Source organism: Lentzea roselyniae, assembly GCF_039537795.1.
GTDB classification, from domain to species: Bacteria; Actinomycetota; Actinomycetes; order Mycobacteriales; family Pseudonocardiaceae; genus Lentzea; species Lentzea atacamensis.
Genome location: NZ_BAABBE010000044.1, coordinates 1 through 50,051, shown reverse-complemented (window position 1 = coordinate 50,051; position 50,051 = coordinate 1). Strand labels below are relative to the sequence as shown.

The following is a 50,051-nucleotide window of genomic DNA, read 5'->3' as shown; positions in this document are numbered from 1 at the left end:
GATCCGGACACCCGCACCTACAACGCCCTGCTCCGCGGCCTGCGCTGCCTCGGCGAACGCGGCTTCGCCCTGCTGACCGGGCGTTGGCGCGCCCTGCGGCACTTCACCACCAGCCCACGCAAGATCGGCCACATCGTCAAAGCCGCACTCGTACTCACCCATTTCGAACACGGCCGACTCACCTGAAACTCGTTGAGATCACGTCAGTGACGTACAGGCTCAGCAGATCGCTTTTGTCGCCGCTCGCGGCCGGGAGATGTGGTCGGGCAATCACGTGCTGATCGGAGGCGACTTCAACGTCGAACCCACGGACAGCAAGCTGAACCCGATGTACAGTCCAGAGCACTCCGGTGGCAGCGGAATCTTCAACGAGGCGGACACCAACGGATTTTCTCGCACCGGCGGCGGCGTTGGTTCCGGCTACAACGAGTACACCGGCGGATGCATCCACTGGCCGTGCGGCTACCGTGCCAACGACTGGAAGCCCACCGGTAAAATCGACTACATCTTTCTTTCTCGCTACGACTTCACCGGCTATTACGGCGATGCGACCTACGCCCTCCGGTCCGACCACACGCCGCTCTGGGCCTGGGCGAACTACGAGTGAGGCTGATCGGCCCCGACCGCGAGGATCTGCTTCAACCCGTTCCGGTCGAACCCTGTGATCTCGTTGAACAGCAGGAAGAAGCCGAGCGGGACCAACGCCACGAGAGCGAGCACGTTCTGCCTGCGGACATGTGTGGCGAGCCCCTTCAGGGCCCGTTGCTGGTCCGCGGGCACGGGCGCGTCTCCCGCAAGGCCGGCGACTCGGCGCCGTTCCCGTTGGACGTGCCCGATGTTGTTCTTCATGACGTACACGTAGGCCGCCGACAGGAGCGCGAGAAACGGCAGGACCGTGCTCCACCACGACGCTGCGTCGGCCAGGTGCGCCATGTACATGTTCGGCGCCCAGGCGACGCTGATGCACAGCAGGATCGCGATGAAGCAGTCCTGCAGCGTTCCCCCGAGCGGACCTGCGAGCGTGTAGCTACGCGCGGGTCTCGCGCCCGGCAACGTCCGAGCCGCGCACCACGGCAGGCTGATGCAGGCTGCGACACCAAGTGCGAGTCCCGCGAACGAAACAGGCAGTGACACGACCTCCGACGCCGACCACAGCGCCGGACCGGTCATCCAGGCGACCGTCGACCCGACCGCCAGCGCGGCACAGGCGGCCACCGCGACCAGGCGGAGGTCAACCGGGGTGTTGTGCAGGTAGCCGACGTTGCTGACCAGGCCTTCCCACACGAACAGTGCTGCCACGACCGCGATGACGGCCGACAGCACGAGCTGCTTCGTGTCTCCATAACCATCGGCAAGAGCGAGAGCCATGACAACGGTCCAGGCGAGGCAGCTCACCGGAGCCACCACTCGAGCGGCCGGCACCAGCAGCATCACGACGAGACCCGCCGCCAGCAGGAGGGCTGGTACCGCGAGCGAGGTGAGGCCGGCGTGCGATCCGGCGATCCACTTGTCCGGGGTGGAGGTTCCGACCAAAGAGGCCGCACAGCTGATCAACGCACCGGTGTACATAGCGATGATCGCCAGGTAAGCCCTCCACTTGAGCGCCCCCAGCTCGCCCTGCGGCACGTTCTTCTCCTCTGCCGCAACAACCTCGTCGAAGGTCATCCGCACCGCGAGCGCGGACACGGCCAGGAACAACAGAGCGGCGACGACGCCCGCAACAGCGGCGTAAGGGTTCACCAGCCTGGGTTCCTGCGCGAAGTACCTCGAGGCGAGGCCGAGCAGCGTGATCGGTGCCGCGGCCACAGAGGCCCAGAGCACCCTCCACAGCGGCACCTCCCGCCGCCTCCACATCGCGCCGAGCAGTCTCACTTCCACCGTGACGACCGCCAGCGCCAGCAGACAACCCGAGGCCAGCGCCGGAATCGTCACCGAGGGCGATGCCGAGACCGCCGCGACAGGACCGGCCGCGGTCACCGCGGCACACGCCACGACGACGGTCCTCGCTTCGGCGGTCCTCACGTCGTGGACGCTGGCCACGAAAGCCCCACCCAGTGCGGCGCACACCGCGCACATCACCGCTACCCCGCTGTTCGAGCTGCCAGGCAGAAACAGCAACGACAACGACACAGCCGGAACAGCGGCCACCACGGTCGCGGCGACACACCAGCGCCACGAACCCACGCCGGTCGCCCACACCAGTACCGCCACCGCCGTGACCGCGAGCGTGCCCACGGCGACGGTGACGGCGGCCAGTGCCGAGCCACGGCCGGCGTTGTCCTCGGCGAGCAACGCCACGAAGGTGAACGTCAGGCCCAGCACCGCGACGACGCGAGGTGATCGAACGAGATGGGCGCGGCGCCGGAGCGTCACGATCGCAGCCGTTGTGGCAGCGGCGAAAAAGCCGCAGGCGCCCGTCAGAAACGCGGCGTGGTACCAGCCGGCCGCGTTGAAGGTACCGGGAGCGGGGAGTGTCCAGTTGAGCCGTGGATCCGGGTTCGCGAGCCAGGAGATCTGCGTGGCCGCGCCGCCCAGCAGACCAAGCACACCGGCAGTCGCCACGGCCCATCGCTCAGCGCGCCGCCACGTCCGGATCTGCGGTGACGACCGGACCAGGCAGAAGGCGAGCAACGGCAGCAGGATCCCGTCGCCGACGGTGGCGGAGCGAAACGTGTGCAAGCCGGGCAGCGAGTCGTCGCCCAGCCCCGCCAGTGACGCGATCTGGAGCGCTCCGAAGCCGGAGAAGAACACGACGCCGGCCGCGAGCCACGCTCGGCGACCGGTGTCAGCAGTCATGCAAGCACTCCAGGTCCAGCCGTGGTGACGGTCATGCCCTGTGTCGCAGCCAGGTTCAGGTGCGTTACCGGAGATTACGTTTCCGCGCGCCGTTCCCGGAACGCGATCATGTTCATCCGGTTGCCGCACCGCACGCTGCAGAACCGCTTGAGACCGTTGCGGGACAGGTCCAGCAGGAGGCCCTCGCAGTCGTCGGCCGCGCAGATCCGCAGGCGGTCCATCTCGTTCATCCGGATCACGTCGATGAGGGCGAGCGCGGCCTCCACCCGGATCCGTTCGGCGAGCGGGGAGTCGGGTTCGGTGGCGTGCATGTGCCAGTCGAGGTCGTCGTGCCGCACGAGGTACGGGAGTGCTTTCGCGTCGCGGAGCATCTTGTTGACGGCTTCGACGGCATCGTCGCGATCGAGGGTCCACACATGCCTGAGCAGCGCGCGCGTGCGGTGGACGTCACGCAGTTCGGCCTCGTCGTGGTCGATGCGGCCCGTGAACGGGTAGTGGTCCAACAGAGCTTTCAGCTGATCGACCGTGGCCAGCTCGTCCTCGCCGCTGCGCGACGCCGACGGATCGGTGTTGCACAGGACCACGACGAAGGCGAGCGACTCCTCCGTGTCAGGGGCAAAACGCAAATTGACTCCTTACCTGGACCGGCCTACCGTCAGGGGTGTCAATCAGGTTAGGCCATGACATGGCTCCGGACCGGGAGGCAAGGATGGGGATTGGGTCGAAGTCCACCGGCCTGATCGCGGCAGCGATCTCGTTCATCTCCTTCGGCACCTCCGGGGCGTTCGTCAAACCGCTCCTCGACGCCGGCTGGTCGCCGACCGCCGCCGTCACGGCCCGTGCGCTGACGGCCGGGCTCGTGCTCCTCCCGTTCGTCGTGGTGTCCCTGCGCGGCAAGTGGGATCTGCTGCTGCGGGCCAGATGGCCGGTGCTCGGCATGGGGCTGGTCGGCGTGGCGATCACCCAGGTCTTCTATTTCGCCGCCATCCAGCGCATCCCGGTGGCGACCGCGCTGCTCGTCGAGTTCCTCGCGCCCATCATCCTGGTCGGGTTCACCTGGGCGGTCACCCGACGCACGCCCGCGCCCGTCGTCCTGTTCGGCTCCGCGCTCGCGGTCGGAGGCCTCGTGCTCGTGATCGGGCCCGGCGCGATCCAGGCCGTCGACCCGATCGGCCTGGCCTTCGCTTTCGGCGCCGCCATCGGGTGCTCCGTGTACTTCGTGCTCGCCGCGCGCCCCAACGAGGGCCTTCCTCCGGTCGCGCTCGCCGGCACGGGCCTGCTGCTGGCCGCACCCGTCCTCGCGCTCGTCGGCGCGACGGGCCTGCTCCCGTTCACCGCCACGTTCGACGACCTCCCGCTGCTCGGCACCACCACGGCCTGGTGGGTGCCGCTGCTCGTCGTCGCGGTCATCGGCACTGCGCTGGCCTACGCGTCCGGCATCACCGCGTCCGGGATCCTCGGGTCGCGTCTCGCGTCGTTCATCGCCTTGCTGGAGGTCGTCTCCGCCTCCCTGTTCGCCTGGCTCCTGCTGGGTCAGCGACTCAGCCCGTGGCAGCTCGTCGGCGGCCTGCTGATCCTCGCCGGCATCGCCTCGGTGCGCGCTGAACGGCAGCGGCCGGAACCGGTTGCCGCGCCCCCGGTCGGTGTTTCCTGCTCCTAGCCGCAGGTCTGACCGTTCAGGCAAACCACTGCTCATCGCGTTGGCCCGCCTGGGGTCCTGTGCCACGTTGAGCACATGTCGTCTCGATCTCTGCTGGCCTCGACCCTGCTCGCCGTCGCAGCGGCTCTCGCACCGTCGCCCGCCTACGCACACACCGACCAGTGGCAACGGGTCGGCACCGGCATCACCGAGGGCGTGAGCGGCCTCGCCGTGCTCACCAGCCGCGGCGACCACGTCGAGGCGCTCTCGGTCATCGACAACAAGAAGCCGGGACAGGAACGCGTCCGCAGGATCGTCCTCGACGACGGGCGCGTCACCGCGGTCCGGCCGATGACCTGGCAGGGCGAGACCCCGGTGGACCTCGAAGCGGTCACCCGCGTGCCGAACCGTCCCGGCGAGTACGTCGCGGTGACCAGCGGCGGCCGTGCCTTCCACGTGCGGGTGCGGGCCGACGTCGTCACCGTCGTCGCCGCGTTCGACCTGCCTCCGCACGACCCGCAGGACAACATGGAGAGCTTCGCGCTGAAGGCCGTCGGTTCCCGGCTCGCCGCGGTGTGGGCCGACCGCGGTGCGGGCCTCCGGCCGACCACCCTCTACTCGGCGTACTTCTCGTTGCAGGACCACAGGTTCGGGCCGGTCACCACCGTCGAGTACGACACCGGCGCACACGAGGAGACCGTCCGGCACGCCTCGGACATCGCGATCGCACCGGACGGCTCCCTGCTCGTGTCCTCCGCGGTCGACCCCGGCGACAACGGCCCGTTCTCGTCGTCACTGCGCGAGATCGGCAGGCTGGCACCGCGCAAGGACACCGTCGGTGTCGACCTGGCCCGCCGGCCGCACCTGCTCGGCACGTTCGACGGCCGCAAGATCGAGGCGGTGGCGCTCCTGCGCGACGGCGACGTGCTGCTCGGCACCGACGACGAGAACGACGGCGGCTGGGTCCGGCAACGCTGACGAGAGTTCTCACCGATAGAGCGTGACCTTGGCGGTGGCCAGGTCGTAGGAGGCACCGACGACGCGCAGAGTGCCGGCGGCGACGGCGGAACTGACGACCGGGCTGGTCTGCAACGTCTCGACGGTCTTGCGGATGTGCGCTTCCAGGGCCGCCGAGTAGATGTCGGCACCACGGTCCTCCGCCTCCCGCGCCGCCGGCACGAGTGCGGACACGAGGGCCCCGAGTGCGCCCGCCGGGGTCTTGCTCGGGTCCTTCATGGCGTCCACGGCCGCTTTCACCGCACCGCAGTTCTGGTGGCCGAGCACCACGATCAGCGGCGTCTTGAGTGCCGCGACCCCGTATTCGATCGTGCCGATCGTGGGCTCCGACAGGACGTTTCCGGCCGTGCGCGTGACGAAGACGTCGCCGAAGTCCACGTCGAAGATGGCCTCGACCGGCACCCGCGAGTCCGCGCACCCGAACACCTGGGCGTAGGGCGCCTGGCTTTCCGCGTGCTGACGGATGCTCTCGAGGCTCTGGGCGTGCAGCGTCTTGTTGGCGAGCAGCCTGTCGTTGCCCGCCGGAAGCCGCTGCAACGCCCCGTCCGAGTCGACGGCCCCGGCACCGGTACGGGCACGGCCGGCGCGCTCGTCTGCCCACCCGCGGCGACGCCGCAGGAGACGGCGGCCACGGACAGACCGCCCAGTGCAAGTCCCTGCAGCAGGGTGCGCCGGGATGTCGCGCCCTGCCGGGAAAATTCGTCCTTGGTGTTGGACATGCGGTCCAATTTAGATAGTCAGGTGCGCATCAGAAGCGCTTGAGTTCTTTTACCAGGGACATCCGTGATGCTTCGGAATTCATGTCCTTTGTGTCCGGTCTTGGCCCGGCAGAGGACGAAGCCACTGTGGACGACAGTGGCCTCGCGATCGTCGGGACAACACGGGATGCCGCGTCGTCAGCGCCCCGCCGCCTGGCGGTCGAGCTGCTCGCGGACGCTGCGCGGCCGCATGTCGGTCCAGTGCTGGTTCACGTAGTCGAGGCAAGCCTGGCGGGTGTCTTCGCCGTGGACCACGGTCCAGCCGTCGGGCACGGTGGCCAGCGTCGCCGGCCACAGGGCGTGCTGGCCCTCGTCGTTGACCACCACGTAGAAGCGGCCGTCCTCGTCGTCGAACGGGCTGGTGCGCATCGGAGACTCCTGTCAGTAGATGGTGCGGGCGTCCGCACTGCGGCGGTGGGCGCGGGACTTGCGGAGGTCGCGGGCGATGTTCAGGCGGGTGAGCCAGCGGTCGGTGCCGTCGAAGCGGGCGGTGAAGGGCTCGCGGCCGTGCGTGCCGCGGTAGTTGTCCAGGAACAGGACCTCACCGGGCTTCAGGGCGTAGCCCGCGATGTTGGCGTCGATCGCCTTGACGATCGTGTCCAGCGCGGCGGCGGCTTCCGGGTCCGACGCGGGGACCTCCATGAAGTACGGGTCCAGGCGCAGGTACGGGTCCTCCTGCGGGCCGAAGAGGACGGCGATGGGATCGGGGTCGACGTCCAGCCGGGAGATCCACTCGTAGCTGCGGTCGCGCAGGCGGCGCAGTTGCTCGTCGCCGTCGTCGTTCTGGCGGTTGGTCGCGAGGTGGGAGCGGTCCGGCCTGATCGGGAAGCGCTCCTGGCGCAGCACCTCGACCGTGTCGGCCGGGAGGTCGATGCCTTCGAGCGAGCCGTAGGTGGTGTTGACGCCGTCGGGGTTGCGCAGGCACATCAGGCCGACGTAGTCGGTGCGCATCGGGTGGAAGGCGTCCTCGATGTGCCAGGTGAGCAGTTCCTCGCTGCCGGAGCCGAGCTGCTCGTACTGGTGTTCCTTGATGGGGAACACGTCGTGCAGCAGCCGGCCGTCCTGCTGGGTGGACCAGGCGATGGGATCGCCCAGCAGCGACGCGCACAGGTAGAAGAACAGGTCTTCCGGCAGCGTGGGCCTGCCCTCGCCGCCGCAGTCCTTCCAGTGCGCCGGGGTGGGTCCGATGCGGTCGTCGTCGATCGGGTAGCCGCCGACGACGCACAGCGGGTGCGGCTCGGTGAGGCGGAACTCGGTCAGACCCGTGCGCAGGGCGCGGGGCAGCTCGTGGGCGATGACGGTGGCCTCGCGCACGAAGGCCGGGTCCTCGACCGAGCGGTACCGCTCGGCCAGCGAGGCGACCAGTGCCCCTGCCTCTGCGATGTCTGATGTGGACAGTTCAATTCTGAACATGGGCTTTCTCCCCCATGAGTGCGAGCGTTTCGAGGCCTCGGGTGAACGAGGAGGTGGGACCGCCGTAGCCCAGCCGGACGCGCGTCGGGTCACCGAAGCACGACCCCGGGACGAGGAGCGTGCGGTGCTCGCGCGCCAGGTCGTGGCAGAAGCCGGTGGTGTCGGTGTGGCCGAGCAGTTGCGGGAACGTGGTGACGCCGCCCATCGGCTCCGGCAGGTGCACCAGATCCGGGTGGTCGGCGGCCCACTGGCGCAGCAGGCCCAGGTTGCGGCGGGCCTGGTCCATGCGCGGGCCGACCAGGAGGTCGGCGTTTCTGGCGACGCGGGTGGCGAGCAGCTCGACCAGGGGCGAGAGGTGCAGCGTCATGCGGTCGCGCAGGTCGAGGGTGCCGCGCAGGACGTCGTGCGGCGCGATGGCCCAGCCGACCCGCAGCCCCGGCAGGCCGTAGCCCTTGGACAGGGTGCCGATGGAGATGGCCTTCTCGTAGTCGTGCACGGGATCGGCCAGCGGCTCGTCCTCGACGACCATCTCCCGGAAAGCCTGGTCCCACACCAGATACGCGCCGGCTTCCGCGCACATCGCGACCAGTTCGTCGCGCTGGGCCGGGGTGAGCGACGCGCCGGTCGGGTTGTGCGGGAAGTTCACGACGACGGCCTTGACGCCGTCGATGACCGCGCGCAGGTCGGCGAGGTCGGGACGGAAGCCGTTCTCCGGCCGCAACGGCCACACGCGCAGCTCGCAGCCCATGGTGCGGGCGATCGACGTGTGCGTGTGGTAGGTCGGCTCGGTGACGACGACGGCGTCGGTGGGGTCGAGCAGCGTGCTGAGCACGAGGTAGATCGCCTCGCTGCCGCCGTGCGTGACCATGACCCGGTCCGGGTCGCCGGTCCCCCACTGTTCGGCGATGGCGGTGCGCACCTCCTCTCCGCCGAACGACGTGCTGTCGCGGAACACCACGGCGTCCAGCTCGTCGGTGCCGATGCCGAGCATGGCCCGCAGTTCGGCGAGCGAGTAGTCCTCGACGCCGCTGCTGCCTATGTCGTCGTCGACAGCGAAGTAGTACAGACGCATCCAGTCCTCGAGGGGCGCTGGTTCGAACTTCATGGGGAAGGCACCTTTCATCGGTAGGACGAGGACTGCAGCTCGTACAGCTCGGCGTAGAGGTCGGGGTGGGCCATGAGGTGCTCGTGGCTGCCCATCTCGCGGATGCGTCCGCCGTCGAGGACGACGATCAGGTCGGCCATGCGCACGGTGGAGAACCGGTGCGACACGAGAAGAGTCACCGTTCCCCTGGACCGCCCTGCCTTGGCGGCGTTGGCGAAACGCTCGAACAACGCGTGCTCGGTCTGCGGGTCGAGCGCGGCCGTGGGCTCGTCGAACACCGCGAGCAGCGGGTCGGTGCGCAGCAGGCCGCGGGCGAGTGCCAGCTTCTGCCACTGGCCACCGGAGAGCTCGACGCCGCCGTCCCACGCGCGGCCCAGCCCGGTGTCGAGGCCGCGGGGCAGGCCGGTGACGACGGTGGTGGCGCCGGCCCGCTCCAGCGCCCCGTGCAGGGCGGCGTCGTCGTCGATCTTGGTGGTGTCGGCCACGCCGACGGCCTCGCGGGCCGCCAGCTGCAGCTCCACGAAGTCCTGGAACGCACCGGTGAGCCGGGTCCGCCAGTCGCGGGTGGGGATGCGGCGCAGGCCCACGCCGTCGACCAGGATCTCGCCGCCGTCCGGCTCGTAGAAGTCGCACAGCAGCTTCACGAGGGTGGACTTGCCTGCGCCGTTCTCCCCCACGAGCGCCACCACGGACCCGGCGGGCAGGTGCATGGAGACCCCGTCGAGGACAGTGCGCTCACTGCCCGGATAGCGGTAGGTGACGTCGACGAGGTCGATGCCGCGGCTCAGCGACGCGGGCGGGGTGGCAGGTTCGTCCGGGCGCTTGCCGGCGTTGGCGGCGAAGCGCTCGAGCCAGACGAAGCGGCGGGCTTGCTTGAGGCACCACAGGAAGTCGCCGCTGTAGCCGACCGACGTGGCGACGACCGCGGCCATCTCGATGGTCAGGCCGACGACCATGACGACGTCGCCGGGCGTGGCCCTGCCCTGGACGGCGAGCCACACGACCAGTGCGATGGCGCCGAAGAAGCCGGCCGCGTTGATCGCCCCGTCGATGCCCTTGAGCCCCGCGCCACGCCATGCCGCGCGGTTGCGGGTGTCCAGCACCTCGTCGGAAACCTTGTGGTGACGGCGGATCAGCTCGCGGGTGAGCCCGAAGACGCGCAGCTCCTTGCCCGCACCGGCGGTCGTGCCGATGTCGAACAGGTGGCGGCGCAGCCGTTCGGTCTCGCCGGTGTCCTCCTGGGCGTCGACGGCGAGGTCGTTGGCCCTGCTGGTGATCCACAGCGAGATGAACGCCAGCAGTGCCAGTGAGATCAGCGCGGGATGGACGCCGGCGAGCAGCACCGCGGTGGTGCCGAAGCCGACGAGCGCGCTGACCAGACCGGCCGTGGCGTTGGTCATCTCGGCGAGGCTCTCGCGTTCCTCGCGCAGCAGTTGGATCTGGTCGAGGTACTCGGGGTTCTCGTGCGGGGCGAGGCTGTCGATCCCGCCGAGCAGTTTCATCAGCGTCCGGTCCGACAACGCCTGGGTGCGTTCGAGCACCGCGAACACGCAGTGGGCGTTGTAGTACAGGGCGACGATGAGCAGCCCGGTGGCGGCGGCGATGCCGAGCCCGGCCGTGAGCGCGGTGCGCAGATCGCCCGCACCGGCGGCGTCGACGAGAACGCCGGCGCCGTAGGCGATCAGGGGTCCGGTGAGCGCGAGCGCGATCTCGGTGGCGATCTGGAAGAACGCGTACCAGCGCGCCGCGCGGAACCCGAAGCTGATGGTGGTGACGAAGGCCCGCCAGGTGTCACGCATCGAGTCCCCCCGCGGGCTGGAAGCGTTCCGCCTGCAGGCGGAACAGGTGGGCGTAGCGGCCGTCGCGGGCGATCAGCTCGTCGTGGTCACCGGCCTCGATCACGCGGCCGTCCGACACGACCACGATCCGGTCGGCGCGCCGCACCGTGGAGAAGCGGTGCGAGATGAGGATCGTGGTGAGCCCTTCGGTGAGCTCCAGGAACCGTTCGTACAACTCGGCTTCCGCCCGCACGTCGAGTGCCGCCGCGGGCTCGTCGAGCACGAGGACCTTGGCGCCCGCCTCGACGGCGAACATCGCGCGGGCCAGTGCGACCCGCTGCCACTGCCCGCCGGAGAGGTCGACGCCATCGGTGTAGGCCTGCGACAGCACGGTGTCCCAGCCGTTCGGCAACGACTCGATCAGGTCACCGATGCCGGCCCGTTCGGCTGCGCGGCGCAGCATGTCCTCGTCGCCGGCGTGCTCGGGCGCGCCGAGGCCGATGTTGTCGCGCACCGGCAGGTGGTAGCGGGTGAAGTCCTGGAACAGCACCGCCACCCGCCTTCGCCACGCCTCGGGATCGAGCGCGGCGAGGTCGGCGCCGCCGACGGTGATCTTGCCCGCGGTGGGTTCGTAGAAACCGGCGAGCAGCTTCACCAGCGAGGTCTTTCCCGCGCCGTTGTCACCGACGATCGCCAGCGACTGCCCGGCGGGGATGACGAGATCCAGGCCCGTGAGGACGTCCCGCTCGGTACCGGGATAGCGGAACGACACGCCTTCGTAGCGGATCTCCTGCGCGGGAACACCCTCGTCGACAGGGAGGCCGGACTCCGGCGGCGAGCTGTCGGCCAGGCGCTTCTCCAGGGAGAGCACCTTCGGCACCGTGACGGCGGCGTGCGACAGGTACAGGTGCTCGTCGCCGACGGCGTAGTCGTTGGCGTTGGCCAGTGCCTCGACGAACACGGCGAGAGCGGCGAGCGTCAGGTCGCCCTGCACCGCGGCATAAGCCAGCAGTGCGTACGACAGGACGTTGATGGCCAGGATCGCGGACGCCGAGCCGAGCACCATGCCGGGCCGCGGGCGGCGGGCCCGGCGGATCGGTCCGATTCCGGCCTGCCACAACGTGTCGAAGCGGGTGATGAGCCAGTCGAGGACGCCCCAGAGCCGGATCTCCTTGGCCGGCGGTGGATCCAGCGCCAGGTCCCGGACGTACTCGGCCTGGCGGAGCTGGGCGCTCTGCCCGAAGCCCTCCTCGCCGACCCGCAGGTAGTCGCGCTGCATCCGGTAGACGATGATCGGCCAGACCACCAGCCACAGCAGGCCGAGCCACCAGTGGAACCAGGTGAGCACGGCCGCCGAGCCGACGGCCCGCAGCCACGACGTGAGCACCTCTGGCAGCGCCTCCACGGTCTGGCCGGGCCGATAGGCGCTCATACCGAGGCCGCGCACGATGCGGACCTCGTCGATCACGTCCGGGTCTTCGAGATGGGCGATGCCCCTCGGCCGGGCCAGCGCGCCCAGCACGACCTCCTGCAGGTACCGGTCGACGTCGCGGCCGAGCGTGGACACCGCCGCCCGCAGCAGCGGGGACGTCAGGCGCTCGACGAAGATCGCGATCGCGACGGCGACCAGCAGGGTGCCCACCCGGTCGGCGGCGGGCGAGTCCGCACCGTCGCGCGCCGCGCCGGGAATGGCACCGATGAGCAGGCCGGTGAGGACCGCGATCCCGATGGGCAGAACAGCGCCCACCACCACCCCGCCCGCCAAGAGCGCCGTGCGCGGCCGGCTGACCCGTGGCAGGACTCGGAGGACGGCGAGGATGCCCTTGGCGGTGAGCGGGAGGCTGTGGAGCGGGTTCGGCATGGGTTCCGTATCCGTCAGATGAGGCGTGCGGTCGCCGAGGCGCGCCGCTCGTGGGACTTGCGCAGGTCGGTCGTGATGCTGACGCGCTTGAGCCAGCGGTCGGTGCCGTCGTAGCGCGCCTGGAACGCCTGCCGGCCGTGCGCGAGGCGGTGGTTGTTGATGACGAGGATGTCGCCCGGTTCCAGGGCGACGTCCAAACAGGACGATTCGAGGAGGTCGCTGACCGCCTCCAGGGCCCTGCGCGCGGCCGGGTCCTTGGGCGTCTCCATGAAATACGGGTCGATCCGGATGTACGGGTGCTCGCGTGACCCGTAGAGCACGGCCACGCGGTTGTCGTCCGCCTTCATCTCGGCGATCTCGGAGAACTCGGCGTCGACGCCCTTGGTGACGTTGTGCTTCGCCAGGTGCGAGTCGTCCGGCCGGATCAGGAAGTTCGCCTCGTGCAGGATCTCGAGGTGCTCGGGGTCGAGCGACCGCAGATCGGGTTCGGAGACGATCGTCGCGACCTCGTCGGGGTTGCGCAGGCACTCCAGCAGCAGGTAGTCGGCACGCCACGGGTGGAACGCGTCCTCGGTGTGCAGCGTGAGCGTGTCGGTGCTGCCGATCCCCATCTGCTCGGTCTCGAAACCCTTGATGGGGAAGATGTCGTGCACCAGCCGGGCGTCCTGCTGGGTCTTCCAGCCGAACGGCTCGCCGAGCAGAGATCCGTGCAGCAGCAGGAGGATCTCCTCGGGGAACTCCGGGGTCGGTATCGGCCGGCCACGCCAGTGCTGCGGCGTGGGGCCGATGCGCTCGTGGTCGATGGTGTGACCGCGGACCACGCAGTAGCCGAGCTCGTCCTCCAGCGCGAAGTCGCGCAGGAAACGACGCTGGCCCAGGGGTAACTCGGTGGCGAGCAGCGGCAGGTCGCGCAGCAGCTGCTCGTCCTCCGGGCTCGAGTACTCCTTGGCGATGCGCAGTGTCAGGTTCTCGACCTCGGCCGCCTCTGCAGGCGACAGGTCGTAGATGCGCTTGTGCGTGGACAAGAATGCCTCCCTCAATTCCTGTTCAGGTGTTCGATCAAGCCCTCTGCGGCCTGCCGGAAGCGGGTGGCGATCCGCCGCACGGTCTCGGTCCGGTGGAGGTTGGTGCTGTGGTGCCACTCGACGAGGAGCTCGCCCTCGCCGGTGCGTTCGATCTCCAGGTGCAGCGCGTACGGCCGCTGTCCCCCGCTGGTGCTCGCACCGCACAGGTCACCTGGTAGCTCGTCGACGATGAGGCCTGGCTCGTCGTCGTTCGCGGAGTCGAGCCCGCCCGTGAAGTTGACGTTGATCTGGCGATCGGGTGCGGCGCGCAGGCGGCGCACGTCCGGGTCGTCGGCGGTCAGGTGACGCAGTGCGCCGTAACCGACTCCGTGGCGTGGCACGGATTGCCGGCTTTCCCCGACGGCCTCGACGACTCCGGCGTGGTCTGCCAAGTCGTCGTGCTGGAGGACCACGGGGTAGACCGAGGTGAACCAGCCGACCGTGCGGGACAGGTCGGTGCCGGGCGCCAGGATTTCCCGGCCGTGGTGTTCGAGGTCGATGACGACGGTGTCGGTGCCCGCCCACTCCCCCAGCGTCTGCAGCAGCGCGGCCAGGATCACGTCGAGAACCCGGGTGTTCGGCAGCCCTGCGGCGTCGACGGCGACCTCGACGACGGCGGCGGAGTCCTCGGTGTTGGCGCCGGTGGCGTCGACCGGGAGCGTGAAGGCGGTCTCCGCACGCGTTGTCCAGTACGGCAGCTCGGCGCGGACCTCGTCGCTGCCCGCGAAGGCCACGACGGACTCGGCCCACTGCCGGAACGACGTCGTCTTCGGCGGGAGGGGTTCGCCGTGGTACGCCGCGTCGAGGTCCTCCAGCAGGATGTTCCACGACACGCCGTCGACGACCAGGTGGTGCACGACCAGGCCGAGCCACGCTGGTTCTTCGCCGCGGTCGAACAGGACGGCCGCCACGAGCGGGCCGCCGGCGAGGTCCAGCGAGCGTTGCAGCGCGGACATGTGCTGCTGGACGTCGCCCTGGACGACCGTGAACGCGACCGCCTCGCCAGGGGCGACGACGTGCTGGTGCCAGCCGTCTGGCCCGTGGTGCAGGCGGGTGCGCAGCGCGTCGTGGTGGGTCACCAGGGTGTTGAGCGCGGCGGCGAGCTTTCCGGCGTCGACGTCCGGTGCCAGTTCGAAGAGTCCCGACCAGTTCCAGTGGTTCCGGTCGTCGATGGAGGCTTTGGTGAACCACCGCTGGATGGGGGTCAGCGGCACCGGTCCGGTGACCGGTCCCTCTTCCAGCAGCATCGGCGTGGTGGTCACGGCGGCCAGCTCCGCGACCGTCTGGTGGGTGAACAGGTCGGCCACCGCGAGGCCGAGACCCGCGGCACGGGCACGGGCCACGACCTGCAGGCTCGCGATGGAGTCGCCGCCGAGGTCGAAGAAGTTGTCGTGCACGCCAACGCGTTCGGCGCCCAGCAACGTCGCCCAGATCGCGGCCAGTGCCCGTTCCGCGTCGGTGCGCGGAGCGACGTACGCGTCCGTCTCCGGTGCGGCTGGTTCGGGCAGGGCGCGGCGGTCGAGTTTGCCGTTGGCCGTCAGGGGCAGGGCGTCGAGGACCACGAACGCCGAGGGCACCAGGTAGTCGGGCAACCGCTCCCGCAGGAACGCACGCAGCTCGCCGGTGTCCCTGTCGGTGACCACGTACGCCACGAGGCGCTTTCCGGTCACCGCGGTCGTGGCCACGACCGCGGCTGCTCGCACGTCCTCGTGAGCGGTCAGCAGTGCCTCGACCTCGCCGGGTTCGACCCGGAAGCCCCGGATCTTGACCTGGTCGTCGGCCCTGCCGAGGAACTCCAGCGTGCCGTCCGCGCGCCAGCGGGCACGGTCGCCGGTGCGGTACAGGCGTTCGCCGGACCTGGTCCGGTCGGGGACGAACCGTTCCGCGGTGAGGTCCGCACGGCCGACGTAGCCGCGAGCCACCCCGGGTCCGCCGACGAACAGCTCGCCCGCCACACCAGGAGGCAGCACCTGCAGCCACGTGTCGAGCACGTAGGCCCTCATGCCCGCGAACGGCCTGCCGATCGGCACCTGCGCGTCGACGGTTCCTTCGAGGGTGTGAACGGTGCACGTCATCGTGGTTTCGGTGGGCCCGTAAGCGTTCACGATGCGCAGATCCGGCCGGCGCTCGCGGGCGGTGCGGGCGTGCTGGGCCTGCAGCGCGTCACCACCCACGACGAGCAGGCGCAGGCCGTCGAGCACGTCGGGCGAGGTCTCGACCAGCTGGTGGAACAGGCCGGTGGTGAGCAGCGAGGCGGTGATGTCGTTCTGGCGCAGGAACTTGCCGACGTCCATCCGCTCGGCCACGTCCGCGGGGCCGACCACGAGGGTGGCGCCGTTGAGCAGCGCCAGCCAGATCTCGAAGGCGCCGGTGTCGAAGCCGATGCCCGCGAGGTGCGACACGACGTCGCCCGGTTCGACGCTGAAGGCGGGGTCGGTGCACACCCTGGCGACGCCTTCGTGGGTGAGCGACACGCCCTTGGGCTCGCCGGTCGAGCCTGACGTGAAGAGCACGTACAGCTCGCTGCCCGGCTCGCCGGTCACCGGGAGGGGGCCTTCTGCCTCGGTGCTGGGCAGTTCGAGGACGCGCGCGCCGAGGCCGTCGAGGGTCCGCTCGCCCGCGGTGACCACGAGCCCGACATCCGCCGTCTCGATCATCTGGGTGATCCGCGCGGTGCCCTGGGCCGGGTCCAGGGGGACGTACGAGCCGCCCGCCCCGATCACCCCGAGCATCGCGATGATCAGCTCGGCGCTGCGGTCCAGGTAAAGCCCAACCCGCGTGCCCTCACCGACACCCTCGTCACGCAGCCACCGCGCCACCCCTGACGCCCGGCGGTCGAGCTGCGCATAGGTGAGCTCAACACCGCCACGCAGCGCGACACGGTCCGGGTGCGCCACAACCTGACGTCCGAACAACGCGGCCAAGTGCGTCGCCGGTAGCGACCGAGGCGTGGACGAGCCCCATCCGAGCACCTCGGCGCGCCGGTCGACGTCGAGCAGGGCGATCTCCCGGACGGGTGTGCCGGGTGTGCCGGCGGCCGTGGTGAGGATGCGCTCGAGCTGGTCCAGCAGCGCCTCGACGGTGGCGTCGTCGAACGCGCCGGTCGAGTACTCGCACAGCAGGGCCAGCTGGCCGTCGACGTCCACGACGAGCTTCAGCGGGTAGCGGCCCTGTTCCAGCAACGCGGGCGAGTCGAACTCGTCGGCGTCGTCGCCGTCGTCGAAGCCGCCGGGCAGGTTCTGGACCGCGACGATGCTCTCGAACAGCCTCGGCACGCCGGCCACCCGCTGGATGTCGACGAGCGGCGAGTGCTCGAACCGCTGCACGGCGACCTGGCCGTCCTGGACGGTCCGCAGCCACCGGTCGAACGGGGTGAGGTCGCCGGGCACCCTGATCCGCACCGGCAGCGTGTTGATGAACAGGCCGACGATGGACTCCACGCCGGCGAGGGAAGCGGGACGTCCCGACACGGTGAGGCCGAAGACGACGTCGTCCTCACCGCTGTGCGACGCCAGCAGCAGCGCCCACGCGGCCTGCACGACGGCGCTGATCGTGACGCGTTCACGCCGGGCCAGGTCTTCCAGGGCGAGGGCGACGTTCTCCGGCAGCTCGCGGTGCCGCCTGCCCTGTTCCCAGTGCAGCCGGGCGGTGCGGTCGACGGGCAGTGCCGTCGGCGAGGTGAAGCCGTCGAGGTACTCGCGCCAGAAGTCGTCGGCGGCGGGCTGTTGCTGGAGCCAGGCGATGTAGTCGCGGTAGGGGCGCACCGCCGGCAGGGACTGACCCCGGTAGGCCGCGATCACCTCGTCCCAGACGAGCGGGATGCTCCAGCCGTCGAGGTAGAGGTGGTGGAACGTGAACACGACCCACTGGCGGTCGCCCCGGTCGGCCACGTACACCCGCAGCAACGGCGCGGTGGTGACGTCGAAACCGCGTCGCTGGTCGGCGTCGAGCAGCTCGTCCAGCGCGGCGTCGGGGTCCGCGGCGGAAGTCCAGTCGAGCACCTCGAACGGCACGTCGACCTCGCCGAGGACGACCTGCACGGGCGAGTCGACGCCCTCCCACACGAAGGCGCTGCGCAACGCGGGATGGCGGCTCACGACGACGCGCCAGGCTTCCCGCAGGGCGGCCACGTCCAGCGGGCCGCGCAGCTCGCGCACGTCCTGCGCCCAGTACACCGCGGTGTCGGCGGGCGCCTCCAGGACGTGGAACAGCATGCCCTGCTGCATGGGCGACAACGGGTACGCGTCGACCAGGCCCGGCACGCGTGCACGGAGAGGTTCCAGGTCGGCCAACGGCTCCGCGCTGACCACCGAACCGGAAGCGACGCCCGTGTGGACGGCGAGCTGCTGGATCGTCTGGTGCGTGAAGAGGTCGGCGATCTTCAGCTCCAGGCCCGCTTCCCGTGCCCTGGCGACGATCTGGAGGCTCACGATCGAATCGCCGCCCAGCTCGAAGTAGTTGTCGTGCACGCCGACGCGTTCGACGCCCAGCACCTCCGACCACACCGCGGCGAGGGTGCGTTCGACGTCGGTGGACGGTGGCTCGTGGCTCGTGGAGTCCGGCGCGTCGGGCAGCGGCAGCGCGCGCTTGTCGAGTTTTCCGTTGGAGTTCAACGGCAGCTCGTCGAGCGGCACGATCGCCGACGGCACCAGGAACTCGGGCAGCCGCTCGGCGAGGAAGCCGCGGAGATCGGCGGGTTCAGCGGTGCCCACGACGTAGGCGACGAGCCGCTTTCCTTGCTGCAGCTCACGAACGACCACGGCAGCGTTGGCGACATCGGGGTGACCGACGAGCACGTGCTCGACCTCGCCGGGCTCCACCCGGAACCCGCGGATCTTCACCTGGTCATCGGTCCGGCCGACGAAATCCACCGCGCCATCCGCACCCCACCGCACCAGGTCGCCAGTGCGGTACATCCGGGCACCAGGCACGGACGGGTCAGGAACAAACCGCTCAGCGGCCAGGTCCGCACGACCCGCATAGCCACGCGCCAAGCCGGCGCCACCGATGTACAGCTCACCCGGCACGCCGGCAGGAGTGGGTCGCAACCACCGGTCCAGCACGGAGAACCGCAGACCGCGCAGTGCACCACCGATCGGCACGGTGGCCGGGCCGAGCCGCCCCGTGTGCATGTCGTGGAACGACGCGTACACAGTGGACTCGGTCGGCCCGTACATGTTGTAGATGGCCACGGCCGGGTTGGCGTCGAGCACCTTGCGCGCCTGGGCGGGCGACATGCCCTCACCGCCTGCGAGCACCTTGCGGTGTCCCGAAAAGACCTCCGGATCGGTGTCCGCCAGCTGGTGCAACAGACCGGTGGTCATGAACGACAACGTGACGCCGTGCGACGCGTAGAACGTGGCGACGTCCAGCCGCTCGGCCAGGTTCGCGGACGCCACGGCGAGTGTCGCCCCGCTCAGCAACGCCGTCCAGATCTCCCAGGTGGAGGCGTCGAACGACACCGCGGCCATGTGTGCCACGACATCGCCGGGGCGGGCGGTCACCGCCGGGTCGAGCACGACCCGCAGGACACCTTCCTCGGTGACCTCCACACCCTTCGGCACACCCGTCGAGCCCGACGTGAACATCGTGTAGACCAGACGTTCAGGCACAGCAACGAGTTCCGGCCATTCGGCGGACGCGGTCGACAGCTCCCCGAGATCAACGACCCGCGGACCCTCCAACGCGTAGTCGCCGCGCGAAACCACCAGCTCAACCCCGGCAGCCGCCTGCACATCACGCAACCGACCGTGCGGCAACGCGGGATCCAGCGGCACATACGTGCCACCCGCCTGCACCACACCCAAGATCGCGACCACCAGGTCGACCGACCGCTCGAACCACAGCCCGACCCGCGTCTCATCCCGCACACCAGCGGCACGCAGACCCGACGCCACGCGCGCCACCCGCTCACCCAGCTCGGCATAGGTCAGCTCGACCTCGCCGCCGCGAACGGCCACGTCATCGGCGAACTCGGCGACGGCCGAGCGGAACCGCTCCGCCAAGCCGACGAACGGCTCGTCGAACGCGGGACCCACGCCCCACCCGGTCACCGGCGCGGGCGTCACCTCGCGCACGACCGCCAAGGGCCGGCGCGCCGCGGCGGTGAGCACGTCGGCGAGCTGGCCGAGAAGCCGCTCGACGGTCGCCGGATCGAAGGCCCCGGTGGAGAAGTTGGCCTCGACCTTCAGCGTCGCCTCGAGGTCGACGGCGAGGATCATCGGGTAGTGCATCTGCTCGACCGAGTCGATCGAGGCGAACAGCTCCTCGGGGTCCTCCTCGCCCTCCTCCGGCATCGCGCCCTGCGGGTAGTTGCCGAACACGAGCATGCTGTCGAACAGGCCACCCGTGGCGACGCGCTGGATGTCGGCGAGCGGCGTGTGCTCGTGCCGCTGCACCGCGACCTGGTTCTCCTGCAGCTCACCCAGCCAGTCGGCGAACGGCCGCTCCCACGCCACCCGGACCCGCACCGGCAGCGTGTTGATGAACAGGCCGACGATCGACTCCACGCCGGGCAGCTCAGCCGGGCGCCCGGACACGGTCAGGCCGAACACGACGTCGTCCTCGCCCGAGTAGGCCGACAACAGCACGGCCCACGCCGCCTGCACGACCGTCGACAGGGTGACGCGCTGGTCACGGGCCAGTGAGACGAGTGCCGCCGTCACGTCGCGGGGCAGCGCCAGCTCGCGCCGGTCCTGCGCCCAGTGCTCACGCACCACGCGGTCCACCGGCAGCGGCGTCGGCGAGTCGAAGCCGGCGAGGTACTCCCGCCAGAACGCCTCGGCCTCGGCGCGGTCACGCTGACAGAGCCACGCGATGAAGTCCCGGTAGGGCCGCACCGGCGGTAGCGGCTCACCCCGGTAGGCGGCGGTGACCTCGTCCCACAGCAGCGGGATGCTCCAGCCGTCGGCGTAGAGGTGGTGGAACGCCAGCAGGATCCAGTGCCGGTCGCGTCCGCGAGCGACGTGGACCCGCAGCAGCGGCGCGGTGGCGAGGTCGCAGCCGCGGGCGCGGTCCTCGGCGAGCAGTTCCTCGACGGCGGCATCGGGATCGGCGACGGCAGACCAGTCGTGCACCTCGAACGGGACTTCAACATCGGCCACGACGACCTGGAACGGCTCGCGCACGCCCTCCCACACGAACGCGGTGCGCAACGCGGGGTGCCGGTCGACCACGAGCTGCCAGGCCGCACGCATGGCGTCGACGTCGAGCTCACCGGTCAGCTCGCGCACGTCCTGCGTCCAGTAGACGCCGCTGTCCGGTGACTCGACGGCGTGGAAGAGCATTCCTTGCTGCAGCGGTGACAACGGGTAGACGTCGGCCAGTCCGGGCGTGCGGGCGACCAGAGCGTCCAAAGAGGACTGGTCGAGTGACGCCAGCGGAACGTCGGACGGCGTGATGCCGTGCGCGCCCGACCGGCAGTGGTCGACCAGGTCGGCCAATGCCTGCACGTAAGCCTCGGCGAGCCGTGAGATCGTCTCCCGCCGGTGGAGGTTGGTGCTGTACTGCCACTCCACGGAAAGAGTTCCGTCGGCGGCCTGGGCCACCTCGACGCCGAGCACGTGCGAGCGCAACCCGCCGTCGCCCTCGGCCGGGCCGCACAGTTCCTCGGAGAGCTCGCGGGTGAACAGGCCGACGGCGTCGTCCTCGGCGGCGTCGACACCACCGAGGTAGTTGAAGACGACCGGGCGAGCCGGGGCGGACCGGAGCTGCTCGTCCCGCTCGCGCAGCACCGTGTAGCCGACACCGCGGCGCGGCACTGCCCGCAGCTGTTCCTTGACCGCCTTGACGACACCGGCGATGTCGCCGAGGTCGGCGTGGTGGAGGCCGACGGGGTGGATGGCGGTGAACCAGCCGACGGTGCGGCTGAGGTCGATGCCGTCGGCGATCGGCTCGCGGCCGTGGCTCTCCAGGTCGATGGCGGCGGCGCTGGTGCCGGTCCACCGCCCGAGGACCTGCAGCAGTGCGGCGAGGAGCAGCTCGTGGCCCTGGGTGCGGTAGGCGCGGTGCGCCACGGTGAGCAGCGCCGAGGTGCGCTCCGCGTCGAGGGCGACGCGAACGGACTCGGTCGAGTCCTCGGTGTTGGGGCCGTCGAGGTCGGTGGGCACGGCCGTGGTCGTCCGCACGACCTCCTGCCACCATGGCAGTTCGTCCTGAGGGTCGAACGCCTCCAGCGCGGCGGCCCACTCCTGGTACGAGGTGGTCTTCTGGCCGAGGGCACCGGCGGTGTACGCGGTGTCGAGGTCCTCCAGCAGGACGTTCCAGGAGACCGCGTCCACGACGTAGTGGTGCACGGTGAGGCCGAACCACGCGGGCCGATCACCGCGGTCGACGTACACGGCGCGCAGCAGCGGCCCGTCCACGAGGCTCAACGACGTCTGCGCGGTGGTCATGGCCGCGGTGACGGCCTCGTCCAGGGCGTGACCGTCGAGGGTGGCCGCGTCGAGCACGGTCACCAGCTCGGCGGTCTCGGCGGGTGCGTTCTCCTGGGTGTCGCCGTGCAGGCGCAGCCGCAGGGCGTCGTGGTGAGCGACGACGGTGCCGAGCGCGGCCCACATGGTGGCGGCGTCGGTTCCCGGTGCCAGCTCGAACATGCCGGACCAGTTGAAGTGGTCGCGTTCCGGCAGGTTCTCCCGGAGGAACCAGCGCTGGATGGGCGTGAACGCCACGGGGCCGCTGACGGTGCCCTGGTCGATCTCGCCGGGTGCGGCCGTGGTGACGCGGGCGGCGAGCTCGCGGACGGTCTGGTGCGTGAAGAGTTCCGGAATCCCCAGCTGCAGTCCGGCGGCACGGGCCCGCGCGACGATCTGGAGACTGACGATCGAATCGCCGCCCAGCTCGAAGAAGTTGTCGTGGACGCCGACCCGTTCGACGCCGAGCACCTCCGACCACACCGCGGCGAGCGTGCGCTCGGCATCCGTGCTCGGCGCCTCGTACGCGGTCGTGGTCTCGGGGGCGCCGGGGTCGGGCAGCGCGCGCTTGTCGAGCTTTCCGTTGGCGTTCAACGGCAACTCGGGCAGCGGCACGATCGCCGACGGCACCAGGAACTCCGGCAGTCGCTCGGCGAGGAAGCGGCGCAGGCCGGCCGGCTCAGCGGTGCTCACCACGTAGGCGATCAGGCGCTTGTCCTGCACGATCACGGCGGCGTTGGCGACCTCCGGATGGTCGACGAGCACGTGCTCGACCTCGCCGGGCTCGACCCTGAACCCGCGGATCTTGACCTGGTCGTCGGTCCGGCCGACGAAGTCGACCGCGCCGTCCGCACCCCACCGCACCAGGTCGCCGGTGCGGTACATCCGGGCACCGGGCACGGACGGGTCGGGCACGAACCGTTCCGCGGCAAGATCCGGACGGTCCGCGTAACCGCGCGCCAGGCCGGTACCGCCGATGTACAGCTCACCCGGCACACCGACCGGCGTCGGCTGCAGCCAGCGGTCCAGCACGTGGAAACGCAAGCCCCGCAACGCGGTGCCGATCGGCACCGACGACGGACCGAGCCGGCCGGTGTGCATGTCGTGGGACGACGCGTACACCGTGGTCTCAGTCGGGCCGTACATGTTGTGGATCGCCACGGAAGGGTTGGCGTCGAGCACTTTCCTGGCCTGGACGGGGGACATCGCCTCGCCACCGGCCAGCACCAGGCGGTGCCCGGCGAAAACGGCGGGATCGGTGTCCGCCAGCTGGTGGAACAGACCGGTGGTCATGAACGACAACGTGACGCCGTGCTCGCGGTAGAGCTTGGCGACGTCCAGCCGCTCGGCCAGGTTCGAGGGTGCCACGGCGAGGGTGGCGCCGGTGAGCAGGGCCGTCCAGATCTCCCAGGTGGAGGCGTCGAACGACACGGCGGCCATGTGTGCCACGACATCGCCGGGCCGGGCGGCCACCGCCGGGTCGAGCGCGACGCGCACGACGCCTTCTTCAGTGACCTCCACGCCCTTGGGCACGCCGGTCGAGCCCGAGGTGAACATCGTGTAGACCAGACGTTGGGGCGTGGCAACCGATTCCGGCCACGCTGCGGGCGCGGCAGCCGCATCGCCAGGCGCGGCATCGACCCCGGCCAGATCCAGCGGCGCGGCAACAAGATCCGCCAAGTCGACCACGCGCGGACCTTCCAGCGCGTAGTCACCACGCGACACCACCAGCTCAACGCCGGCAGCCGCCTGCACATCACGCAGCCGGCCGTGCGGCAACGCAGGGTCGAGCGGCACATAGGTTCCGCCCGCCTGCACCACACCCAGGATCGCGACGACCAGATCCACCGACCGCTCGAACCACAACCCGACCCGCGTCTCCACACCGACACCGGCGGCACGCAGGCCCGACGCCACCCGCGCCACCCGCTCACCCAGCTCGGCGTAGGTCAGCTCCTGACCACCACCGCGGACAGCCACCTGGTCGGCGAAGTCGTCGACCGCCAACCGGAACCGCTCGGCCAGGCCGACGAAGGGCTCGTCGAACGCGGCGCCCGCACCCCAGCCGGTCACAGGCGCCGGCGTCACCTCGCGCACGAGCTGCTCTGGCCTGGCCACCGCACTGGCCAGCACGGCCTGCAGCTGGTCGAGCAGCCGGTCGACGGTGGTTTCGTCGAACGCGCCGGTGGAGAACTCGGCCTCGATCTTGAGCGTGTCCTCCAGGTCGATCGCGAACGCGATCGGGTAGTTGACCTGTTCGACGGAGTCGAGGGCGCCGAAGCGGTCCTCGTCGTCGTTGTCTTCGTCCTCTTCGGACAGAAGCGCCTGCGGGTAGTTGCCGAACACCACGATGCTGTCGAAGACACCGCTGCCCCGCGGCAGGTCCGACCACCGCTTGATGTCCGAGAGCGCGGTGAACTCGTAGCGCTGCACCGCGACCTGGTTCTCCTGCAGCTCCCCCAGCCAGTCGGCGAAACTGCGCTCCCACGCCACCCGCACGCGCACCGGCAGCGTGTTGATGAACACACCCACCATCGACTCGACGCCGGGCAGGTCTGCGGGACGGCCGGACACGGTGAGGCCGTAGACGACCTCGTCGTCACCCGAGTAGGCGGCCAGCAGCAGCGCCCACGCGGCCTGGATCACGGTCGACGGCGTGACGCGCCTGCGCCGCGCGAGGTTCATGATCCCGGTGGTCAGGTCCTGGGGCAGCTCGACGCGGCGGCGCCCTTGAGCCCAGTGGTCGCGCACAGAGCGGTCGACGGGCAACGCCGTCGGTGCGTCGAACCCGGCGAGGTAGTTGCGCCAGAACGACTCGGCCTCCGCCCGGTCGCGCTTGCCCAGCCAGGCGATGAAGTCCCGGTACGGCCGCACGGGTTCGAGATCGGGCGTCGTGCCGCGGCACAGGGCGTCGTAGGTGGCGCCGACCTCCTCCAGGACGACGGGCACGCTCCAGCCGTCGCACAGTCCGGAGTAGAGGGACCACACCATCCGGTGGTGATCGGTCCCGTCGTTGATGACGTGCACCCGCATGAGCGGCGGCCGGGTGAGGTCGAAGCCCTGGGCGCGGTCGCGGCCGAGCAGCTCGTCGAGTGCGCCCTTCCGGTCGGTGACGGCGGACCAGTCGTGCACCTCGAAGGGCACCTGGACGTCGGCCATGACGACCTGGAGCGGTTCGGGCACGCCCTCCCACACGAAGCCGGTGCGCAGCACGGCGTGGCGGGCGACCACCAGCTCCCAGGCGCGCCTCATGGCGCCGAGGTCGAGCGCTCCGTCGAATTCGTAGAGCCCTTGCGCCCAGTAGACACCTTTGTCCGATTGCGCCTCCAGGACGTGGAAAAGCATGCCCTGCTGCACAGGCGCCAACGGATACATGTCTTCAATCAACGGATTCCCCCGCCTCGCTCCCACTCCCCTAACAACGTTTTTACACACCCGTCATTTAAGGGGTCAAGCTATTCCACAGGTAACGTCATAGACCAATCTTATGGAGACCATTTGCGCAGGTCATGACACCTTTAAAAGCGCATGCCAAATAGAGTCTGGTGACACAGTGCAATTCATTGGTCCACTTGCGAAAAGCCGGTGCGCTAGATGCTCCCTCTTTCTTGGGTGCCTCGTTCTGGCGCGATCACCCGCCCATCTGCTTGAGCACGGCGGCGAGGCTCGCCTGATCGATGTTGGCCAGTGGGAAGTCGGACGGGGTCACTCCGCCGGCTCCGGACTGGCAGTGCTCGACCAGCTCGCGCAACGCGTTCACGTACCGCGTCGCGAGCCGTTCGACAGTCGCCGGCCTGTGCACGTTGGTGCTGAAGTACCACTCGACCAGCAGGCGACCGTCCGAGGTCTGCTCGGCTTCGATCTGCAGCAGGTGCGACCGGTTCCCCTGCTCGTTCTCCGTCGGGCCGCACAGGTCGGCGGGCAGCTCCCTGCGGATCAGCCCCACCGCGTCGTCGCCCGCGGCGTCGAACGCGCCGAGGTAGTTGAACAGAACCGGCCGCGCGGGCGCGTCGACCAGGCGGTCGTCGCGTCGCAGGTAACGGAGAATCCCGTAGCCGACACCGCGGCGCGGTACGGCCCGCAACTGCTCCTTGACCGCTTTGATCAGCTCGCCGCTGTCGCCGAGACGCCGGTGGCGCAGGCGAACCGGGAAGATCGACGTGAACCACCCGACGGTGCGGGACAGGTCGACGCCGTCGGCGATCGCCTCGCGGCCGTGGCTCTCCAGGTCGATCGTGACATCGCCGGTGCCTGCCCACTCGCCCAGCGTTTTCAGCAGGGCGGCCAGCAGCAGGTCGTTGATCTGGGTGCGATAGGCCTTGTGGGCCTCACCCAGCAGCACCTCGGTCGACTTCGCGTCGAGCCAGGTGCGGACGGTGTCGGCCGACTCCTCGGTGTTGGCCCCGTGGCCGTCGACTGGCACCGCGGTGACCCGCTCGGTCTGCGCGGCCCAGTGGTCGCGTTCGGCTTCGGGGTTGTCGTCGTGCAGCACCTCGGCCCACTGCTGGAACGAGGTCGTCTTGGGCCCCAACGCTTCCGGCCCTGCCTGGTAGGCCGTGTCGAGGTCCTCCAGCAGGATGTTCCACGCCACGCCGTCCATGACGAAGTGGTGCGCGGTGAGCCCCAGCCAGGCCGGGGCGGCGCCGCGGTCGAAGTAGACCGCGGCCACCAGCGGGCCGTCCGCCAGGCGCAACGACGTCTGCGCCTCGGTCATGTGCGCGATGACCTCGTCGTCGTCCTTGACCGTGACGACGCGGAGAACCTGGCTCAGCTCGCCGTCATTGTCCTGGACCCGGGTGTCCCCGTCCTGGCGGAACCTGATGCGCAGGGCATCGTGGTGGCCCACGACGGCGTCCAGTGCCCGCGCGAGCCGGTCCGGGTCGGTGCCGGTCGCCAGCTCGAACACGCCCGACCAGTTCCAGTGGTCGCGGTCTGGGATGTTCTGCTCGACGAACCAGTGCTGGATCGGCGTGAGCGGGACCGGACCGGTGACGACGCCCTGTTCGGCCAGCGTCAGCGCGGGGGTGTCGCTCACGACGGGGGCGAGCTCGGCGATGGTCTGGTGGGCGAACACGTCCGCCACGTCCACGCCCAGCCCGGCGGCCCTGGTCCTGGCGACGATCTGCAGGCTCAGGATCGAGTCGCCGCCCAGCTCGAAGAAGTTGTCGTGCACTCCCACCCGTTCGAGGCCCAGCACCTGCGACCACACCGCCGCGAGAGTGTCCTCAACGGACGTTCGGGGCGCTTCGAAGACCTCTGCCGCGCTCTCGGGTTCGGGGTCGGGCAGGCCCTTGCGGTCGACCTTCCCGTTCGGGGTGAGGGGCAACCTGTCCAGCGGCACGAACACCGACGGCACCAGGTAGTCCGGCACCCGCTCACGCAACCAGTCCCGCAGGACCTTCGCGCTGAACTCCCCTTCCGCCACAACGTAGGCGACCAGGCGCTTGCCACCGTGCGGACCGCCATTCCGCGCCACCACAACAACATCACGCACGTCCGGGTGATCACCGATGACCACCTCGACCTCGCCGGGTTCGACCCGGTAGCCGCGGATCTTGACCTGCTCGTCCACGCGGCCCAGGAACTCGATCGTGCCGTCCGCACGCCACCGCGCCCGGTCACCGGTCCGGTACAACCGGCCGCCAGCCACACCGAAGATGTCCGGCACGAACCGTTCCGCGGTCAGGTCGGGCCGGTTCACGTAGCCGCGTGCCACACCGGGACCACCGACGAGCAGCTCACCCGGGACGCCGACGGGAGCCGGGCGCAGCGCGTCGTCGACGATGACGGCGCGGGCGCCGGCGAGCGGTGTGCCGATGGGCACGACGGCGTGCGGGTGGTCGTCCCCGACCGGGTGGAAGATCGAGTCGATGGCCGCCTCGGTCACGCCGAACACGTTGCCCGGCACCGCGTTCGGCGCCACCTCGGCCACTGCCGTGGTGAGTGCGTCGTGCGTCCACATGTCCGTACCCGAGATCACCAACCGCAGGCTTTCCACGGGACCTGCGGTGCGGCAGTGCGCCGCCAGGTCGCGCAACAGCATGCCCGGCACGATCTCGGCGATCGCCACGCCGTCACCGCTCAGCGTGCCGTGCAACGATTCCACGGACACGTGTTCGTCGTGCGGCAGGAACACCACCGTCTGCCCGAACGCCAACGCGCGGGTCATGTCGCCGATGGACACGTCGAAGCCCGGACCGGACATCGACAACACCACCCCCGGACCACCCACATCGGCGAGCCCGGCGCGCCATCCCGCGACGTACGACGACAATGCGCCGTGCGTCACCGCGACACCCTTGGGCCGGCCGGTCGATCCGGACGTGTAAGCGATGTACGCCAACGCATCGGGGTCGATCCGCACCGGCGACGGGTCGAGGACCGTGTCGTCCGGCACGAGCACCGGGCCGCTGAACGCGGCCAGCTCACCGGCGAGAACAGTGGTCGTGACCGCGGCAACCGCACCCGCATCGGCCAGCAGGAACGCGAGTCGTTCGGCGGGCAGACCAGGGTTGATCGGCACGTACACACCACCGCTGCGCAACACACCCTGGAAAGCCACCGCGAGCTCGACCCCGCGTGGGACCAGCACGGCGACCGGCGACTCCACCGTCACCCCGGCCTGCTGCAGGCGTGCAGCCAGGCTGGCAGACCGGGCGTCCAGCTCGGCGAACGTCAGGCGCTCGCCGCCGCACTTCGCGGCCACGGCGCCGGTGTGCGCCCAGCTCCGGATCAGGTCGGGTACCGGCAGTTCGGCGGCCGGCGTGGAAGTCTCGCCCCACGCCACGAGCTGTGCCGCCTGCTCCGGGCGCTGCAGCGGCAGGTCGGCGACGGCCAGCTCCGGGTCGTGCGCGACGGCGGTGAGGACGACGACGAGCTGGTCGAGAACGCGTTCGACGGTGGTGGCGTCGAACGCGGCCGTGGAGAACTCTGCTTCGATCTTGAGCGTGGCTTCCAGGTCGACCGCGAAGGTGAGCGGGTAGTTGCCCTGCTCGACGGACTCGACGGCGTCTGCCCAGTCCTCGCCGACGTCGGCGGGTGCTTCCTCCTGCGGGTAGTTGCCGAACACGACGATGCTGTCGAACAACCCGCGGCCGTGCGGCACAGCGGACCACCGTTGCACGTCGACCAGCGGCGTGAACTCGTACCGTTGCAGCGCGATCTGGTTGTCCCGCAGTTCATGCAGCCACGACGTGAACGGCGTGTCCATGGGCACGACGGCACGCACGGGCAGCGTGTTGATGAACAGTCCGACCATCGACTCGACCCCGGCCAGGTCTGCGGGGCGGCCCGAGACGGTCAGGCCGAACACCACGTCGTCCTCACCCGAGCTCGCGGAGAGCACCTTCGCCCACGCCGCCTGCACGACCGTCGACAACGTGACGCGCTCACGCCGTGCCAGCTCCACGAGCCTGGTGGTGGCGTCCTCGTCGAGGTGCGTGCGCCGCCGGTCCTGGGCGTAGTGGCTCGCGGCCAGGCGGTCCACCGGCAGTGCCGTGGGCGCCTCGAAGCCGCCGAGGTAGGTGCGCCAGAACCCTTCGGTGTCAGCGGGATCGCGCTGGCCGAGCCAGGCGATGTAGTCGCGGTAGGGCCGCGCCGGTGGCAGAGACTGCCGTTGGTAGGCGGCGGACACCTCGTCCATGACGACGGGCAGGCTCCACCCGTCGCACAAGCCCTGGTAGAGGCCCCAGATGAGCCAGTTCTGCCCGTTGCCGCGGTCGACGAGGTAGAGGCGTGTGAGCGGTGGGCGGGCCAGGTCGAAACCAAGCGCACGATCGTCCGCCAGCAGCTCCTGCAGCCGAACCTGTTGTGCGGCCTCGTCGAGACCCGACCAGTCGCGCTGCTCGAGCGGGACATCAACGTCGGTGAGCACGATCTGCACCGGCTCGCTGACGCCCTCCCACACGAACCCGCTCCGCAGTGCAGCGTGCCGGGCGATCACCTGACGCCAGGCCGCCGCCAGCCTCGCCGCGTCGATCTGACCGGCGAGGTCGTAGACGCCCTGTCCCCAGTAGAGGCCGTCCCCTTCGTCCGGGGCGCCGACGACACCGAACAACATGCCCGACTGCACCGGCGCCAGCTGGTAAGCGTCCACAAGCGACGGACAGCTCGCCACGAGCCCGTCGATCTCGTCCTGCGTGAGGGTCGCCAGCGGGAAGTCCGACGGCGTGAACCCACCAGCCGTCGACCTGCAGTGCTCGGCTAGCTCACGCAACGCCTCGACGTACCGCGCCGCAACCCGTTCTACGGTGGCGGTGTCGTGGCGGTTGGTGGAGTGGAACCACTCGATGGACAACCGTCCGTCAGCGGCCTGTTGCACTTCGAGCTGCAACAGGTGCGATCGCGTTCCGCCTTCGGCTTCGCTCGGGCCGGCCAGGTCGCCGTTCAGCTCGCGGCGGATCAACCCTGCCTCGTCGTCACCGGTGGCGTCATGCGCGCCGAGGTAGTTGAACAACACCGGCCGGTCTGGTGCGCCGGTCAGTTCACCGTGCAGCCACCGCAGTACTCCGTAGCCCACGCCACGACGCGGCACCTCACGGAGTTGTTCCTTCACCGCCTTGATCGCCGCTGCCGGATCACGTTCGCCGGTGAGGCGGACGGGGAAGATCGACGTGAACCAGCCGACCGTGCGGGACAGGTCCGCGACCCCACGGCCGTGGCTCTCCAAGTCGACCGTGACGTGGTCGGAGCCGGCCCACTCCCCCAGAGCCTGGGCGAGAGCGGCCAGCAACAGGTCGTGGCCCTGCGTGCGGTACGCCTTGTGCGCGTCGCCGAGCAGGGTCGCGGTCGTGTCCGCGTCCAGCCATGACTGCACGATCGACTCGGACGCATCGGTGTTCGGGCCGTTGCCGTCGGCCGGAAGCGTGACGACGTCCGCGGTTGCCGCGACCCAGTGCTCCCGTTCGCCGCTGGCGTCGTCGTCCTGCAACTGCTGTGCCCACTGCTGGAACGAGGTCGTCTTCGGCGCGAGCGTCCCGCCGTGGTAGGCGGTGTCGAGGTCTTCCAACAGGATGTTCCACGACACGCCGTCCATCACCAGGTGGTGCACGGTCAGACCGAGCCACGCAGGCTCGTCACCGCGGTCGAAGAACACGGCGGCGATGAGTGGACCGTCGGCCAGACGCAATGATTTCTGCGCCTCGGTCATGTGCGCGACGACATCGTGGTCGGCGGTCACGCGCAGGAACCCGCCGCCGTCGACCGGCGCGTTGTACTGGCTGTCGGCGCTGAAGCGGATCCGCAGCGCATCGTGGTGGGCCACAACGGCGTCCAGTGCGTGGCCGAGCCGGTCCGGATCGGTGCCGGGGGCCAGTTCGAACATGCCGGACCAGTTCCAGTGGTCGCGGTCCGGGATGTCCTGAGCCAGGAACCAGCGCTGGATCGGCGTGAACGGCACCGGACCGGTGACCACACCTTGCTCCGCCAGCGTCGCCGCCGGAGCGTCCCGCACCACTGGCGCCAGCTCGGCCACCGACTGGTGGGCGAACACGTCGGCCACGTCGATGCCGAGTCCGGCAGCGCGAGCACGAGCGACGATCTGCAGGCTCAGGATCGAATCGCCACCGAGCTCGAAGAAGTTGTCGTGCACGCCGACGCGCCCGACACCGAGCACGCCACTCCACACCGCCGCCAGCGTTTCCTCGACGGCAGTCCGCGGTGCGACATACGCCTCACCGGTCGACTCGGGCTCGGGGTCAGGCAGCCCTCGCCGATCAACCTTCCCGTTCGGTGTCAGCGGCAGCCGCTCCAGCGCCACGAACACCGGCGGCACGAGATAGTCCGGAACGCGTTCCCGTAGCCACGCCCGCAACACCGACCCACTGACGTCTCCACCCTCAGCGACCACGTAAGCCACGAGTCGCTTGCCACCGTGCGGGCCGCCATCACGTGCGACCACGACGACATCACGCACGCCGGGGTGGTCACCGATGACGACCTCGACCTCGCCGGGTTCGACCCGGTAACCACGGATCTTCACCTGCTCGTCGACACGGCCCAGGAACTCGATCGTGCCGTCCGCACACCACCGAGCCCGGTCACCGGTCCGGTACAACCGACCGCCGGCACCACCGAACACATCGGGCACGAACCGCTCGGCTGTCAGATCGGGGCGGCCCACATAGCCCTGAGCCAGACCGGGACCGCCGACCAGCAGCTCGCCCGGCACACCCACCGGTGCCGGTCGCAACGAGCCGTCCACCACGAACGCCTGTGCACCGGCCAACGGCGTACCGATCGGCACCACGGCCGCGGGGTGATCCTCGCCGACCGGGTGGAAGATCGAGTCGATCGCCGCCTCGGTCACGCCGAACACGTTGCCCGGCACGGCGTTGGGGGCGACTTCGGCAACTGCGGTGGTGAGCGCGTCGTGCGTCCACATATCGGTGCCGGAGATGACCAGGCGCAAGCTCTCCACCGGCCCGGCGGTGCGGCAGTGCGCCGCCAGATCGCGCAGGAGCATGCCCGGCACGATCTCCGCGACCTCGACCTCGTGATTCAACAGGGTCTGGTGCAACGACTCCACCGTCACGTGCTCGTCGTGCGGCAAGAACACCACGGTCTGCCCGAAGGCCAGGGCACGCGTCATGTCACCGATCGACACGTCGAAGCCCGGACCGGACATCGACAACACCGTGCCGGGGCCGCCCAACACGGCCAGACCATCACGCCAACCGGCCACGTACGACGACAACGCGCGATGCGTCACCGCCACGCCCTTGGGCCGCCCCGTCGAGCCCGACGTGTAGGCGATGTACGCCAAGCCGTTGGGGTCGAGCGGCTCGTAGAAGGCGGGCGCTTCCTCGGGTGCGCGTGGGTCGTCGGAGGCGCCGGGCATGTCGGAGCCGTCGAGCATGTCCTCCAGCAACAGGACTTCACCCGCGAACCCGGCCAGCTCACCCGCCAGAACCGAGGTCGTCACCACAGCGACCACCCCGGCATCAGCCAGCAAAAACGCCAAACGCTCAGCAGGCAGACCGGGGTTGATCGGCACGTACACGCCACCAGAACGCAGCACACCCTGGAACGCCACCGCCAGCTCGATCCCACGCGGCGCCAAGACCGCCACCGGTGACTCCACCGTCACACCAACCCGGCGCAAACGGGCGGCCAGGGCATCGGCCCGAGCACCCAGCTCGGCGAACGTGAGCCGCTCGTCCCCGCAGATCACGGCGATCTCGGCCGAGGTCCGCGCCCAGTCGTCGATCAGGTCCGGCACCGGCCGCTCGGCGGCAGGAGGAGTCGTGCTGCCCCACTCCACGAGCTGGGCGGCCTGGGCCGGGCGGTGCAGCGGGATGTCCTGAACCGGCAGGTCCGGCCGCTCGGCCACCGCCGTCAGCACGACCATGAGCTGGTCGAGGATCCGTTCGACCGTGGTCGCGTCGAACGCGGCCGTGGAGAACTCTGCTTCGATCTTGAGCGTGGCTTCCAGGTCGACCGCGAAGGTGAGCGGGTAGTTGCCCTGCTCCACCGACTCGACGGCGTCCACCCCGCCCAGATCCTCCGGCTGCTCCTCCTGGGGGTAGTTGCCGAACACCACGATGCTGTCGAACAACGCACGACCGTGCGGCACCGCAGACCAGCGCTGCACATCCACCAGCGGCGTGTACTCGAACCGTTGCACCGCAACCTGGTTGTCCCGCAGGTCGTGCAGCCACGACGTGAACGGCACGTCCGCGGGCACGACTGCCCGGATCGGCAGGGTGTTGATGAACAGGCCGACCATCGACTCGACCCCGGCCAGCTCGGCCGGTCGGCCCGAGACGGTCAGGCCGAACACCACGTCGTCCTCGCCCGAACTCGCGGAGAGGACCTTCGCCCACGCGGCCTGCACGACCGTCGACAGCGTCACGCGCTCGCGCCGGGCCAGTTCCACCAGGCTCGCCGTCACGCTGCCGTCCAGGTGCGTGCGCCGGCGGTCCTGGTCGTAGTGGCTCACCGCCAACCGATCGGCGGGCAACGGAGTCGGCGCCTCGAAGCCACCCAGATACGTGCGCCAGAACGCTTCCGGCTCGGCCGGGTCACGGCCGTCCAGCCACGCGATGAAGTCCCGGTACGGCCGGGTGGGCTCCAGCGCGCTGCCCTGGTAGGCGGCGGACACCTCGTCCATCACGACGGGCAGGCTCCACCCGTCGCACAAGCCCTGGTAGAGGCCCCAGATCAGCCAGTTCTGCCCGTTGCCGCAGTCCACCAGGTACAGCCGCATCAACGGCGGCCGGGCCAGGTCGAACCCGAGCGCACGATCGTCCGCCAGCAACTCCTGCAGCCGAACCTGTTGTGCGGCCTCGTCAAGGCCCGACCAGTCGCGCTGCTCAAGCGGAACGTCAACGTCCGCGAGCACGACCTGCACCGGCTCGCCGACGCCCTCCCACACGAAGCCACTGCGCAGGGACGCGTGCCGGGCGATCACCTCACGCCACGCCGCCGCGAACCGCTCCACGTCGATCGGGCCCGCGAGGTCGTAGACGCTCTGGCCCCAGTAGAGGCCGTCGACGGGAGAACCCACGACACCGAACAGCATGCCCGACTGCACCGGCGCCAACCGGTACACGTCCACCAGCGGATAACGCTCCGCGAGCCGGTCGATCTCCGGCTGGGCCAGCGATGCCAAGGGGAAGTCCGACGGCGTGAACCCACCAGCCGTCGACCTGCAGTGCTCGACCAGTTCGCGCAACGCCTCGACGTACCTTGCGGCAACCCGCTCGATGGTGGCGGTGTCGTGGCGGTTGGTGGAGTGGAACCACTCGATGGACAACCGTCCGTCAGCGGCCTGCTGCACTTCGAGCTGCAACAGGTGCGATCGCGTCCCGCCTTCGCCCTCGGTCGGGCCGGCGAGATCGCTGTCCAGCTCGCGGCGGATCAACCCTGCCTCGTCGTCACCGGTGGCGTCATGCGCGCCGAGGTAGTTGAACAACACCGGTCGATCCGGCGCACCGGCCAGTTCACCCTGCAGCCAGCGCAGAACGCCATAACCCACGCCACGACGCGGTACCGCCCGCAAGTCTTCCTTGACGGCCTTGATCGCCATCGCCGGATCACGCTGGTTGGTGAGGCGGGCGGGGAAGATCGACGTGAACCAGCCGACCGTCCGGGACAGGTCCGCACCTTCACGGCCGTGGCTCTCCAAGTCCACGGTGACGTGATCGGTGCCGGCCCACTCACCGAGCGTCTGAGCGAGAGCGGTCAGCAGCAGCTCGTGGCCCTGCGTCCGGTACGCCTTGTGCGCATCGCCGAGCAGCGTCGCAGTCGTGTCCGCGTCCAGCCACGACTGCACGATCGCCTCGGACGCATCGGTGTTCGGGCCGTCGCCATCAGCGGGAAGCGCAGGCACGTCCGCGGTCGCGGCGATCCAGTGGTCGCGCTCGGCGCTGGCGTCGTCGTCCTGCAACTGCTGTGCCCACTGCTGGAACGACGTCGTCTTCGGCCCGAGCGATCCGCCGTCGTAGGCGGTGTCGAGGTCCTCCAGCAACACGTTCCACGACACCCCGTCCATCACCAGGTGATGAACGGTCAGACCAAGCCACGCGGGCTCGTCACCACGGTCGAAGAAGACCGCAGCCAGAAGCGGACCATCGGCCAGACGCAACGACTTCTGCGCCGTCGTCATCTCCGCGGACACTTCATCGTCATGCACAGCAACAACCCGCAGGTCAACAGGCTCGATGCCGGCGTTGTGCTGCTCATCCGGTGTGAACCGGATGCGCAACGCGTCGTGGTGCGCCACCACGGCATTGAGCGCCGACGCAAGGCGATCGGGATCGGTGCCGGCAGCCAGTTCGAACACACCCGACCAGTTCCAGTGGTCCCGGTTCGGGATGTCCTGCGTCAGGAACCAGTGCTGAATCGGTGTGAACGGGATGGGCCCGGTGATCACACCCTGCTCCGCCGAGGACACCGCGGGGGTGTCCCGCACCGCCAGGGCGAGTTCGGCAACCGTCTGGTGGGCGAACACGTCCGCCACATCCACACCCAGACCGGCCGCGCGAACACGGGCGACGACCTGCAAGCTCAGGATCGAGTCGCCGCCCAGCTCGAAGAAGTTGTCGTGCACGCCGACGCGCTCGACACCCAGCACGCCACTCCACACCGCCGCCAGCGTTTCCTCAGCAGCGTTGCGGGGCGCGACATACGCCTCGCCGGTCGTCTCGGGTTCGGGGTCGGGCAGACCCCGGCGGTCGACCTTCCCGTTCGGCGTCAGCGGCAGCCGATCCAGCGGCACGAACACCGACGGCACCAGGTAGTCCGGCACCCGCTCACGCAACCAGTCCCGCAGGACCTTCGCGCTGAACTCCCCTTCCGCCACAACGTAGGCGACCAGGCGCTTGCCACCGTGCGGACCGCCATTCCGCGCCACCACAACAACATCACGCACGTCGGGGTAATCACCGATGACCACCTCGACCTCACCGGGTTCGACCCGATAACCACGGATCTTCACCTGCTCGTCGACCCGGCCCAGGAACTCGATCGTGCCGTCCGCACACCACCGCGCCCGGTCACCAGTGCGGTACAGACGCTGGCCAGAGCCCGTGAACACGTCAGGCACGAACCGCTCCGCGGTCAGGTCCGGGCGGCCCACGTACCCACGCGCCACACCAGGACCGCCGACCAGCAGCTCACCCGGCACACCCACCGGTGCCGGCCGGAACGACCCGTCCACCACGAAGGCCTGTGCACCGGCCAACGGCGTACCGATCGGCACCACGGCCGCAGGGTGATCATCCGTCACGGCGTGGAAGATCGAGTCGATCGCCGCCTCGGTCACGCCGAACACGTTGCCCGGCACCGCATTCGGCGCCACTTCAGCCACCGCACTCGTGAGCGCGTCGTGCGTCCACATGTCCGTACCCGAGATCACCAAACGCAGGCTCTCGACAGGACCAGCGATCCGGCAGTGCGCCGCCAAGTCGCGCAGGAGCATGCCCGGCACGATCTCCGCGACCTCGACCTCATGGGCGACCAGGGTCTGGTGCAACGACTCCACCGTCACGTGCTCGTCGTGCGGCAAGAACACCACCGTCTGACCAAACGCCAGGGCACGCGTCATGTCACCGATCGACACGTCGAAGCCCGGACCGGACATCGACAACACCGTGCCGGGGCCGCCCAACACGGCCAGACCATCACGCCAACCGGCCACATAGGACGACAAGGCGGCGTGCGTCACCGCCACGCCCTTGGGCCGACCAGTCGAACCTGACGTGTAAGCGATGTACGCCAACGCATCGCGCTTGACGAGGCGAGTCCCCGCCGAGGTGACGTCGTCATCCAGCTCCAGCACCTCGCCGGCGAACCCTGCCAGCTCACCGACGAGATCCTCCGTCGTGACCGCGGCGACCGCACCAACGTCCTCGAGGAGGAACGTGAGGCGCTCGGCGGGCAGACCGGGGTTGATCGGCACATACGCGCCACCGCTGCGCAACACGCCGTGGAAGGCCACGGCCAGGTCGATCCCGCGCGGCACCAGCACCGCCACCGGCGACTCCACCGTCACCCCCGCCCGCTGCAGCCGTCCCGCCAGTGCGTCGGCCCGCGCCCGCAACTGGGCGAACGTGAGGCTGTCCTCGCCGCACACCACTGCCACGGCGTCAGGGGTGGTGTGAGCCCAGCTGTCGATCAGGTCGGGCACCGGCGGTTCGGCGGCAGGTTCCGGTGTTCTCCCCCACGCGACCAACTCCGCCGCCTGCTCGGGACGCTGCAACGGCACGTCGCCGATGGCGAGCCCCGGCCGTTCCGCCACCGCCGTGAGCACGACCACCAGTTGGTCGAGGATCCGCTCGACTGTCACCGCGTCGAACGCGGCCGTCGAGAACTCGGCTTCGATCTTGAGCGTCGTCTCCAGGTCGACCGCGAAGGTGAGCGGGTAGTTGCCCTGCTCCACCGACTCGACGGCCTGCACCCCGCCGAGGTCTTCCGGCTGCTCCTCCTGCGGGAAATTGCCGAACACCACGATGCTGTCGAACAACGCGCGACCGTGCGGCACCGCAGACCAGCGCTGCACGTCAACGAGTGGCGTGTACTCGAACCGTTGCAGCGCGACCTGGTTGTCCTGCAGCTCGTGCAACCACGACGCAAACGGCGTGTCGACCGGCACCACAGCCCGCACGGGCAACGTGTTGATGAACAAGCCGACCATCGACTCCACCCCGGCCAGCTCAGCCGGACGACCCGACACCGTCAGCCCGAACACCACGTCGTCCTCACCCGACGACGCGGACAACACCTTCGCCCACGCCGCCTGCACCACCGTCGACAACGTCACATGCTCACGCCGCGCCAGCTCCACCAGCCCGGCCGTCACACCCTCGCTCAGGTGCGTACGCCGCCGATCCTGGTCGTAGTGGCTCGCCGCCAACCGATCGGCGGGCAGCGGAGTCGGAGCCTCGAAGCCGTCGAGGTTCGTGCGCCAGAACCCTTCGGTGTCAGCGGGATCGCGCTGGCCGAGCCAGGCGATGTAGTCGCGGTACGGCCGCGCCGGTGGCAGAGACTGCCGTTGATAGGCGGCGGACACCTCGTCCATGACGACGGGCAGACTCCACCCGTCGCACAAGCCCTGGTACAGCCCCCAAACGAGCCAGTTCCGCCCGTCGCCGCGGTCGACGAGGTAGAGGCGGGTGAGCGGCGGGCGAGCGAGATCGAACCCGAGCGCGCGGTCCTCCGCCAGCAATTCCTGCAACCGCATCTGTTGTGCAGCCTCATCGAGTCCTGACCAGTCGTGAGTCGTCAACGGCACGTCGACCTCGGCCAGCACGACCTGCACCGGTTCGCTGACGCCTTCCCACACGAAACCGCTGCGCAGAGGTGCGTGCCGGGCAACGACTTCACGCCAGGCCGCCGCCAGCCTCGCCGCGTCGATCTGACCGGCGAGGTCGTAAACGCCCTGTCCCCAGTAGAGCCCGTCGACAGGAGCACCCACAACACCGAACAACATGCCCGACTGCACCGGCGCCAACCGGTACACGTCCACCAGCGGATAACGCTCCGCCAGCCCATCCACCTCACCCTGCGTCAACGACGCCAACGGGAAGTCCGACGGCGTGAACCCACCAGCCGACCGGCAATGCCCGACCAACCCACGCAACGCCTCGACATACCGCCCCGCAACCCGTTCGACGGTGGCGGTGTCGTGCAGGTTGGTGGAGTGGAACCACTCGATGGACAACCGCCCATCCGCACCCTGCTGCACTTCGAGCTGCAGCAGGTGCGATCGCGTCCCGCCCTCGCCTTCACTCGGTCCGGCCAGCTCGGCGGGAAGTTCCCGGCGAATCAGCCCGGCCGTGTCGACGGCGTCGAAGGCACCCAGGTAGTTGAACAACACCGGCCGATCCGGCGCACTGGCCAGTTCGCCCTGCAGCCAGCGCAACACGCCATAGCCGACACCGCGGCGCGGCACTGATCGCAGCTCTTCCTTCACCGTCTTGATCGCCGCCGACGGATCACGCCGGCTCGTGAGGCGCACCGGGAAGATCGACGTGAACCAGCCGACCGTGCGCGACAGATCCGCACCCTCACGGCCGTGGCTCTCCAAGTCCACGGTGACGTGGTCACCACCAGCCCACTCGCCCAGGGTCTGGGCAAGAGCGGTCAGCAGCAGGTCGTGGCCCTGCGTGCGGTACGCCTTGTGCGCCTCGCCCAGAAGCGCCGTAGTCGTCTCGGCATCCAGCCACGACTGCACGACCGCACTGGACGCCTCCGTGTTCGGACCGCGCCCGTCCACCGGGACGGCCGTGACGTCCGTGGTCGCCGCAACCCAATGCGCACGTTCGCCGCCGGCGTCGAGGGTCTGGAGCTGTTCGGACCACGCCTTGAACGAGGTCGTCTTCGGCGCGAGCGTCCCACCGCGGTAGGCGGTGTCGAGGTCCTCCAGCAGGAGATTCCACGACACGCCGTCCATCACCAGGTGGTGCACGGTCAGGCCAAGCCACGCAGGCTCGTCACCGCGATCGAAGAAGACGGCAGCCAGAAGCGGACCATCGGCGAGACGCAACGACTTCTGCGCTGCCGTCATGTGCGCGACCACGTCCTGGTCATCGGCAACGCGCAAGAACCCGCCACCGTCGACCGGCGCGTTGTACTGACCATCGGCGTCGAACCTGATCCGCAGCGCATCGTGGTGGGCCACAACGGCATCGAGTGCCCGCCCGAGCCGGTCCGGATCGGTGCCGGGCGCCAGCTCGAACACACCCGACCAGTTCCAGTGATCGCGGTCCGGGATGTCCTGAGCCAGGAACCAGCGCTGGATCGGCGTGAACGGCACCGGACCGGTGACCACACCCTGCTCAGCAAGCGTCGCCTCCGGAGCCTTCCGGACGGCCAGAGCCAGCTCGGCGATGGTCTGATGGGCGAACACGTCCGCCACATCGACACCCAGACCGGCCGCGCGAGCCCGAGCCACGATCTGCAGGCTCAGGATCGAATCGCCACCGAGCTCGAAGAAGTTGTCGTGCACGCCAACACGCTCGACACCGAGCACCTGCGACCACACCGCCGCGAGGGTCTCCTCGGCAACGCTCCGGGGCGCGACATGCGCCTCACCGGCCGTCTCGGGCTCGGGATCGGGCAGCCCTCGCCGATCAACCTTCCCGTTCGGCGTCAGCGGCAGCCGCTCCAGCGCCACGAACACCGACGGCACGAGATAGTCCGGAACGCGTTCTCGCAACCACGCCCGCAACACCGACCCACTGACGTCTCCACCCTCAGCGACCACGTAAGCCACGAGTCGCTTGCCACCGTGCGGGCCGCCATCACGAGCCACCACAACGACATCACGCACGTCCGAGTGATCACCGATGACGACCTCGACCTCGCCCGGCTCAACCCGGTAACCACGGATCTTCACCTGCTCATCGACCCGGCCCAGGAACTCGATGGTCCCGTCCGCACGCCACCGAGCCCGGTCACCGGTCCGGTACAACCGCCCGCCGGATCCACCGAACACATCGGGCACGAATCGCTCGGCTGTCAGGTCCGGGCGGCCCACATAGCTCTGAGCCAGACCGGGACCGCCGACCAGCAGCTCGCCCGGCACACCCACCGGTGCCGGCCAGAACGAGCCGTCCACCACGAACGCCTGTGCACCGGCCAACGGCGTACCGATCGGCACCACGGCCGCGGGGTGATCATCCGTCACGGCGTGGAAGATCGAGTCGATCGCCGCCTCGGTCACGCCGAACACGTTGCCCGGCACGGCGTTGGGGGCGACTTCGGCAACTGCGGTGGTGAGCGCGTCGTGCGTCCACATGTCCGTACCCGAGATCACCAGGCGCAGCGACTTGACCGGCCCGGCCTCACGGCAGTGCGCGGCCAGGTCGCGCAGCAGCATGCCCGGCACGATCTCCGCGACCTCGACCTCGTGCTCCACCAGGGTCTGGTGCAGCGACTCGACCGTCACGTGCTCGTCGTGCGGCAGGAACACCACCGTCCGGCCGAACGCCAACGCGCGAGTCATGTCCCCGATGGACACGTCAAAGCCAGGGCCGGACATGGACAGCACGGTGCCCGGACCACCCAACGCGGCGAGACCGTCACGCCAACCGGCCACGTACGACGACAACGCGCGATGCGTCACCGCCACGCCCTTGGGCCGCCCCGTCGAGCCCGACGTGTAGGCGATGTACGCCAACGCGTTGGGGTCGACCGGCGCGAGCGGCTCGTCCGAGACCCCGGACATCTCGTCCAGCAGCAGGACTTCGCCCGCGAACCCGGACAACTCCCCCGCCAGAACCGACGTCGTCACAGCAGCAACCACACCGGCATCAGCCAGCAAAAACGCCAAACGCTCAGCAGGCAGACCGGGGTTGATCGGCACGTACACGCCACCAGAACGCAGCACACCCTGGAACGCCACCGCCAGCTCGATCCCACGCGGCACCAACACCGCCACCGGCGACGCCACGGTCACCCCGGCCTGCTGAAGCCGAGCAGCCAGCGCATCGGCCCGCGTGCCCAGCTCGGCGAACGTGAGCCGCTCGTCCCCGCAGATCACGGCAACCTCGGCCGAGGTCCGCGCCCAGTCGTCGATCAGATCCGGCACCGGCCGCTCGGCAACAGGCACCGGGGTGGCACCCCACGCCACCAATTCGGCAGCCTGCTCGGGACGCTGCAACGGCACGTCCCGCACCGCCAGCTCAGGCCGTTCCGCGACCGCGGTGAGCACAACAGCGAGCTGGTCGAGGATCCGCTCGACCGTGACCGCGTCGAACGCCGCCGTCGAGAACTCCGCCTCCACACGCAGCGTGCGTTCGAGGTCGACGGCGAAGGTGAGCGGGTAGTTGCCCTGCTCGACCGAGTCGGCGGCCTGCAAGCCACTCAGGTCTTCCGGCAACTCTTCCTGCGGATAGTTGCCGAACACCACGATGGAATCGAACAACGCACGACCGTGCGGAACGGCCGACCACCGCTGCACGTCCACCAACGGCGTGTACTCGAACCGTTGCAGCGCAACCTGGTTGTCCTGCAGCGAAGGCAACCACTCGGCGAACGACGTGTCGCCCGGCACCGCTGCCCGCACGGGCAGCGTGTTGATGAACAGGCCGACCATCGACTCGACCCCGGCCAGCTCAGCAGGACGGCCCGAGACTGTCAGGCCGAACACCACGTCGTCGTCACCCGAATACGTCGACAGCAGCAGTGCCCACGCCGCCTGCACGACCGTCGACAGCGTCACGCGCTCGCGGCGGGCCAGCTCGACCAGCTTGGCCGTGACGGTCTCGTCCAGGCGCATCCGGCGGCGGTCCTGGTCGTAGTGGCTGCTCGCCAGCCGATCGACCGGAAGTGGCGTGGGGGCCTCGAAGCCGTCCAGGTAGGTGCGCCAGAAGCCCTCGGACTCGGACGGGTCACGCCGGCCCAGCCACGCGATGAAGTCCCGGTAGGACCGGACGGGCTCAAGCGACTGGCCCTGGTAGGTGGCGGACACCTCGTCCATCACGACGGGCAGGCTCCACCCGTCGCACAGGCCTTGGTACAAGCCCCACACCAGCCACAGCCGGTCCTCGCCGCGATCGACCAGGTACAGCCGCATCAACGGCGGCACGGCGAGATCGAAGCCCAGCGCGCGATCGGACGCCAGGAGCGCCTGCAGTTGCTCCTGCTGAGCCGCGTCGTCGAGGCCGGACCAGTCCCGCTGCTCAAGCGGGACATCAACGTCAGCCAGCACGATCTGCACCGGCTCGCCGACGCCCTCCCACACGAACCCGCTGCGCAACGCGGCGTGCCGGGCGATCACCGACCGCCAGGCAGCGGCAAGCCGCTCCGCGTCGATCGGCCCGGCGAGGTCGTAGACGCCCTGTCCCCAGTAGAGCCCGTCGACCGGGGAACCCGCGACACCGAACAACATGCCCGACTGCACCGGCGCCAACCGGTACACGTCCACCAGCGGATAACGCTCCGCCAGCCCGTCCACCTCAACCTGCGTCAACGACGCCAACGGGAAGTCCGACGGCGTGAACCCACCAGCCGACCGGCAATGCCCGACCAACCCACGCAACGCCTCGACATACCGCGCCGCAACCCGTTCGACGGTGACGGTGTCGTGCAGGTTGTGGCTGAAGTGCCAGTCGACCCGCAGCCGTCCGTCGGTGTCCTGCTGGGCTTCGATCTGCAGGACGTGCGAACGGGTCCCGCCGGGGCCCTCGCTCGGGCCGGCCAGCTCGGCGGGGAGCTCCCGGCGGATCAGGCCGAGCGAGTCGACGGCGTCGAAAGCACCCAGGTAGTTGAACAACACCGGCCGATCGGGAGCATCGGCCAGGTCGTTCTGCAGCCAGCGCAACACGCCATAGCCGACACCACGGCGCGGCACTGATCGCAGCTCCTCCTTGACCGCCTTGATCGCCGCCGCTGGATCGTCCTCGTGGGTGAGGCGCACCGGGAAGATCGACGTGAAGTACCCGACGGTGCGCGACAGGTCGACGCCGTCCGCCACCGCCTCACGGCCGTGGCTTTCCAGGTCCACCGTCACGTGGCCGGTACCCGCCCACTCCCCCAGCGCCTGGGCGAGAGCGGCGAGCAGCAGGTCGTTGCCCTGGGTGCGGTAGGCGCGGTGAGCGTCGCCCAGCAGCGCGGCGGTGGTCTCGGGGTCGAGCCACGACCGCACGACACCGGCCGAAGTCTCGGTGTTGAGCCCTTGGCGGTCCTGCGGCAGTGCCACCACGTCCGCGGTCTGGGCCAGCCAGGTCTCCCGCTCCGCCTGCGCGTCCAGCTCCCGCAGGACCTCGGCCCATTGCTGGAACGACGTCGTCTTCGGCCCGAGCGCCCGGCCTGCACAAGCCGTGTCGAGGTCCTCCAGCAACACGTTCCACGACACCCCGTCCATCACCAGGTGGTGAACGGTCAGACCGAGCCACGCAGGCTGCGAACCACGATCGAAGAACACGGCGGCGATGAGCGGACCATCGACCAGACGCAAGGACGTCTGCGCGGCGGTCATGTGCGCCACCACAGCCTCGTCGTCGGCAACCTCGACGACGCGCAACACGCTGCCGCCGTCGACCGGTGCGTTGTACTGCCCATTGGCGTCGAGCCGGATCCGCAACGCATCGTGGTGCGCGACAAGGACATCGAGCGCCCGGCTCAGACGATCGGGATCGGTGCCCGGTGCCAGTTCGAACATGCCGGACCAGTTCCAGTGGTCCCGGTTCGGGATGTCCTCGGCCAGGAACCAGTGCTGGATCGGCGTCAGCGGAACAGGGCCGGTCACCACCCCCTGGTCAGCCAGGGTCACCGAGGGCGTGTCGCGCACGACGCCCGCCAGCTCGGCGACCGTCTGGTGGGCGAACACGTCCGCCACATCGACACCCAGACCAGCGGCACGAACGCGAGCGACGATCTGCAGGCTCAGGATCGAATCCCCGCCCAGCTCGAAGAAGTTGTCGTGCACGCCGACGCGCTCGACACCGAGCACGCCACTCCACACGGCCGCGAGGGTCTCTTCGGCAGCGGTCCGCGGTGCGACATACGCCTCACCGGCTGTCTCGGGCTCAGGGTGGGGAAGGCCTCTTCGATCAACCTTGCCGTTCGGCGTCAGCGGCAACCGTTCCAGCGCCACGAACACAGACGGCACAAGGTAGTCCGGAACGCGTTCTCGCAACCACGCCCGCAACACCGAACCACTGACGTCCTCGGACTCGGCCACGACATAAGCCACGAGCCGCTTGCCGCCGTGCGGACCGCCATCCCGCGCCACCACGACGACATCACGCACGCCGGGGTGGTCACCGATGACGACCTCGACCTCGCCGGGCTCGACGCGGTAGCCGCGGATCTTCACCTGCTCATCGACCCGGCCGAGGAACTCGATCGTGCCGTCCGCACGCCACCGCGCCCGGTCACCGGTCCGGTAGAGCCGGCCACCGGCCGCACCGAACAAGTCGGGAACGAACCTCGTGGCGGTCAGGCCGGGACGGCCCAGGTAGCCACGCGCCACACCGGCACCACCGACCAACAGCTCACCCGGAACACCGATGGGAACGGGCCGCATCGCCGAATCGACCACCACAGCGCGGGCACCGGCCAGCGGAGTACCGATGGGCACCACTGCCACGGGGTCGTCCTCGATCACGGCGTGGAAGATCGAGTCGATGGCCGCCTCGGTCACACCGAACACGTTGCCCGGCACGGCGTTGGGAGCGACTTCGGCAACCGCACTCGTGAGCGCGTCGTGCGTCCACATGTCCGTACCCGAGATCACCAACCGCAGACTCTCGACCGGCCCCGCCACCCGGCAGTGCGCCGCCAGATCGCGCAGGAGCATGCCGGGAACGATCTCGGCCACTTCGATCTGGTGCTCGACCAACGTGGCGTGCAGCGACTCCACCGACACATGCTCGTCGTGCGGCAGGAACACCACCGTCTGGCCAAACGCCAGGGCACGAGTCATGTCACCGATCGACACGTCGAAACCCGGACCCGACATCGACAACACCGTGCCCGGCCCACCCAACGCGCGCAGGCCATCACGCCAACCAGCCACATAGGACGACAACGCGCGATGCGTCACCGCCACACCCTTGGGACGGCCGGTCGAACCCGACGTGTAAGCGATGTACGCCAACGCATCAGGGTTCATGTGCACCGACAGCGCATCGAGGACCGTGTCGTCCATCACCAGCACTTCGCCGCTGAACGCGGCCAGCTCACCGGCCAGGGCCGAAGTCGTGACCGCGGCGACCGCACCAACGTCCTCGAGGAGGAACGCGAGGCGTTCGGCGGGCAGACCGGGATTGATCGGCACATACACGCCACTACTGCGCAACACGCCCTGGAACGCCACCGCCAGCTCAATCCCACGCGGCACCAACACCGCGACCGGCGACTCCACCGTCACCCCGGCCTGCCGCAGCCGTGCCGCCAGACCAGCGGAGCGGGCGTCCAGCTCGGCGAACGTCAGGCGCTCGTCGCCGCACACCACGGCAACCTCGGCACTGTCCGCCCAGCTGTGGATCAGCTCGGGGACGGACGCCTCGGCGACCGGAACCGGGGTCTCGCCCCACGCCACGAGCTGCGCCGCCTGCTCCGGGCGCTGCAACGGCACGTCCACGACCGCGAGCTCCGGCCGTTCCGCCACCGCGGTGAGCACGACCACCAGCTGGTCGAGGATCCGCTCGACCGTGACCGCCTCGAAGGCGGCCGTGGAGAACTCAGCCTCGATGCGCAGGCGGCGTTCCAGGTCGACCGCGAAGGTGAGCGGGTAGTTGCCCTGCTCCACCGAGTCGACGGTGGCGTAGCCGGCGGCCAGGTCGTCCGGCAGGTCCTGGTGCGGGTAGTTGCCGAACACGACGATGGAGTCGAAAAGGGCGCGGCCACCCGGAACAGCCGACCACCGCTGCACATCCACCAGTGGCGTGTACTCGAACCGTTGCAGCGCGACCTGGTTGTCCTGCAGCTCGTGCAACCACGACGCAAACGGCGTGTCGACCGGCACAGCCCGCACGGGCAACGTGTTGATGAACAAGCCGACCATCGACTCCACCCCGGCCAGCTCAGCCGGACGACCCGACACCGTCAGCCCGAACACCACGTCGTCCTCACCCGACGACGCGGACAACACCTTCGCCCACGCCGCCTGCACCACCGTCGACAACGTCACGCGCTCACGCCGCGCCAGCTCCACCAGCCTGGTGGTGACGCCCTCGTCCAGCATCGTCTTGCGGCGATCCTGTGCGTAATGGCTCGCCGCCAGCCGATCCACGGGCAACGGAGTGGGCGCCTCGAACCCGTCCAGGTAGGTGCGCCAGAAACCCTCGGACTCGTCCGGATCACGCCCGTCCAGCCAGCCGATGAACTCCCGGTACGGCCGCGCCGGAGCCAGGGTCTCGCCGTCGTAGGCGGCGAACACCTCGTCCACCACTACGGGAAGGCTCCACCCGTCGCACAAACCCTGGTACAGCCCCCACACCAGCCAAAGGCGACCTTTGCCGCGGTCCACCAGGTACAGCCGCGTCAACGGCGGCGCCGCCAGGTCGAAGCCCAGCGCCCGGTCCTCGGCCAGCAACTCGCGCAGCCGTGACTGCTGGGTGTCCCCGTCGAGATCGGACCAGTCGCGCAGCTGCAGCGGAACCTCGACGTCCGCCAGGACGACCTGCACCGGCTCGCTGACGCCTTCCCACACGAACCCGCTCCGCAGCGCGGCGTGCCGGCCGATCACCTCGCGCCACGCCCGTGCCAGTCGCTCGGCGTCGACAGGACCGGCGATGTCGTAGACGCCCTGGCCCCAGTACAGACCGTCGACGGGCGAACCCACAACACCGAACAACATGCCGGACTGCACCGGCGCCAACCGGTACACATCCACCAGCGGATAACGCTCCGCGAGCCCGTCGACCTCGCCCTGCGTCAACGACGCCAAGGGGAAGTCCGACGGCGTGAAGCCCGCGACTCCCGACTGGCAGTGCGTCACCAGTTCGCGCAACGCCTCGACATAACGGGCAGCGACCCGCTCGACGGTGCCGGGGAGATGAACGTTCGTGCTGTGCAGCCAGTCGATCCGCAGCCGGCCGTCGTCCGCGCGGACGACTTCGAGCTGCAGCGGGTAGGCCCTGGTCCCGCCGGGTCCCTGCATCGGACCGGCCAGCTCGGCCGGAAGCTCCCGGCGGATCAGGCCGACGGAGTCGACCGCGTCGAAGGCGCCGAGGTAGTTGAACAGCACCGGACGATCCGGCGCATCGGCCAACTCACCCCGCAGCCAGCGCAACACGCCATAGCCGACACCACGGCGCGGCACCGCCCGCAGCTGTTCCTTGACCGTCTTCACCGTCGCGCCCGGATCGGCGTGTCGGCTCAACCGGACCGGGAAGATCGATGTGAACCAACCGACCGTGCGTGACAGGTCCAGGCCCTCACGGCCGTGGCTCTCCAGGTCGACCGTGATGTGGTCGGTGCCGGCCCACTCCCCCAGGACGTTCGCCAGCGCGGCGAGCAACAGGTCGTTGGCCTGTGTCCGATAAGCCTTGTGGGCCTCGCCGAACAGGGCGGCGGTGGTGCCGGCGTCCAGCCAGGTGCGCACCACGGCACCGGACGCCTCGGTGTTCGGTCCGTCGTGGTCGACCGGCAGCGCGACCACGTCCGACGTCGCCGCGACCCAGTGCTCCCGTTCGCCATCGACGTCCAGTTCCAGCAGGTGCTCGGCCCACTGCTGGAACGAGGACGTCTTGGGCCCCAACGCCTCTGAGCGGTACGCGGTGTCGAGATCCTCCAGCAACACGTTCCACGACACACCATCCATCACCAGGTGATGGACGGTCAGACCCAGCCACGCGGGCTCGTCACCGCGGTCGAAGAACACGGCGGCGATGAGCGGACCATCGGCCAGACGCAACGACTTCTGGGCCGCCGTCATCTCCGCAGGCACTTCGTCGTCGTGCACAGCAACGACACGCACGTCGGCAGCTTCGATACCGGCGTTGTACTGGCCCTCCGGCGTGAACCAGATGCGCAACGCGTCGTGATGCGCCACCACAGCGTTGAGCGCCGACACGAGACGATCAGGGTCGGTGCCCGGCGCCAGCTCGAACACACCCGACCAGTTCCAGTGATCCCGGTCCGGGATGTCCTGAGCCAGGAACCACCGCTGAATCGGCGTGAACGGCACGGGCCCGGTGACCACGCCCTGCTCCGCCGAGGAGACCGCAGGGGTGTCGCGCACGGCGAGGGCGAGCTCTGCGATGGTCTGATGGGCGAACACGTCCGCCACATCGACGCCCAGACCGGCCGCCCGCACACGGGCGACGATCTGCAGGCTCAGGATCGAGTCGCCGCCCAGCTCGAAGAAGTTGTCGTGCACGCCGACGCGCCCGACACCGAGCACGCCACTCCACACCGCCGCCAGCGTTTCCTCGACGGCGGTCCGGGGCGCGACACAGGTCTCCGCGACTGCCTCCGGCTCAGGCTCGGGCAACCCGCGACGGTCGACCTTCCCGTTCGGTGTCAGCGGCAACCGGTCCAAGGCCACGAACACCGACGGCACCAGGTAATCCGGAACGCGCTCACGCAACCACGCACGCAGCACCGAACCACTGACGTCCTCGGACTCGGCCACCACGTAAGCGACGAGCCGCTTGCCGCCGTGCGGGCCACCATCCCGCGCCACCACAACGACATCACGCACGCCGGGGTGGTCACCGATGACGACCTCGACCTCACCGGGCTCGACCCGATAGCCGCGGATCTTCACCTGCTCGTCGACCCGGCCCAGGAACTCGAGCACACCGTCGGCACGCCACCGGGCCCGGTCACCGGTCCGGTACAACCGCCCGCCGGATCCACCGAACACATCGGGCACGAACCGTGCCGCCGTCAGATCCGGACGGCCGGCATACCCGCGCGCCACACCGCCACCGCCGACCAGCAACTCACCGGGAACACCCACCGGCACCGGCCGCAGCGTCCCGTCCACCACGAACGCCTGGGCACCGGCCAACGGCTTGCCGATCGGCACCACCGCCGCCGGGTGATCCTCGCCGACCGGGTGGAAGATCGAGTCGATCGCCGCCTCGGTCACACCGAACACGTTGCCCGGCACGGCGTTGGGGGCGACTTCGGCGACCGCTCCGGTGAGCGCGTCGTGCGTCCACATGTCGGTGCCGGAGATGACCAGGCGCAGCGACTTGACCGGCCCGGCCTCACGGCAGTGCGCGGCCAGGTCGCGCAGCAGCATGCCCGGCACGATCTCCGCGACCTCGACCTCGTGCTCCACCAGGGTCTGGTGCAGCGACTCGA

15 protein-coding genes are annotated in these 50,051 nt (G+C 69.6%); 4 read left to right on the top strand and 11 right to left on the bottom strand.

Features of this window, described 5'->3' with window-relative positions; translation table 11 throughout:
- Positions 1-186, top strand: a 186-nt coding sequence (locus tag ABFX45_RS41835; protein ID WP_346136499.1) for a transposase family protein, incomplete at its 5' end; no start/stop codon positions are given.
- Positions 187-226: 40 nt separating this feature from the next.
- A complete protein-coding gene (locus ABFX45_RS41830) occupies positions 227-607 on the top strand; it encodes an endonuclease/exonuclease/phosphatase family protein (protein WP_346136503.1) in 381 nt (126 codons plus the stop codon).
- Here the strand turns inward: ABFX45_RS41830 and ABFX45_RS41825 are convergent.
- Both ABFX45_RS41825 and ABFX45_RS41820 read right to left on the bottom strand, forming a co-directional pair.
- Positions 598-2,796 carry a hypothetical protein gene (locus ABFX45_RS41825; protein ID WP_346136498.1) on the bottom strand — a complete coding sequence of 733 codons (2,199 nt, stop codon included), beginning with the start codon at positions 2,794-2,796 and terminating at the stop codon, positions 598-600. The genes ABFX45_RS41830 and ABFX45_RS41825 overlap by 10 nt on opposite strands.
- Before the next feature lie 74 nt (positions 2,797-2,870).
- Complete coding sequence (locus ABFX45_RS41820) at positions 2,871-3,422, bottom strand: CGNR zinc finger domain-containing protein (protein ID WP_109641446.1); 552 nt, start codon at positions 3,420-3,422, stop codon at positions 2,871-2,873.
- A gap of 83 nt (positions 3,423-3,505) precedes the next feature.
- Here ABFX45_RS41820 and ABFX45_RS41815 point away from each other — a divergent pair, with 83 nt between their 5' ends.
- Both ABFX45_RS41815 and ABFX45_RS41810 read left to right on the top strand, forming a co-directional pair.
- Positions 3,506-4,456, top strand: a complete 951-nt coding sequence (locus tag ABFX45_RS41815; RefSeq protein ID WP_346136496.1) for an EamA family transporter — start codon at positions 3,506-3,508, stop codon at positions 4,454-4,456.
- A 75-nt stretch (positions 4,457-4,531) separates the two neighbouring features.
- Positions 4,532-5,413 (top strand): hypothetical protein, encoded by an 882-nt coding sequence (locus tag ABFX45_RS41810; RefSeq protein ID WP_346136494.1) that lies wholly within the window; start codon positions 4,532-4,534, stop codon positions 5,411-5,413.
- A gap of 9 nt (positions 5,414-5,422) precedes the next feature.
- Here ABFX45_RS41810 and ABFX45_RS41805 read toward each other — a convergent pair whose 3' ends face one another.
- The 9 genes from ABFX45_RS41805 to ABFX45_RS41765 form a co-directional block, all read right to left on the bottom strand.
- The gene (locus tag ABFX45_RS41805; protein ID WP_346136492.1) at positions 5,423-5,989 is read right to left on the bottom strand and encodes a carbonic anhydrase; all 567 of its coding nucleotides are present in this window, start codon (positions 5,987-5,989) and stop codon (positions 5,423-5,425) included.
- 359 nt (positions 5,990-6,348) lie between these two features.
- Positions 6,349-6,579, bottom strand: coding sequence for an MbtH family protein (locus ABFX45_RS41800; protein WP_109641442.1), 231 nt, complete (start codon positions 6,577-6,579; stop codon positions 6,349-6,351).
- Positions 6,580-6,591: 12 nt separating this feature from the next.
- Entirely contained in the window at positions 6,592-7,623 is a 1,032-nt protein-coding gene (gene gntD / locus ABFX45_RS41795) for a guanitoxin biosynthesis L-enduracididine beta-hydroxylase GntD (RefSeq protein ID WP_346136490.1), read from the bottom strand.
- Positions 7,610-8,728: a capreomycidine synthase gene (gene vioD, locus ABFX45_RS41790; RefSeq protein ID WP_211337714.1), complete on the bottom strand. Its 1,119-nt coding sequence runs from the start codon at positions 8,726-8,728 to the stop codon at positions 7,610-7,612. Before vioD ends, gntD (ABFX45_RS41795) begins: the two co-directional genes overlap by 14 nt.
- Positions 8,729-8,742: 14 nt before the next feature.
- Positions 8,743-10,527, bottom strand: coding sequence for an ABC transporter ATP-binding protein (locus ABFX45_RS41785; protein ID WP_346136489.1), 1,785 nt, complete (start codon positions 10,525-10,527; stop codon positions 8,743-8,745).
- Positions 10,520-12,367 (bottom strand): ABC transporter ATP-binding protein, encoded by a 1,848-nt coding sequence (locus ABFX45_RS41780; RefSeq protein WP_346136487.1) that lies wholly within the window; start codon positions 12,365-12,367, stop codon positions 10,520-10,522. The genes ABFX45_RS41785 and ABFX45_RS41780 overlap by 8 nt, the downstream gene beginning before the upstream one ends.
- A gap of 14 nt (positions 12,368-12,381) precedes the next feature.
- Entirely contained in the window at positions 12,382-13,392 is a 1,011-nt protein-coding gene (gene gntD / locus ABFX45_RS41775; RefSeq protein WP_109641438.1) for a guanitoxin biosynthesis L-enduracididine beta-hydroxylase GntD, read from the bottom strand.
- 11 nt (positions 13,393-13,403) lie between these two features.
- Positions 13,404-25,217: an amino acid adenylation domain-containing protein gene (locus ABFX45_RS41770; protein WP_346136485.1), complete on the bottom strand. Its 11,814-nt coding sequence runs from the start codon at positions 25,215-25,217 to the stop codon at positions 13,404-13,406.
- 256 nt (positions 25,218-25,473) lie between these two features.
- Complete coding sequence (locus ABFX45_RS41765; protein WP_346136501.1) at positions 25,474-50,031, bottom strand: non-ribosomal peptide synthase/polyketide synthase; 24,558 nt, start codon at positions 50,029-50,031, stop codon at positions 25,474-25,476.
- Positions 50,032-50,051 lie beyond the last annotated feature (20 nt).

Excerpts from the sequence above, each read along its gene's own strand:
- ABFX45_RS41825 (WP_346136498.1), bottom strand. The coding sequence starts at position 2,796 with ATGACTGCTGACACCGGTCGCCGAGCGTGGCTCGCGGCCGGCGTCGTG.
- ABFX45_RS41815 (WP_346136496.1), top strand. The coding sequence starts at position 3,506 with ATGGGGATTGGGTCGAAGTCCACCGGCCTGATCGCGGCAGCGATCTCG.
- ABFX45_RS41810 (WP_346136494.1), top strand. The coding sequence starts at position 4,532 with ATGTCGTCTCGATCTCTGCTGGCCTCGACCCTGCTCGCCGTCGCAGCG.
- ABFX45_RS41800 (WP_109641442.1), bottom strand. The coding sequence starts at position 6,579 with ATGCGCACCAGCCCGTTCGACGACGAGGACGGCCGCTTCTACGTGGTG.
- gntD (WP_346136490.1), bottom strand. The coding sequence starts at position 7,623 with ATGTTCAGAATTGAACTGTCCACATCAGACATCGCAGAGGCAGGGGCA.
- vioD (WP_211337714.1), bottom strand. The coding sequence starts at position 8,728 with ATGAAGTTCGAACCAGCGCCCCTCGAGGACTGGATGCGTCTGTACTAC.
- ABFX45_RS41785 (WP_346136489.1), bottom strand. The coding sequence starts at position 10,527 with ATGCGTGACACCTGGCGGGCCTTCGTCACCACCATCAGCTTCGGGTTC.
- ABFX45_RS41780 (WP_346136487.1), bottom strand. The coding sequence starts at position 12,367 with ATGCCGAACCCGCTCCACAGCCTCCCGCTCACCGCCAAGGGCATCCTC.
- ABFX45_RS41770 (WP_346136485.1), bottom strand. The coding sequence starts at position 25,217 with ATGTATCCGTTGGCGCCTGTGCAGCAGGGCATGCTTTTCCACGTCCTG.